Here is a 52,764-nt window from a genome sequence, read left to right as displayed (position 1 = left end):
GCCTCAATCTGGCGGTCCCGCTCGGCGGCGTCCATCTCACCGCGTTCAACCTTGCTCGCTGTGTCACTGGCGACAGCCAACGAAATGGCCTTGTCCTGAACATTCAGGGCCCGCTCGACATACCGATGAGAAACGCCATGATCACGCGCTTCATGCATGCGCTGCGCCCGCTCGATCATGCCGGATTCAATCTCGACCATCTCGCGGGTCGAATAACGGCCAAGCGCGATCTCCCCGGTTACCGGGTCCGGCCGCTCCGGCTGAAGCTCGACCAATGCCGGCGAGGCCATGACCTGCGCAAACGCATTCTGGAACGCCTGCACATCGTCGTTGATATAGCGATGCAGCGCCCGCGCAACATCGCGCCGATCGAACACGCTCTTTTCCCCGGTGATAAGGATTAGAACCTGCTCGGGCTTTTCGCGAATAAGATCGGCATTGCGCTGTGCCGCTTCCTCGTCCAAACGCGAGCGCGTCACCTCAAGGCCGCGCCGCTCCATCTGCGTGGCATGAACGCCCATATGCTCGGTCGGCGCAATCTCCAGCCCGCGTTCCATGTGCGAACGATGGTCGATCCGAATATCTAGCCCGGCCATGGCAAGGCGTTCGTTGGCGATCCCCTCCCATCTCTGGCGAAGGTCGCGGAGCTGCATGTCGGTCGTCGGCAGGTTGCTCGCCAGCAGCCATTTGTTTTCGCGCTCAAGATAGGTCTTGTCGCCTAGCCCGTCCTCCGTCACCTGCCGCGTGGTCATAAGCAAATGTGCATGATGGTTGCGAACGTCGCCTTCCTCATGCGGCGTATGAATGGCGAAATCGACCGCCGCGCCATAACGGTTTGCAAGCTCCTGCGCGATCTCCCACGTCGCCTCTAGCCGCTGCTCGGCCGAAAGCTCATGCGGCAAGGCGATCTCAAATTCCCGCGCAACACGAGCGTCTTTCCGTTTCTCGGCAAACTCGGCCGCATTCCACAAGACCGAACGATCCCGCGCCCAATCGGCGTTGACGCCCGTGGTGCCGGCACCCGGCTCGGGCAAGACGATCTCGGCATGCTCAACGCCACTTCTGTGCGTGTAGTCATGCGTGATGCCGTCACGCTCGTTGGTCAGCTTCTCCCCGGCACGATAAGCTATTGAGGCGACGGCGCTCCGGCCCTTCGCCCGCGAAACTGGCTTCATGCTGAAATGATAGATCGCCAAGCCGTTGCCTCAACTTCGTTTCGCCGTTTCCCGCCAGACTCCAAGTCTGGTGGTGCGCTGAGTTACACAGTAACTCGTAAGTGCGCCCTTTTCAACCTAACCGCTCCACTCTTTCGCAATCCGGTGTCGCGATGGCAGAAGCATCAATGCTAGAAAGCTGAGGCCATAATTGTGCTGCATAAGCGACGAGATTGCAAGATCGACAGACGCTTATGCATGCGAAGGCGTGTCGTTTCGGCTATAATGGATGGCTGAGGAAAAAAGAGGACACGGACAATGAGCGATGAAACATATGATAGATCGGCAATTGAAATGCTGAAAGGATTGAATCCGCTATCGCATCGAAAGCCATGGCATGGCCGCATGGTTGATCCGACCGATCCGGTGCAGGTTGCAAGGTTCCTCAAAAGCGTGGAAGATTATGCGCTCGAAAATCCCGTTGAGGATTTGACCGCACTCATCACCCAACTGAAAAACGAACTGGCGGCAATGGGAGATAAACGACATGGCGCGCAAGACGATTGAACAAAGGCTGGCTGAACTCGACGCGCAGCGCGCCACGCTCAAGGCCCGGCTGTCGAAACAGGAACGCGCCAACGATACACGCCGCAAGGTGCTGCTCGGTGCGCTTGTCCTGCACCGCCTCGAAAATCCAAACGATCCCGATTTCACGCGGCGGCTCGGTGACTGGTTGCGCAAGGAACTCCCCGGTTTCCTCACGCGAGACGGAGACAAGGCGCTCTTTGCCGATCTGCTTGGAAGCGCGGATAAGACCGAAACGGCACAATGAACTGATGGCCCCAGACTTTTCCTTTTGGGACGTCATCATTCTCGGCCTCATCATCTTCTGGCCGGCAACGATCTGCGTCGTGATCGCTTTCCTCGTCCTCGCATGGCTTGGAACAAAAAATGCAGGATGGCGTGTGTTCTGGATTATCGCCGCCATCGCAACAGCCATGCCCCTCATCTGGTATGTCGCTGAAATGGGGTTCATAGCGCCATGACACGCCGCAGATGTCTCCTGACAGAAAAACAGACCGTGTTAGAGTCCGGGTTCCGGGGATCGCTGATCCAAGCATGAAAGATGACGTTATGACCGACACCGATGCACCCGAATGGCCCGGTCCGGCCGACGAGGCACATGCCGTCGAACAGGCCAAGTGGCTCGGCAACCAGGTCGCAGAAGGTGGGCTACGATTTGAAGCCTATTTGCCGCCCTCTCTGGCTCTGTGGCTGCTTGATCTGATCGAACAGGGAAAATTCCTCGACCCGTCCGAGGCCGTTTCCGTCATCTTAGGCGAGCATCAGGAATTGGAACCTCACGCCGATCTGCGACGGGAGCTATTCAAGCGCCGTATACAGGCGGCAATCGACGATCCCCGACCGGGTATTTCCGGTGAAATGATGAAGCGGCTGCGGGGATAAATTCAAAGAACCCCTGCCCGTACCAGCCAGATGGGAAAAGCGGTCCCGGCGCTGACGCACCGGGGCTTTGTCGCTGGCGGCCCTCCGGCTCTCTACAGCACGTTGGAAAGCGCGTTCGCCTCCGGCTGACTCGGCTCACGCCGCGATATCACGACAAAACCAACCTCGCCACACCCGCGACGGTAACCCCCGACCGGTCCGCTCTTATCCTGGGTGGGCTGTAGGGCCGGTCGGGGGCGCGGGTTGTTTTCCCTTTTACATGATTGCAGGAAAGCATGATTTCCGATCTTGCATCGGCATACTATCGCCTCCTATTTGCGCATGTCTTTGGGACGACACTTCGGATAGAACCATTGCTTGCCGTCCTTCTCGCCAAACCATCAGTTCCTGAACCTTCGGCTTGCTGGCGACTCGTCGACAGTCAGATCGATACTACGCACGCCCCCCACTGCTTATAGGGCTTGTCATTTGCAGCCGTGGTTATACCGCAACTGGGATTTTTCCAGCAGGAGCGAGCCATGACAATAACGCAACCGCCAACGTCAAATGGCCGAGTGGGGCAGCAGCCGGTTTCACAGTGATTTCAATATCGTAACCAAGGCGGATTTCACTTTCAGCTTATCGGCATTGGGTAAGTCGAAATCGGCAAAAACATTGCTGGAACCCGATGTGACCTCTATGCCGTCAATGATGCGGCTGCGCATCTCTATCTCCTTCTAAGAGCGGCGCAGAATACTTCTACAAGTGCCGACTCGCGTCCATTCGGCCATGCAGGACGCGGATAATCTCGATCCGGTCGCCACGATCCTTAAAATAGACGATGTGCGATCCTGCCGGGTATTTAAGATAGCCCCGTCGCACATCGACATCGCGGCCTTTTTTCGTCCCAGCGGCCAGACCCTCGAACGCAGCATAAAGCTGATCCTGATAGGTTTCAGCCTGCTCCAACGACCAGCGACGAGCCGTGTAGCGCCATATCTTCCGAAGATCGGCCTTGGCGGCAGGAGCGAGCCGGAAAGGCCGTTTAGTGGCCATATTCGGCGCGCATTTCGGCTTTAAACGCTTCGTTGTCGAATGGCTCAGGCTCGCCGGATTCCTCGCCCTCGATCAAGGCAGCTTCCAGCGCCTTGACCTTCGCCTCGTGTTCTTCAAGTAGCCGAAGTCCAGCCCGCACAACGTCACTAACGGAGCCGTAGCGGCCAGTTTGTACCTGGCTGTCGATAAAACCGGCAAAGTGATCGCCAAGGGAAATAGACGTACTTCTAGCAGCCATGGGCATACCTCCTAGTTTGGAGTGCAATATACCAGCAATTACCATTTTTTGGCAAGACCAATCAATCACATCATGCTTACACGAAAACATGTAATCATGATGGATGATTGTTTACTCCCTGCCTTCTCGAACGACCGGGAAATTGTATTTGGCGAAAAGCAGATTAAGCGCCTCGGCAACAAGCCGCTCTTGCGGAACCCGCTTGCCCTGCAGATCGCGCGTCCGAAAACTGACTTCTTCCAGTGTTTCCCAATAGATAGGCCGCAGGTAGTGCGTTTTGGCAGTCTTGTTGGCCCGCGACGGTGCAATATAGCTTCCGGTCGCCAGCGCGTTACGAACACCGCGCTTGGGCTCTACTGGGGTATCGGAAACTTCGTCGATTGACGGATCGGCGGCGGGTTGCTCTGCGATCTTGATGGCACTCGCCAAGAGGGACGGCTTACGGCTCATGATTTCATCCTTCCATGATTTGTTGCAATCATGCTTGCCTGTTCCGAAAGAAACTTGAACAGGTCGGTTATTTCCTGCGCTGCGCGCCCTTCCGGCTCCAACTCCTGCGCGGTCCGCCCTAAGGCTGGCGCATCCTCATGGGCTTTCAGACGGGACAAATGTACAGAGGCAACCGCCATGCTGAACCGCTCAGCAATCGCGGCCGCGTCGTCGGCCGCCCTGCCCCAGGCGTTCGGATGCACCTGATTCAACAAGACGAATGCGGGCGGATTACCTGCCATGTCCAACAACCGCTTTAGCGGTTCCAAGGTGTCGATTGCGAAAATCTGCGCTTGTGTCGGGATCACGACCATATCTGCATACTTGGCCGCTTCGGTCGAGGCACTGTCCATCTTGCCGGGCGTGTCGATGAACACCCAATCCATGCCAAGGCCGCGATAGGCGTCCAGCGAGCGTCGGATAGCACCAGGCTGAATCGAAGCCACATCCGGGCCGTCGCCCTCGCGTCGGTCAAACCAGTTGACGGCGTTCGTCTGTGGGTCGAGGTCGAGCAGGGCCGATTTCTGCCCGGCCCGATGTGCCGCCACCGCAAGCGCTGTCGCGATCGTCGTCTTGCCGGTCCCGCCCTTCTGCGTGCAGAACGCTACTGTAATCATGTTTGCATCCTTTCATGTAAAGAAGTTTATATGATTTCCTTTAAACATGAAAGCACATCTGCATTTTTGGGCGGTTAACGGCTCTCCGCTTCCTCCACCGCCCGGCGTGCGACGGCTTGCTGAATTATGGCGCACCGTAAAATCCTCTTGCAATAGGGTGGGCCATACGTTTTTTGCGCTACAAGGTCACAAAGCAGGCCGGTAGATCACCACTAATACGCTGGCGTGGAAATAAGAACGGCCGATTCCGCGCGGCATAGGTCTTAGCGGTCTCTTTTTTTATCGTACCAAACAACAATCACACATTTCTTGCTGACATGTAAACATGATTTCATGTTTTGCCTCGCCCTCACCCCATTCTTTTCTAAAGCCGATAGGATGGTTGCCACAAGCGTGAGCATTGCGGTTTATGTGGTGAGGGTGCCGCTTGTCGGCCCGCATATACGCGGGTTGGAACCGCCGCAGAGCTGCGTGAACCGCCCGAACAGCGGTGCCCGCTTATATTTTTTGGTAGAGGATAGAATTAGAGTGGGATTCAGTCTGGTTATCAGACTCACGTTTCTGGACAACACGCCCAAGAGACGCCATCGCCCGGCCTAGCGCCGTATCGCCAAGATCGAACAGCGCGCGCTCACAGAGGGGCAGAGCTCTCCTGTAGGCATCCAGATCGACCGCACGGGCTTCCTGTGCAGTGCTGTGGTCCTCGGGCGGGGGAGGGGCCTTACCGAACCGTCCAAGGAACTGCCGGGCCTTCTCTGGCAGGGATAGGCGATAGGCGTTGCTGGCCTGCTGCACCTGTGGGCCGCGCCCCTCGTTCCCGGTCGGCTCGTAACGCCGCAGCCAGTCGATGAAGCCATGCGTCCGCAGGTTCTTCAGCGCCCGCACGACCGTATCGCGCGACCGGCCTAACCGATCCATGATTGTAGTGATTGACGGCTCTAGCCGACCAGTGCGGAAGTCGATGAGATTGACGAACAGCCGCAGCACGTCCAGCGCTACCGATCCGAGCGGGCCGCTGCGCTCACCCTTCTCCCGCAAGCCGGCCTCATTGTAGATTTCCGCTGCCTTCAGGATCGCCTGCACATCCTTGCGTGTCGTCGGTTGCCATATACGGCCTTCCGACCGGCCTTTGACATGGCTGTGTCGGCGAACTGGCGTGGGGCATCGCTCGGCGGGGGGAGGGAGCACCAAGCTGAATGTAGCCTGTCCTGATCCCCGCAACGCATCCCGGCGTTCTTGCGCAAGCGTGGAGAGCTGGCCGGCCTCGTCCTCCGTGAGATGGCCCGCGCTGTATCGGGTCCAGACTTCCCGCATGATTTCTTCAAGCGCGCTTCTGCGCGCGCAGCCGATCGCGGCCGCGTAGTGCGTCCTCAACATATGTCCTTCGTCCTTCCATTTTAGAGGACATGACGGCATTGGACAGCGGACACAAATCCGTTTTCGCAAGAATCAATCTTGCAAATTGGAGTGCTCTAGCGTAGATAAGGGGGGATTTCAGTGCCCTGATCTACAGTGTGTCTGACGACCTATAAAACGCTCGATCGCGCTAACGATCGAGCGTTTTGCCGTTATATCCCTTGGTTCGCTTCGATATAGAACCTCAACGCTTCCTCGATGATCGGCGTACGTCCCCGCACACCCTTGGCTTCCTTGATCTGGTCGATAGCCTTAACCATCTCAGCAGGAAGATCAGTGTTCACCAAAACTCGGCCAGCAGCTCGCCGACGCTCTCGATGCGCGCGAACGATTTCCCTGCTAGGTGCTTTGGTTACGTGACTCATTTTTACATGTAATTCAGAAAATCGCTGATTCTGCAATCCCTTAACTCTAATGTGTGGGAATAACGTGCAAATCGGATACTCTGGCGGACAATCGGCGGTGCTGAAAATGCGAATTTATGCTGACTTACCATTAGCAAGGGGCTCTGTGGTCATTTCTACATTAATACACGCTAAGATCATTTTGCAGGTGACGGGAAACACATGATTTCCGCTCACCGTGATCGCGGGGCAAACTGGCCACTGTCGATTTCAGAAGACGGCTTCAGTGAGGAAGTTGCTTTTTCAGAAGGTTAGCGGCGCGCCCGTCGCCAAATTTTTCAGAAGTCGCTTTCAGTGAACGGGATTTTTACCAATAGTGGTGTTCAGTGGTCGGCATGTCGACCAGAAGTCCTGTTCAGCAGCCAGCACCTGAACCTTCTCTGATCCCTGAGCATGGCGTTCTGGGATTATCCGATGCTGCATGGGCAGAGGCCAAACGGCGCGCCAGTGTCATCGGGCCATTGGCGGAGCAGCCTAAAGCACCGGCTTATCTCGCCAGGCAGGCTGGCGCGGATCTCGGGCTGACTGAGCGGACGGTGTACTCCCTCATTCGCCGATACCGACAGTCCGGAGGGCTTCTCAGCGCGCTGGCCCCAAAGCCGCCCTCCGGCGGCAAGGGCAAGGGACGACTGCCGCATATTGCGGAGACGATCATTGCCGAGGCGATCAGGGACGAATTCCTGACGCGGCAGAAGAAGCGCGCCGAAGCCGTCGTCCGAACTGTGCGGGAGAGATGCGCAAAAGCAGGCGTCGTAGCACCGTCGGCGAATACAATCCGGTCGAGAATTCGGGCAATCAGAACTGATGAAGCCGCCCGACGCAGACAGGGCGGCGTCAAGAGCAAGGCTGCCCGGCGCCTGAAGGCAGCGGCAGGGCAGACGCCGGAAAGCCCGGGGCCGATGGCGATATTGCAGATCGACCACACGCCGGTCGACATCATTCTTGTTGACGAAACCTACCGCAAGCCGCTCGGCCGTCCTTATCTCACCGTCGCGATCGATGTTTACAGCCGCTGTGTGGCAGGATTTTTGCTGTCGCTCGATCCGCCGTCAGCCACCAGCGTCGGCCTTTGCATCGCGCATGCGGCAATTCCCAAGGATTCCTATCTGCAGAGCCTTGGAATCGAAGGGCATGCCTGGCCTGTTTCGGGCGCTCCCGGTGGGCTCTATGTCGACAATGCCGCGGAATTCCACTCGGAAGCCCTTACGCGCGGTTGCGAACAGCATGGGATCGCCCTGAACTATCGCCCGGTGGCGACACCTCATTACGGAGGAATTGTCGAGCGCCTGATCGGCACTTTGATGGAGATGATCCATGAGGTTGCCGGGACGACGTTCTCTAACCCGGCCGAGCGCGGCGAGTATGACAGCGACGGCCAGGCTTGCATGACGCTGGCCGAGCTCGAGCAATGGATGACTTTGGCGATCGTCGGTCGCTATCACGGCGATGTACACGGCGGCCTCTTCGAGCCTCCAATCGTACGATGGCGGCACGGCGTATCGACAACAGGAGCGCCCCGCGCCATCACTCAGATCCAGGCATTCCTGGTCGACTTCCTGCCCGTTCTGCGTCGCCGCGTCACCCGTGAAGGTTTCCGGATCGATCATATCAGCTACTTCTGCAATGCCCTGCATCCATGGATCGCTGAACGGGATCGTCTTGGACCCCTGATGATCCGGCGTGACCCACGCGATTTATCGCGAATCTTCGCGCTCGACCCTGTTGGCGAGTTCTACGTCGAGGTGCCATGCGCCCGGCTCGGCCGTCCGAGCATCACTTTGTTCGAGCACCGGCAAGCCATCGCCTGGTTGAAAGCCGATGGAAGATCCCAGGTCGATGAAGATTCCATTTTTCGCGCGGTTGCGGCGCAACGCGAGCTGGCCCGGATAGCCGCTGCAAGAACACGGTCGGCTCGTCGTAAGCTCGCCCGGATTGCCGCGACCGGTCGCTCCTTGATTGAACACGAGCAAAAAGAGCGGGAGGACAGCGCCGATCCGCCAATCGTCGTGTCCGCGCTATATCCGGCGACACGATGGTGACAGGAACAGAAGACATTTTGCCCGGCCGACTGGTCGATACAATAGCGGATGATGACGCCACACGGCTCGAACTTCTGGCCGGCGCTCAATGGTGGATCGGTTATGACCGGGCGCAGGAGGCACTGCGAAGGTTCGAATATCTTCTGCGTTACGGGCCTGGCCAATTGCGTCCACCAAACGCATTGCTGCTCAGCCCCACCAACAACGGCAAGAGCATGGTGGTCGAAAAATTCCGGCGCGATCACACGCCGTCTCCGGGACAAGATACCGACGCGGAGACCCTGCCGGTTGTGGTCGTGCAGATGCCGACCAACCCCACCATCAGCCGGTTCTATGCTGCCCTTCTTGCCGAAGTCGGCGCGCCCGGACCACGTAGTGGTGGCGGTGTTCGCGGCCACGATCTGGAGCAGATGGCGCTGCGGGTTCTCCGTGCGGTGAACACCCGTGTGCTGGTGATCGACGAGCTTCACAACATGCTGGCGGGGTCAGCATCGGCGCGGCGGGAGTTTCTCAATCTGTTGCGCTATCTCGGCAATGTCCTTCGAATTCCCCTGGTCGGCGTGGGCACGCAAGAAGCTTATCTCGCTATTCGCACCGATCCTCAGCTGGAAAACCGGTTCGAGCCGATCATCCTTCCTCTATGGGAACCGGGATCCGAAACCGCGAAATTGCTCATGAGCTTTGCGGCGTCCCTGCCGTTGAAGCGATCCTCGCCTGACCTGTTGCGCCCCGATGTGATCAAGCAGCTTTTGACGAGGACCGGCGGCACGATCGGCGAGATGCTGACGCTTCTGCGGGCAGCGGCGATCGCAGCGATCGAAACCGGCGAAGATTCGATAAACGAGCACACGCTCGGCATTGCAGAATACAAAGGCCCGGTGGAACGCCGGATCAGCATTGAGCGGCAGCTCGTTCCCGGGTGATGAAACGACTGCCGGTCCATCCGCGCCCCCTGCCACATGAAGCGCTTTCGTCATGGATCGATCGAATGGCCGATGCCTACGGCCTTCCGTCCTCGACCTTTATGGAGCGGGCCTTCGGCTACAGCCGCCTGTCTGACCGGGAGATCGACCTTTCCCCTCCGGCCGATCTGCTGATGACAATCGCCGAGCGGACGGGAATAGCGACGAGCAAAGTTCGCTCGATGACGTTGGCGGGCTATGTGCCGCTTCTGCTCGATAGCCTGACGCCAGGACAGGGCTTGTTCAAAACCTATGTCAGCCAGTTTCCTGCCTTCGCGCGTGTTCAGGACCGATTCCGCCGCCCCGTGTTCCTGCTCGATGAGGATCGATGGCTGCCCTGGATATCGCGAGAGATCCGCGAACAACCGCCCATCTGCCGGCAGTGCGTCGCGCAAGACATCGCTCCATATCGGCGGATATTCTGGCGGGCTGGTTGGATGACATGCTGCCCCGTCCATCATGAAATGCTGGAAACCGGGTTCTTCTTGCCGAGCGTCAGGCGCGATGATCTTTATGCCTACACGCCGCGCCGCGCGGCGGCGGCGGATATCGTGGCGCTTGACGGATTGACGCTTGAGGCCGTGACCGAAGTCAGTCTGTTGCTGCCGCATGGCCGAGAGATCAGCGCGGCTGTGTGGATAAGAGCGCTTCGCACCCTCATCGATGATCTGATCCGTCCCCAATACACCCTGGTTGGCGTGAAACACATCATGAGCGCTGCGTGGCGGCTTGCCGGAATGTCTCTGCACGAAGGGCTCGGCATGGGCCGCATTTTTGAGGACATGTCAGTGCAGCAACGCGAAACCGTTTTTGCCGTTGCGGCGGCGACCGTCAAACGACTGCTGCAGGGTGATCTCGATACCCGGCACTCCAACGTCAGGCATTGGTCTGTGTCGACCGTCTTTGACCCGCCGCCTGCGCTGCCCGACCGGGACTTGCCTTCCCTGCCACCCCGGGCCGAGGTGCAGACTGACGCGGCCACCGACTGGGAAAGACTGTGGGCAGCGGCCGTCGACGAAGCGAAACGCAGCCCACTTCAAGCCTACAAGCTTCGGCAGATGATGATCTGGAGATTGCCGGCCTCGCAGATCGATGGGGTCGATTTTTATCTGCGCGATCTTGGCATCCCGGTGATCACCGCACAGCCCGCGCCGTGAATGTAATAAAAACAAATCAGATCACCTTTACAGTGCATAGACAAAAATACGGGTTATGTGACAGAATGAGCCCGAGCCTGGAGTGGCGAACCGAATTGTAATAAATACGAGTGTTTATGTGACAACCCTTCTCGGCTATGCCCGCGTCTCCAAAACCGACGGCAGTCAGGTCCACCACCTTCAGCGCGATGCGCTCACCAAAGCCGGCGTGCATGTCGATAATATCTATGAAGACGCCGCGTCTGGGCGGAAGGACGACCGCCCCGGCCTCGCGGCCTGCCTCAAGGCGCTGCGCGCCGGGGATACCCTTGTCGTGTGGAAGCTCGATCGTCTGGGCCGCGATCTCCGCCACCTCGTCAACCTCGTGGACGATCTGACAAAGCGGAACATCGGCCTCAAGGTACTGGCTGGTGAAGGTGCGTCGATCGACACCACGACCGCCAACGGTCGACTGGTATTTGCGATCTTCGCCGGCCTGGCGGAATTTGAGCGGGCGCTGATTGTCGAGAGAACGAAGGCCGGTCTGGAATCGGCCCGGGCTCGCGGCCGCAATGGAGGCCGGCCATTCAAGATGACGCCAGCCAAGCTACGTCTCGCGCAAGCCTCCATGGGAAAGCCGGAAACGAAGGTCGGTGACCTGTGCACCGAACTCGGGATTACACGACAGACCCTCTACCGGTTCGTCGGGCCGAAGGGCGAGCTGCGTTCAGACGGTGAAAAGCTCCTCAAAAAGAAGAAGCGCACCTCTACTGAAATCCTCTTTTGATCTCCACTGATTGTCTTCTGAAATCGAGAGCCACGCAATAGGGCCATTTTTTGCGCGACAAACCCTGTCGGAATGTTAGGCTGTGCGGCAACACCTGATTTGAGGTTTGTCGCACATGTTGATCGGTTACATGCGGGTATCGAGTAGTGACGAGCGCCAGTCGGTTGCCTTGCAGCGCGATGCCCTGCTCGCGGCCGGGGTCGATGAGCGCCATCTCCATCAGGATCGCGCTTCCGGAGCGCGTGATGACCGGCCGGGTCTGAAGGCATGCCTCGGCGAATTGCGCGAAGGCGATGTCCTGGTCGTCTGGAAGATAGATCGGTTAGGCCGGTCACTCTCCCACTTGATCCGCATCGTCGAGGATTTGAAGGAACGTGGTGTCGCCTTCCGATCTCTCACGGAGGCGATCGACACCACGAATTCGCACGGCGCGTTTCTGTTCAACCTGTTCGGCTCGCTTGCAGAATACGAGAGAGTGCTGATCACCGAGCGGGTCAATGCCGGCCTGGCGGCGGCTCGCCGACGTGGCCGTAAGGGCGGGAGACCTCCAACGATCGATGCGGAAAAGGTCGAGCAGGTTCTAGCTGCTTTGGAAGCTGGCGCCAGCAAGGCGTCCGTGTGCCGGACGTTCAAGGTGGCGCGCTCGACCTTGATCGACACGTTGAAGCGGACTGGATGGACAGGCCCCGGCAAGACCGGCACGCCCGAAACCGTAGTTTGACGAGTGACCGTGGCTGATGGCGTTTCTCGATGAGCAATCGCGTGCCGTTTTATTCGAACCACCCGAAGCTTATGAAGATGCGCAAGCGCGCTATGCACTGACTTCCGAGGATATTGTCTTCGTCAAGGAGCATCGCCGGTCGCATAATCGGCTTGGCTTTGCGATCCAACTCGCACTGGTGCGTGATCTGGGCCGTCTGCTGCGAATAGGCGAAGTTCCACCTCAGGCGGTTGTCTCTGTTGTCGCCGACCAGCTGGGCATCGACCCTGCAGTGTTCGAGTTCTACGCCCAGCGCGACGAAACGCGCCGGGAACACGCGCGCGAGATCGTCTCTGCACTGGAGCTTCAGCCTGTCCGGACGAGTGACTATCGCGAGTTGATAACGGCGGCGGCACGCGAGGCGGCGGCCACTGAACAAGGTGCGCCGATCGCCAAGGCCGTGATCGAAGCCTTGAAGGAACGAAAGTTGCTCGTTCCTATGCCGGAGCTGCTGATCCGTCTGGCACTGGCCGGCCGGGCGGCGGCGCGTCGACAAGCCTATCGCGAATTGATCCGGGATCTGGAGCAGCCTTCGATCGAGGCGCTTGATCAGCTCCTCGCTGAGCGGGCCGGCGATCGGAGCCACCTTGGCTGGATTGCGGAAGCACCTGAAGGGGCGAAGCTGAAGAACCTCAAAGGCTTGATCGCCCGCCTCGAGGTATTGCGCTCAGCCGCCATTCCCGACGACCGTCGCAAGACGATCCATGCCAATCGCTACGGCATCATCGCCAGGGATGCACGCATTCTGCATGCCCGGGAGATACGACGCCTGACATCCGAACGTCGCTACGCCACGCTGGCCGCCTTCGTCATCGAGAGACAGGCGTCGATCACCGACCTGACGATCGACATGTTCTGCAAAATGATTGGGAGCAACCGCCGCAAGGCCGAGATCAGCCGCACGGAACGCCGGCTAAAAGAGGCCGAGGTTCTTGATGGGGTGGCGCTTGAGCATCTCAAGCTCGGCGAGGCGCTTCTGGCCGCTCGTGCGAGCAAAACCGATCTTGCATCGGCGATCGCAGCCTCCCTCGGCTGGGACGGATTGGTCGCCAGCATGGCGGCAGCCAGATCTGTCGTCCACCCTGATCGCAGTAACGAATTCGACGAGCTCATCAAGCGGCACAAATCGTTGCGCAAGCTGGGCAGACTGATGTTCCGCACGTTCTCGTTCCGGTCGTTTCGTGCTGATGATCCGATCCTTGTAGCAGTGGACCATCTGCGCGCGCTCTATGGCGGCCGGAAATTGCCGGCGCAGGTGCCGCTCGCCTTTCTGACCCGCAAATGGCGACGCTGCGTGCGCCCGAACAGTGCCGATATCGACCTGCGCGCCTGGGAAGTGGCGGTCCTCGTTCACCTGCGAGAGCGTCTGAGGGCCGGTGACATCTGGGTCGAAGGCAGCCGGGCATGGCGCAGTTTCGAGGATTATCTTCTGCCTCGGCCGATCTTCGAGCTGATGCGCGCCGAGGGGCGGCTCGGGCTCGCACTCCCCGACAGCTTTGCCGAATGGCGAGCAGAACGGACCGCCACGCTCGATGCGAAGCTGAAAGAGCTGGCAAAGGCGGCGGCTGCCAATGCTATTCCGGATGCAGCGATTTCCGACAAGGGCCTGTCGATCTCGCCGATCCGCGAGGAGGAGCGCGACAGCATCGTCGCGCTCAGCCGCCGACTATATGTTCTGGTGCCACGGATCAGGATCACCAGCCTGCTTGCCGAGGTGCAAAGCTGGACCAAATTCCTCGACAGCTTCACGCATTATCGTACCGGTGAGACGGCAAACGACGAGGCAGCGCTGATGGCAGCGATCCTTGCCGACGCCACCAATGCCGGAGCCGAACGTATGGCGGAAAGCTCACGCGGCGTCACGATCCACCAGATGATGCTGATGGTGGACAGGCATATGCGATCGGAAACCTACGCCACGGCGACCGCCGTGCTGGTCGATGCGCAGCAGGCCCATCCCTTTGCCGCGATCTGGGGTGACGGCCATATCTCCTCCTCGGACGGACAGTTCTTTCCGGCTGGCGGGCGTGGCGAAGCCAGCCTCGACTACAATGCAAAATACGGCAAGCGACCGGGGGCGTCGATCTATGGCTTCCTGTCCAACCGTTTTGCTTCCTTCTTCTCCCGCATGATCCAGGCATCCGAGGGCGAAGCCCCCTACGTTCTCGACGGCCTCCTTCACAACGAAAGCTCCGTCGAAATCTATGAGCACGCAACCGATACCGCTGGCGCCACCGAAACGACGTTCTCCATGTTCCACGCCTTTGGCTACAGGCTCATTCCCCGTATCCGCAATCTCGGCAATCGCAGGCTCTTTGTCATTGATCGCGATCCGGCTTACGAACCGCTCGACGCGCTGATCGCTGGAACCGTCAACATGGATGTCGTCGAGCACCACTGGGATGAGGTCTTGCGGCTGAAGGCTTCGATCGCTGCAGGTTTGGTGCCGCCTTCCGTCATCCTCAAGAAGCTGGCAGCGTCGCCGCGACAAAACCGGCTGAACCAGGCCCTGCGCGAAATGGGCCGGATAGAACGCTCGATCTTCATCTGCGACTGGCTGCTCGATACGAAACTGCGCCGCAGATCGCATGCGATCCTCAACAAGGGTGAAAGCCGTCATGCTCTCGCACGCGCCATCTTCCTCCACCAGCTCGGCGAATTGCGCAACCGCGTCGCCGAAACCATGGCTTACCGCGCGTCCGGTCTTAACCTCGTCGTCAACGCCATCATCCTGTGGAACACTGTCTATCTCAGCCGTGCTGTCGATTATATCAGCAGTCAGGGTATTATCATTCCGGACGAGCTGCTCTCCCAGGTCGCACCACTACCATGGGCGCATATCGCGCTCACCGGCGACTACCTCTGGAACGAAATTGACCGACCCCTCGAACGCTTCAGGCCAATCCGGGCTAACCGCTTCAATCCAAAAAACTTCAAATTCCCTTAGCGTGTATTAATGTAGAAATGCCCACGGAGCCCCAAAACGCTTCGGCCGGACGATCTGGCGACGATGGAGCGGCTATCACCGCCGAAGCCGCGTCGAGACAAAGATGCACTGTGTCAAACTGCTGGGCCAGCGCCTCATGGCGCGGGACTTCGACCGTCAGGTCGCCGAGTTCCAGGTCCGTGTTGCCGTCCTGAACGGCTTCACCGCGCTCGGCATCCCCGTCACGAAGGTCGCAGGATAGGTCTGTCCGGGGATAGGGGCAGTCCGATCATCCGCCGATTTGTGCAACAGAGCCGTTCAGGATAAAAATTTTCATTTAAAAACAGCCTGATGCAACAGAAACTCACAGACATATAGATAACATTTCTCAACTTCAGATCGACAGGAGATATACTGGTATCGGCAGGTCCGCTTCAGCTTGAATTATTTCTGCAGACATGAAAAATTTTCCACAGAAAGCCCTAGTCTTTCAATTGTCTCAGCGGCAGGCATTTTTCCGACCTCAAGGGCGCCAGACGCATTTATAACTGCATTAATGAATGTGAACAGGCGCGCTACAAAGTTAAGAATACCGTCGGCATGGCGCATAAACTGGGTTTTGCTGCTGATAAGAGTGGTCATCTTGGCCTCCGGTGCTCATTCTGATGATGCGGCACTGCATACGCGAAGCATACGGATGCTGCAATGCAGCGTGATGTAATTCCCGCCATGCAGAAGTTGCATACCTCTGATCTTCAAAAATAAATGCTCAAAGATAGAGCCAAATGCGGTGCGCTCTGACCCGTGCGAGGCACAGCGAAAACGCAAGCCGAAGTGACGAGCCGCTCCTTGGTACAAGTTGCCTGCGGACCTACTTGCAAGTAGGATAAGCGCAGTATCTTTGGTCAGATAACAGGAGCCGCAATTATGACTGAAAACCTAGCAACATTAGGTGTCGTCGCTGCTGACGTGCTCTCTGAGCTTCGGTCTCTTGGCTTTACAGATTACGAAGCGAAAGTTTACATTCAGCTTCTTAGGCAAAGTCCAGCCACGGCTTATGAAGTTTCAAAGAATGCGGGCGTGCCGCGGCCCAACACTTATAACGCCCTTGAAAGCCTAGCACAGCGCGGGGTGGTGTTGCCGGTAAGCGAGGCGCCCGCGCGCTACGTGGCCGCCCCACCGGATCAGATTCTGAGCGATATGGCGCGCCGTACTAGCACAATATGCGATCGTGTATCGGCGCGTCTGGCTGCAATGGTCTGGACTGTGGATGATCAGTATGTCTGGACGTTGTCTGGCGAGGATCAAGTCCATGCTAAAATTGACAGCCTAATTGATGGAACGGAGCACAGTCTTATGATCAAGGCTGCATCCGATATCCTTTTCCGCCATAAACCGGCGCTTCAGCGAGCAGGTGAACGGGGCGTCAAGATGCTTATAGTGTTGTTTGGTCCTGACCCCGAGGAATTTCGTTTTGGTGCGGATTGCAAGGTATATATTCACGAAGGCAATGGCGTGCGGATGGGCAAGACAGACAACCTCTTCACCATTGCAACTGATCACAACGAAATGGTGACTGCGACGATTCAGAAACAGGTCTTTGCCGTTCATACCCGCAATGGCCCCATCGTGACGATGGCAGAATCGCTAATCCGACATGATTTTTATATGGCTGAGATATTTGCGCGCTTCGGTGATCAGATCGATGACGCCTTTGGTCCCTACCTGCGCGACCTGCGGCTGGCGTGTTTCACCGAAGAACAGGCTGAAAGCTTTAAACTTAAAACTGGATTGTCGTAGAAAGGGGCGGCGGCGTAGCCACCGCCCCCGTAAAGCTCAATCGGCACGATTAGCAAGCCGCTTTTCCAGATGCGCCACGATAGCAAGTGCACCTGCCATCGCGGGAATTTCGTCAAACACCGGAATTCCCAGAAGCCTTGCTTTTTCGCGGTAAACCCGCCGCTTCTCGTCTAGCTCGGCCGACCCATCTGCGCGCAGTGCCAAGGCAAAATGTGCGACCCCAGGAAATTTACGCACCCTGTCTTCAATCACGGCAAAGAGATTGTCGATGGGATCGACAGATCCTCGGCCTACAAAGGCAGCGAGGTTAAGATGCATAGCCACCGCGTCGGGAGCAGCGCCTACCAACACATGATCCAAGATTTCCCCGGCAATCCAGCCGTCTTTTTCCTGAAGTGTGCGCACCGGAGTGTCGATCGGGTTCAGCACGCTTGTGCCAGGCGGAAGGCCCATTGCCTCCAGCGGGGCAAGAACCTTGGCAGAAAATGGTGCCACCGTCAGCCCATTTGCTGCAAACACATCCGTTCCCAAGACGCTTGACCCCCCGCCGTTGCCGAACAGAACGACATCGCGTGTTGGCTTGTCAGGACGCAGTTCGAACGATTGGAGGACAAGAAGCGCATCGATGAATTCATCGACAGTTGTCACCAGCGCCACCGGCAATTGGGCGGCAAGCGCATCCCATGCGCGGTCATCGCCGGCAAGGGCCCCTGTATGGGATGCGGCCGCGGCGCGTCCCAAGGCACTGCGACCGCCCTTCAGAATGACCACCGGCTTAGGTGCGGGATGGTTGCGAAGCAGGTCAAAGAAGGCCCGTCCTTCACGCACATCCTCAATATAAAGTCCCACTGCCTTTGTCTGCGGATCAGCAAAGTAGTAGTTTACTAGCTCATGGGGGGTCACGTCGGCGCTATTGCCAATGGTTACTAGGCCCGAGAAGCGCAGGCCGCGCCATTGTCCGCGTTTAATGATGTCGGTGGATAGCCCCCCCGATTGCGAGACAACCCCCACCCGGCCCACATCCCGCGGCGCACCCACCGGAAAGGTCAGGCCGCCGCGCGGTGAGTACGTGCCCAGACAGTTCGGCCCCAGTACTCGGACCTTGGCTGCGGCCGCCTTCTGCACCAGTTCTTCCTGCAAACCGCGGCCTTCTTCCATCTCGCCGAAGCCAGATGAGATAACCTGCGCGATTTTCAGACGGCCTGCCGCCTCGGCGATAACATCGGGGATGCGGGTCGCGCCGATGGCGATATAGGCATAATCCACCGGCTCCGGAGCCTCGGATATAGAGGGATACGCCGTCAAACCTTCGATTTCGCTGGCCTGAGGGTGAATGGGGTAGATCTGCCCGCCATAGCCGAAATCCTTCAGTCGCCGGATAAAGGTGTTCGCGATGGCGACATCCTTGGTTGACGCGCCCAAAACAGCAATGGTTTTAGGTTCAAACAGAGGCAGGAATTCCAGCAAGGGGTCCTGCGTGATTGTGGCCGATGCAGGGGCCTTTGTGTCGGACAAGATGAACCGCGCATCGGCTGCAACAGCGCCCTTGGCTGACACGATAACAGGGTTGAGATCAACTTCAGCGATATCATCGGCAAGCGTCATCAAAAGACCTGCCGTGCCGCCGATTGCCACCATTGCATCCAGTAGCGCCGCTTCGTCCACCGCAGCCTCACCACGGACGCCCTGCAACAGCGCCCGGCCTTTCAACTCGGCTAGCATCTCCTGTGCCTGCGTGCGGTCAATGGGGCAAATGCGGAAGGACACGTCCTTGAGCACTTCGACAAAGATGCCGCCAAGACCGACCATTATCATCGGCCCGAACTGCGGGTCACGAAAGCCGCCAATTACTACCTCGCGCCCAGGCGGAATCATTTCCTCAACCAGCCAGCCATCCACCCGTGCAGCGGCGATGGCTGGTTTTTTCGACATGACACGGATCGCATCTGCTACTGCGGCACCATCAGCCAGATGCAGTGTCACACCTCCAGAATCGGATTTGTGCAGGATCTCGGGCGATACGACCTTGACGACGAAGGGCGCAGCGAGGCCTGCTGCCTTCTGCATCCCCTCTTCAGGCGATTTGACCACAACGGAGCGCGGCGCACGAATGCCGAAGTGCGAGAGCAAGGCCTTGCCCGTGGCTTCGTCCAGCGACTGCCGACCTTCCGCGCGAGCGCTGGCGATAATCTGATGCGCACTGTGTGATTGAGTATCCATGGCCATCTCCTCAATAGCTCGTAGGCCAAGTGCGCATCAGATGCTGCCCGATGCCCCCGGTACGCCGCCGCTGCTGGATATCGAGCATGCGGATCAGATAGGCGCGGGTTTCCTGCGGCTTGATCACGTCATGGGCAGAATAGATCGTTGCCATATCCCAGATCTCCAGATCCTTCTGGATATCGTTTAATGCGGCTTCAAAGCCTTCTTCACCCGCCTTTAGGTTGTGGACAATGGTTGTGGCAAAGACCGGATCCATGAACGACACCTCGGCCATCGGCCACGCCACGATTGCATCGTTATGCGCACCCCCGCCCATGGCAACATAGGCTCGCCCATAAGCTTTGCGGCAAATCACGGTGACCTGCGGAACCGTGGTCAGGCAGGTAGCATTCATGAAATTCATGATGTGTCCTGGTGCGCCGCGGCGTTCGGCATCGGTGCCCACCACAAAGCCGGGAGTGTCCATCAATCGCACGATAGGAATGTTAAAACTGTCGCACAGCACCGTGAAATCGATGATCTTACGGCAGGCCTCAGCCGAAAGGGCACCACCGCCGACCTGCGGATTGTTGGCGATGACACCCACAACCTTACCGTCAAGCCGGGCCAGAGCCACAACGGCGGAACGGCCAAAGCGGGCCTTGAATTCAAAGATGCTGCCGGTGTCAAAGATCACCTCCATCACCTTTTTCATCGAATAGACTTGGGTCCGCTTTTCTGGAACGATATCGAGAATGCGTTCCTGATTGTCGCCAGAACCTTCGGTGACGGCGGTAACGGGTGCCAGTTCACCATTGTGGGAAGGCATGTAGGATAGAAAATGCCGGATGGCAGCCATAGCCTCTTCGTCAGTATCGACAAAGTGGTCGATCAGTCCGGTCTGTTCTGCGTGCAGGCGCCAGCCGCCCAGTTCCTCCAGATCCACCTTTTCGCCGATGGCCATCGACACGAGGCGCGGGCTGGACACCGACATAATTGACCCTTTACGCATCACCGCAAAATCGGAACAGCAGCACAGCCAGGCAGACGACCCAAAGGACGTACCAAGTGCGGCGGCGGCCCAGGGCGTGTCACGCATACGGCGGAACTGACTGGTGTCATTGCCCAACATCGTACCCATGCCCTTAGACCCCATCGCATCCGGCAGTCGGGCCCCTGTGGATTCGCCGATATGCACAAAGGGCATGCCGCGTTCGGTCACTGTACGGCGGATGTAGCCGATCTTTTTCGAATTGGTGGACCCGGTCGAAGCCCCTTTGACCGTAAAATCATTGACTACAACGCCGACATCGCGACCATTAATGCGCCCGAAGCCGGTGATCTTGCCATCGCGAGGCGTCTTTCCCGCTTCGGTTTTGGAATAGCTGGAGGCACCCAGAAGGCCCATCTCGAAAAAGCTGCCCTCATCGACCAGAGCGTTCAAACGCTCTTCGGCGTTCAGTTGGCCCTGTTCGCGGCGCTGGCTCAGCTTTTTTTCGCCACCCATTGCGGATGCGTCGGCGCGGCGCTTGTCCAAGGCCGCCAAAATGTCTTCATGTGCCATCAGTTTCTCCCTTTTTGTGTGTATTCGATCTTCTCGGCCGTCATCCGCGCCAGCTTTTCGCGGTCAAGCCGAGGGCGGTACCCCGCCACAAGCTCGATCGCGCCGTCGGCGAATGGCAGCGGATTTTCCAGCACGCGCTCCTTTGCCTTGATGAACCCGTTGAATTCACCGGCGTTCCGGATCGCGCCTTGAGCCACACAGGCCTCCATCCATGCGTGAACCTCTGATCCCAGACCATCGCCCAGCACCGGCTCCATTCCGTTGCTACGAACGGCGTCGAGGCCCTCCTTCAAGCGGCTAAGGCCCCCGAACCGTTTGAGTTTCAGTTTGCAATAGCCGACACCCGACATCGTTCCGGCGCGTTCAATGTCCTCTAGCGTGCAGATTGGCTCATCCAGCATCAACGGAACGGTGGAGGCCTTGGCAACAGCCGCGTTCGCGTCCCAGTCATCCGCGTCGCAGGGCTGTTCGAAAAGCTCAATCCCCGCAGGGTTCAGCGCGGCGGCAAAGCGGATCCCATCATCGCGGGTGAAGGCGCGGTTCGCATCTAACCGCAGCGTGGCACGATCGCTGCTGGCCGCCTGAATGCACTGCACACGGGCAAGATCTGCTTCAACATCTTTGCCCACCTTTATCTTGAAGGTGCGGAAACCCTGCGCCAGCCAGGCTTCGATCTCGCGTTCGATCTTGGCGGGTTCCGTTTCGTTGATCGGTGTCAGCAAAGGCAACTTGATGGTCTGCGGTACTTGCAGCAAAGGGTCGTCCATTAAGTGCTCGAGCGCCGTCACCAGCGCCGTCGCAGCAACCTTGCTGTGCTCAAATTCCCCAAGCGTGGTAGCAATCGCTGCGTCCGGGGTTTTTCCGATCGCGTCACGCATGTGCCTGTCAAGGAAACTCCAACCACCTTCGCGGGTCTCACTGCTGGATCCCGGGGAGATATGAGCGTCGGCGAAGGCAGTGTTGCCATCGGAATCCTCGATCTCGACGAAGAACGGCTCGAACGCCTCAAAGGTGCGATAGGACAGTCGGTACGGGCGGATCAGAGGCAGCATCAACCGCCGCAGTGTTATCTTCTGAATAGTTGGCATCGGTTGCTCCGTCAGGCCAGTCTGCTGTGTTTTCCTTTGCGTTTCCGAAGGCTGAAGAATCAGTTCGGCCTCTTTGGCTCTGGAATCAGTGGAGAAAAATAGTAGTTGCTTAAGCGACTACGCATATCTAATCTTTGCCATGCGGCTTTCGTCAATGCAACAACGATAATGCAGTCATGATCTGCCGCTCGACCCAAGGGAGGAGAGAAACAATGAAAAATTCCAAGATCGCGGTAACAGCCGTTCTTGCAGGCTTGGCGATGCCGATGATGGTAATGGCTCAGGGGTACCCCAGCGGTGACCTTCGATATGTACTGCATGTTGAACCGGGCGGCGCGACAGATGTAATGGCGCGGCGGCTAGCCGAACAATTGCAGAAGTCGCTGAACGTCAATGTCATTGTAGAGAACCGTTCCGGCGGCAGTGGCGCGCGCCAAATGGCACAGCTGTCACGGGCCACACCCGACGGTTTGACGATCGGCTCTGTCACTGCGTCGCATCTTGGGATGTTCCAGCAGTCGGGTCAGTTCAACATCGACTCGGTTGAATGGGCCTGCAACTTGGTGCTTGAGCCCTACCTTCTGGCCGTGCGTTCCGACAGCGGCATCGACACGCTTGCTGAACTGGTGGAGCAGGCCAAGGCCGCGCCGGGTTCCGTTTCAGTTGCGGGCTTCGGCGAGGCATCGGGTGGGCATATTGCTTGGCTGATGTTCGATGAAGCCGCGCAAATGAATAAGGGCGACATCAACTGGGTACCCTACAACAGCGTCGGCGATGCAACGACCGCCACATTGGGCGGGCATAACACAGTGGCCATTACCTATATTGGGCTCGTTAAACAGCATGTGGAAGCCGGGACGATGAAGGTCATCGGCATCATGTCCGATGAACGTCCAGCTAACATGCCCGATGTGCCAACCTATGCCGAGGCGGGCTTCGACGTTGATACCCGCTGGCAGCAGTTCCGCGGCATCATCGTGCCGAAAGACACACCGATCGAAGCGCAAGAGGCACTGTGTGCCGAGGTGGACAAGGTTTTGCAGACCCCGGAACTTCAGGCCTATATTTCCGAATCCGATCTTGTGCCGGGCTACATGCCGCCGGCGGAATTCGCAGAATTTGTGAAGGCACAGGAAGAAGCCACCAAAACGTGGCTCGCTCGGCTCGGACAAGGGCAGTAAAGACATGGGTCTTTTTGACAAGAAAGGCGCCGGCGTTACGCCGGCGTTGCTGGCGCCTGACCCCAAAGACCCGGACACCCCGCAAGGCCAGGCGGATGGCGAGCTGCAGGTTTCCGCTCCGTTGTTTGATGTGCTGATCTGCGGCGCTCTGCTAGCTTTGGGGCTTTCGTTCGTAGTCGGCGCCATGGGCATGCCATCATCGGAGGCAGCCTTCGACCCTGGCACTTTTCCGATGATCGCCGGATCGCTTCTGATGCTGCTGTCGGCGATTCAGATCGGGCTGACGCTGGTCGGCCGGGGCACGCCTGGCAAGGTGGTGTTCCAGCGTCCGGTGTGGCTTGCCTTGGGGATGGTACTGATCGTGGCCTTCCCCTTCGCGGTTGAAGCCTTCGGCTATTACATCGTCGCCCTGATCTGGGTTCCGGTGTTCGGTGTGGTTGCAGGTATTCGCAAGCCGCTGCCGCTTGTCATCACGACCGCTGTTGTCCTGCTGTTGGCCAAGGGCGTCTTCGAGATGCTTCTAGGCACGCCTTTACCATGATTGGAACGTACCATGTTTGAACACTTCCTTCAGGCGATCGGGCTGGTTTTCACGATCAAGGTTCTGCTCGCATTGGTTTCAGGTGTGCTTGTCGGCTACTTCGTCGGCGCGATGCCAGGACTGACCTCCTCCATCGGAATGGCCTTGCTGATCCCCTTCACCTTCGGAATGGAACCCATTCCGGCCATCGTCATGCTGGTGACGATCTACATGGCCGCTGACTATGCTGCGGGCATCCCCGCAATCCTTGTGAACGCACCCGGGCAGCCAGCGGCGGCGGTTACGGCCTTTGACGGCTTTCCCATGAGCCAGCGCGGCGAATCCGGTCGTGCCTTGAACCTGTCAATCATGGCTTCCGGGGCGGGTGCACTGATTAGCGGTGTGATGCTGGTAGTTTCGGCGCAAGTGATGGCCTCCGCCGCGCTGGCCTTTGGCCCGGCCGAGTATTTCGCCTTGGCCGTGGTCGGCCTGTCACTGATTGGTGTTCTGAGTGCAGGCTCCACCCTCAAGGCGGTGATCGGGCTGGTGTTCGGGCTGGTCGTGGTGACCATCGGTATCGATCCGATCCGCGGATCTGAACGGTTTGTCATCGACTATCTCTTGATCGACGGCATCCCCTTCCTTCCAGCGCTGATCGGGCTGTTTGCCCTATCAGAGGTCTTTGTAATGCTGGAGACAGCCAACCAGAAGATCTCGCCGATCAAGCACACGCCATCCGCCTCAGCATCGCTGCGGGCACTGGTGCCCTACAAGGCTACGGTGCTGCGTTCCTCGCTAATCGGGTATTTAGTCGGAGTGGTTCCAGGCGCAGGCGCTTCCATCGCTTCGCTGATCAGCTATGGCGTCGCCAAGAACCTGTCCCCGATCAAGGATACCTTCGGCACAGGAAATCCCGAAGGCATCGTCGCGTCAGAGACGGCCAACAATGCCGCCGTCTCGGGTGCGCTAGCGCCGCTTTTGTCGCTGGGCATTCCGGGGTCTGCCAGCGCTGCCGTTCTGATCGGCGGTCTGACGATTCAGGGCTTACAGCCGGGGCCGCTCCTGTTCTCCAACAACCCCGAAATCCCCTACTCAATCTTTGTAGCCCTGTTCCTCGGGCTGCCCATCATGGTGACAGTGGGCCTTTTTGGGGCGCGTCTTTGGGTCCAGATCACGCGGATTCCGCGTCCGATCATCGCCACCATCGTGGCGTCAGTGTCGATGCTAGGCGCCTATGCCGCTGCCAACCATACCTTCGAGATGATGGTGACCGCCATCTTCGGTGTGATCGGCTATGTTCTGCGGCGGTGTGACATCCATCCCGCGCCCATCGTTCTGGCGCTCGTGCTTGGCGACATGCTGGAGGCAAGTTTGCGCCGCGCGATGATCACCGCGAACGACAACTTCCTGGCCGTACTGAGTCAGCCAATCACAGCGGTCCTGATCGCGCTTGCAGTGCTCGTTCTGGCTTCACCGCTGCTCGGGCGACGCCGCGCAGTGAAGTGACGGCAATGAAGGATGCCGGAATGCTGATGCTCGCCGCCGTGATTGCGGCGGTGGGCGGCACCTTGGCATGGCTTGTGGGCCTGCCTCTTGCCTGGCTGGTTGGTGCTGCGATCGCCACCGCAATTTTTACGCTGACGGTGACCACCGTCGCTGTGCCCCGCCCCGCCTACCGGCTTGCGCAGCTTGTGGTGGGAACCTCGGTCGGTCTGACGGTAAGTTCGGATATTGCCCAGCGGATTAGCTGGCATCTGCTGGCCATTCCTATCGGGGCCGGCGTGTCCATCGGTATCGGCATGCTACTGACCGGCCCGCTTACGCGGTGGGGGGCCGTCGACCGAGTTACCGCACATTTTTCAATGATCCCAGCCGGGATTTCGGAAATGGCGGATCTGTCGGGCAAACATGGCGCCGATGTAGGTGCCGTTGCGACGTTTCACGCGATGCGGGTGATGTTGGTGGTCTTTCTGCTGCCACCGCTGATCTTTGCGCTGAATGGGGTGGCCACGCTTGTGGAAACCCCGGATCAGGGGGCGTGGACGCTTCCGCTGGGCATTGCCCTAGGGTCCGCGTTTCTAGCGGGGTGGGGCGGATCCCGGATTGGTTTGCCCTCGGCGTGGTTTCTAGGCCCCATGGCCTTTGTCGCGATCCTGTCGGGCACTGGGCTCGTTGCGGCCAGCGAACCGCAGGTCTTGCTTGCTGTCGCGCAGATCGCGCTTGGCCTCAGCCTTGGTGCACGCCTGAAGCGCGAGACCGTTCGGCGTCTGCCACGCGCCCTGACGGTCGGGGCGGCACTGATGATTGTACATGCAGCCGTGATGGGAGGTGTGGCCCTGGGGTTGGCGCTGTCGGTCGGTGCAGAGCCCATCACCATGGTTCTGGGACTCGCCACCGGGGGGTCGGCCGAAATGGTGCTGACGGCCCGCGCCGTAGGTGCCGATGCTGCGATCGTCGCAGCCTATCAGTTGACGCGAGGCCTGCTGGGCAACGCATTTGCCGAGCGGCTTTACCGCAAGAGGGATGACGCAAGGACGATCCCGGAAAAGAGGACACGCCGTGACGACGATCATTGACCATCCGCGCCTGCGGCCGTTGCGTCTGGCTTTGCCGCGCCTTGCACCAGGCATTGCTGTGGCCTTCACGGTTGCTGCTGCGGCCACCTTCTTGGCGGAACATTACGCCGCTCCGGTCATGCTGTTTGCGCTGTTGCTGGGCATGGCGCTGCACTTTCTTGCCGCAGATGAGAAATGCGCCCCCGGAATCGAATTCACGGCGAAAAAATTGCTGCGCTGCGGCATCGCCTTACTGGGCGCGCGTATCACCTTCAGCCAGATTTCCAGTCTTGGTGCCGGGCCGATTGTCTTGGTGGTAATCTGTCTTCTGGCGACTATCGGCTTTGGCCTACTGATGGCGCGGCTGTTGGGACGGCGCTGGACATTCGGCGTGCTGACGGGGGGCGCCGTGGCCATATGTGGCGCGTCAGCGGCGCTGGCCATTTCGGCCGTTCTGCCCAAGGATCGGGATCACGAACATAATACGCTGTTCACGGTGATCGCCGTCACGTCGCTTTCGACTGTTGCGATGATCGTCTATCCTCTGATCTTCACGGCTCTTGGCTTTGACACGATCCAGATCGGCATCCTGCTGGGCACGACGATCCATGACGTGGCACAGGTAGTCGGAGCCGGCTACGCAGTGTCTGATGAAACCGGCGATATCGCCACCTATGTCAAACTTTTGCGGGTGGCGCTGCTCCCGTTTGTCGTAGTGCTCCTGGCCGTTCTGGCAACGCGCAGTGGTGCTACGGATGGCACGGCTGTGCCATGGCCACTGTTCACCGTCGCTTTCGTGGCAATCCTGATTGCCAACAGCCTTGGCATTATCCCATCCGCCGTGGCGACATTGATGGTTGACACCTCGCGCTGGCTGCTGGTGGCCGCAATTGCGGCGCTTGGGATCAAGACTTCGCTTCAGGCGATGTTCGCCCTCGGGCCGGTCAACCTGGCCGTTGTGGTGGCTGAGACGCTGTTTCTCGCAGTGCTTGCCGTATTCATCCTTCTTCTGATCTGAAAGGGACTCTGATGACATTCCGCCCGCGCCGCAGCGCGCTTTACATGCCCGGCTCCAACGCGCGCGCGCTGGAGAAAGCCCGCAGCCTGCCCGTAGATGTGGTGATCCTTGATCTGGAGGATTCCGTCGCCCCCGATGCAAAGACGCAGGCGCGCGACACTGTTCTGCGCGCGGTTGCCGAAGGTGGATTTGGTCAGCGCGAAGTGGTCGTGCGGATCAATGCGCTGGATACGCCATGGGGCGCGGATGATCTTTCAGCCCTGTCGCAGACGCGCGCGGATGCCGTGCTTGTGCCCAAGGTGTCGTCGCGGGCTGCCGTTGTGGCTACGCGGGATGGCCTTGGTGACAACAGCTCCATCGCGATCTGGGCGATGATGGAGACACCGAAAGCCATTCTGACAGCGGCCGAGATCGCGGGCGCACGCGCAGAGGTGCCGCAGTTTGCAGCCATGGTGATGGGCACCAACGATCTGTCAAAGGATACTCGCGCACGGCTGTTGCCGGGCCGCGCTGCGTTCCAGCCTTGGCTGGCGACCTGCATTGCCGCCGCGCGAAGTGCCTGCCTTGATATCATTGATGGTGTGTTCAACGATCTGGATGATGCCGCAGGCTTCGAGGCAGAGTGCCAGCAGGGCAGGGACATGGGATTTGATGGCAAGACCCTGATCCACCCCCGTCAAATTGCGCCCTGCAATCAGGTGTTTTCCCCAAGCCCTGATGAGCTTGCATGGGCCGAACGCATCGCCCACCTGTTTGAGCAACCCGAAAACCAGGGCCTTGGCGTCGTGCGTGTGGATGGGCGCATGGTGGAGCGTCTGCACGCCGAAATGGCGCAGAGAACGCTAGTCATGGCCGGTGAGCGGTGACCAGCATGCAAGAATGCGCAAACCCGCAATTTCTGAAACCGCTGCCTCAAACCGATCTGACATATCTGTGCCTCGCCACGGCCGAGACAGAAGTGGGCCCCCTGGCCACCCTGCCACGCTCACTCAAGGTCTTGGCCGAAGACATTCTTTGGCGCTTGCCTCTGGCACAGGCGCGGCACGAAATTGCGGCGCTTCGCGGGGACGTTGCGGGGCCTGCGATCAGTTTCTCGCCCGGCCGCGCCCTGTTGCAGGATTTTCTAGGCGTTGCCCTGATGACGGATCTGGCATCCATCCGCGACGCGATCGCAGATCAGGGCGGCGATCCGCGCAGCCTTGATCCGGTGATACCGGTTGATTTCGTGGTGGACCATTCTTTGGCCGTGCAGTTCAGCGGTAGCTCTGCGGCCCTGTCTCTTAACCGGCAGGCCGAAATGGAGCGTAATCGAGAACGCTTTGCCTTCATCAAGTGGTGCCAGACGGCTTTTGGCAACTTTCGCGTCATCCCGCCAGGTCGCGGCATCATGCATCAGGTCAATCTGGAATGGCTGAGCCACGTCGTGCGGGTCTGTGATGGCGTGGCACGGCCTGACACCATGATCGGCACTGACAGCCATACGACCATGGTAAACGCGCTTGGCGTCCTAGGCTGGGGCGTGGGCGGGATCGAGGCTGAGGCGGCGATGCTGGGCATCCCATTAGAGTTCTCGCCGCCCCAAGTCATCGGGGTGCGGCTGACAGGTGATTTGCCCGCAGGAACAACGGCGACCGACCTTGTTCTGCACATCACGCAGATGCTGCGGGGCTTGGGTGTCGTCGGTGCCTTTGTGGAGTTTCACGGTGATGGGGTGGCCAAACTTCCGTTGGCCGACCGGGCGACGATTGCCAACATGTCACCGGAATACGGGGCCACCTGCACCTTCTTCCCGGTTGATCAGGCGACGATCGATTACCTACGCATGACGGGGCGGAACGACGCGGATCTGACGCGTATAGAGGCCTACACCAAGGCACAGGGGCTATGGGCGGACGAACAGCCGATCTATGAGACCGATCATGTGTTTGATCTTTCCACGGTCGAAGCCAGCATGGCAGGCCCCGAACGGCCCGAACAACGCGTGTCGCTAGCGCGAGTGCCCGCGTCCTTCGATGACCGCATGCGCAAGCTTGGTATCGCGGGCGTGGCTGGTCGCAACTGTGACCATGGAGCAGTCGCCATTGCGGCGATTACAAGCTGCACCAACACGGCAAATCCGGTTTTGATGATGATGGCGGGCCTTCTTGCGCGCAACGCCGTACGCAAGGGCTTGAAGCCGGCACCTTGGGTCAAGACCTCGCTAGCACCAGGATCGCGCGCGGTGACGGATTATCTGGACGCCGCCGGATTGACAAAGGATCTAGACGCCCTTGGGTTCCAGACAATCGGCTACGGTTGCACGACCTGCAACGGAAACTCTGGACCACTGTTACCCGATCTGGCCACGCGGATCGATAACGACGGCTTGGCAACGGTGGCAGTTCTATCTGGCAATCGTAACTTTGAAGGCCGCATTCATCCCGCGATCAAGGCCGCCTATCTGGCTTCACCCCCCTTGGTGATTGCAGCGGCGCTGGCAGGTAATATCTCGGTAGATCTGGCCACCGCGCCTTTGGGCCATTCCCCACAAGGAGAGCCGGTCACGTTGCGTGATCTTTGGCCAGACCCAGCCGAGGTGGCAGAGTTGGTGGGGCGCCACGTCACGGCAACTACCTTCCGGCGGTCTTATGAGGCGGGAATGGAAACTACAGACGACTGGGAAAGCCTGACGGCACCCGGCGGCGATCGCTTTCCATGGAGCGCCGAGAGCCTGTTCATCCAGCCATCTGCCTTTGCCGTCTTGCCACCGGCGTTGGAGAATGGGGCAAAGCTTGGGGGCCTGCGCGCGCTGTTGTCCCTGAAAGATGGCATCACAACGGATCACATATCACCCAATGCCGCGATACGTCCCGACAGTCCGGCGGGGATTTGGCTGACAGAACGGGGAACGCTACCACAAAAGCTGGGCAACTATGGCCTGCGGCGGGGCATCCCCGAAGTCTGTGCGAGAGGCATGTTTGACAACCCGTTGCTGGAAAACGAGTTCATGGCAGGGCAGCGCGGCAACCTAGCGCGTTTTGGTCAAGATATCGCCAGCATCTGGGATGTGGCGCAACGCCACGCAAAGACAGGTACCGGCCTTGTGATCGTTGCAGGCAAAAACTATGGCGCAGGCTCATCGCGCGATTGGGCTGCTAAGGGCCTGCGCTTGCTAGGCGTGGTGGCCGTGCTGGCGGAAAGCTTTGAGCGGATCCACCGCTCCAACCTGATCGGCATGGGCGTATTGCCTCTTACTTTCACCGGCGGCGCAACACGGCGAGATCTGGCCTTAACGGGTGATGAGCCGCTGACGATCGATATGCCAAAGGGTGGTCTTACCCCAGGTGCAACGCTGCATGTGCAGGCTAATGCCGTGCAGTTGCCATTGCGGCTTGAGGCGCATTCGCCGGCCGAGGTAGCACTGCTGAACGAAGGCGGTCTGTTGCCGATGATCCGCAAACGTTTCGCAGGAGGCGCGGTAGCCTGAAAATTGTTCGGCCTGCCCCTGTTTCGGGGCAGGCCTGCACTACGGCGATATTGTCGGCGGATGCTCTCACCTGATCTTTGCGACCAGTGACCAGACCTTCGGCAGGATCAGCACGGCAATCGCGATTTTCACCAGGTCACCGGCGATGAAGGGCACCAAGCCAAGCGACACGGCTTGCATCAGACCGACATGCACCGCAAGCCAACCGACCCCAAGCATGTAGATGATCGCGGTGCCAAGCCCCATGGTGGCCAATGTTCCACGCATCGTCCGGTGCCAGCCGCGATCAGCGAGACCGCCGACGATCACCGCCGCCACGAGGAAACCGAATAGATAGCCCGCCGTAGGGCTAACGAGAAAGGCGATGCCACCACCCGCCGCGAAAACGGGCAGACCGACCGCGCCCTGTGCCAAATAGGCCGCCAGAGTTGCAGCCGCCAGCCGTGCGCCGAAGCTGACCGCAATCAGCAGTACGGCGAGCGTCTGCATGGTCATCGGCACGGGCCACATCGGCACCTGCACGCGGGCAGATATCGCGATCACAGCCGTACCCGCCGCAATAAATGCGATCTGCCGGATCAGCCCTTTAATACCGTCCTGCTGCGCCCACAGGTGATCCGCGAGAGTGGGTTGAGTTGTCACGATACTATCTCCTTGGTTGCGGCACCCAGCAGCGCCATTCTGTGTTCATCGATGAAGCCGGTGTAGACGTCACCCGCTGTGAAGCTTTCGTTTTCAAGACAAGCGATCAGGAAGGCGCGGTTTGTCTGGACCCCCTCAACCGTCAGATCGCGTAGCGCCTTCGCCGCGGTGACCCGCGCCGCGTCGCGTGTCGCTCCGTGCGCAATCACCTTTGCAATCATCGGGTCATAAAACGGCGTCACGCTATCGCCTTGGCGGTACCCGCTGTCGATCCGCAAATCCGCGGCCTCGGGCGGGAGGGTGAATACCGACAGAGTCCCCGGCGATGGCATGAAGTGTTTTGCCGGGTTTTCGGCGTAAAGCCTGCATTCGACGGCATGGCCCTGACAGCTGACCGTGGCTTGCGGTACTTTCTGCAGATCACCCGATGCAAACTGCAACTGCATCGACACCAGATCCTGCCCGGTCACCATTTCGGTCACGGGGTGTTCGACCTGAATGCGCGTGTTCATCTCAAGGAAGAAGAAATCAAAACTTGCCGCGTCTACGATGAATTCCACCGTGCCTGCCCCGCGATAGGCGGTGTGGCGGCATAGCGCGACAGCGGCTGCCGTCATGCGCGCGCGCACGAATTCCGGCAGTCCGGGGGCGGGGCTTTCCTCGATCACCTTCTGAAAGCGCCGCTGTAAGGAACAGTCGCGCTCGTAAAGATGGATTGCACCTACTTCGCCAAAGCCAAACACCTGAATTTCGATGTGCCGCGCCTTCGGAACAAAACGCTCCAGAAACACAGACCCGTCACCAAATGCCTTACCCGCCATGGATTGCGTTGCGGCCACGGTTTCCAGCAGCTTGGACGGATCATCGACCATCCGCATGCCGATGCCTCCGCCGCCTGCCGCCGCCTTAACTAGAAGGGGATAGCCAACCTTGGCCCCCGCCGCCTCGACCCCCTCGATGTCGCCAGGCGCGAACCGACCAGATCCCGGCACGATCGGCACACCTGCCGCCATGGCGAGATCTCTGGCGCGTTGCTTGTCACCCATGGCGCGGATGGAATCTGGGCTGGGCCCAACCCAAATCATTCCCGCAGAGATCACCGCTTCGGCGAAGTCGGCATTCTCGGCCAAAAAGCCATAGCCGGGATGAACTGCATCCGCGCCGGATTGTCGGGCTGCCTGCAACACTTTGGCCACATCCAGATAGCTTTCCCGTGCGGGGGCTGGGCCGATGGCCACGGCCTCGTCGGCGTCGGTGACATGGGCTGCGGTGGCATCAGCGTCGGAATGGACCGCGACGGTTGCAATGCCAAGAGCGCGGGCCGAGCGAATAATGCGGCGCGCAATTTCTCCCCGGTTAGCAACAAGTAGCTTTTTCATGTCAGGCCTCTATGCGGGCGACAACAGTCCCCTCAGTCACAGTCGCGCCTTCTTCGGCTACGATTTCGATCAGAACACCGTCCTCGGTGGCACAAACAGGAATCTCCATCTTCATCGACTCGAGAATCATGATCGTGTCGCCTTCGGCGAGCGTCTGACCGACCTGCGCCTCTATCTTCCAGATATTGCCGGTAATCTCGGTCTTCACATTGATGATTGCCATGGTGTCCTCCTCTGCAACCCGCATGTCGTTGGTTTGACCATAGGGGACAAATTTAGTAGTTGCAATAACAACTACGAACATGCCAAACACATCGGCAGATGTAGGAGAACCTCCGATGGATATTGCGAAACTAACGCCCTGGATTGGCCGAAACGAGACACGCAAAGCCTTTGTCGACGCTTGGCCGATTGAGGGTTTAAAAGCGTTGCTGGACCATGCGGAAGCAGCGGAACAAGGCGCCATAGCGCCGCTTCTGTCGCAATGGCTATATTTCGGGCCGACGGTGGCACAGTCGCAGATCGACGTTGACGGGCATCCGAAACGCGGAGGGTTTCTGCCCCCCGTAGCATTGCCGCGCCGTATGTGGGCAGCCAGTGATATCCGGTTCCACACCCCGCTACGCATCGGGGCGCCCGTGATCAAGACCGCCGAAATCGCGGATGTGTCTTTAAAGCAGGGAGAAAGCGGTGCGCTTGTTTTCGTCAAGGTCATGAACCGGTATGAGTCCGACGACACCCTTGCTATCGAAGAAGAACAGACGCTGGTCTACCGCGACCATCCGCCCGCCGGATCGGTGGCACCTACCGGCAAGCAGGCGCCCGCCGCACCTGCATGGAGCGAGCGGCACTGCCCGGATGAGACGATGGTGTTTCGCTACTCGGCTGTCACCTTCAACGCCCACCGCATCCATTACGATCGCGACTATGCAACGGGTACAGAAGGATATCCCGGCGTCATCGTTCAGGGCCAATTGTTGGCCACACTGATGCTGAACGCCTGTCCCGCTGGCACAGATCAAAAAATCCGACGCTTCAGCTTTCGCGGTGTGCAGCCTGTTTTCACCAATGAGACGGTGTTCGCCGAGGGACGCGAAAATGATGCCGGATTTGATCTGTGGATTCGCGATGACAAAGGTGTCGTGCGAATGACCGGCACCGCGACACTGAATAACTGACAAAGGATAACCCGAATGCACAACGGCCTTTTTACGTCGGAAAGTGTTTCAGCCGGGCACCCGGATAAGATCTGTGACCAGATCTCAGACGCCATTCTGGATGCCTGTCTAGCACAGGATTCTATGTCACGCGTCGCCATGGAAACCGCGATCAAGGGTGATCTGCTGTGCCTTGTAGGGGAGGTGACCACCCGTGCGGAAATTGATTTTGACGCAGTGGCGCGCGGTGTATTGCGCGACATTGGCCATGGCGACGGCATATGGGGGGTAGACCCTGACAACATCCGCATCTTGCGGCAGATCAGCCATCAGTCGCCCGAAATCAGTTCCGGTGTAAGTCAGGAAGATACGGGCGCGGGCGATCAGGGCATCATGTTCGGCTTTGCCTGCACCGATACGCCCGAATTCATGCCCCTTCCGATCCAGCTTTCCCACGAGCTGATGCGCCAGCATCACAGGCTTCGCGCCACCGCTGCGGGGCGTCTGCTTGGACCAGATGCCAAGTCACAGGTTACGGTCCGCTATGAGGACGGGCGACCGCTGCATGTGTCACACGTCGTAATCTCGTCTCAACACGCCGCCGATCTGTCGATCGAGTCGGTGCGCGCGTTGCTGCGCGCCGAGATTGCTGAGCCAGTTTTGGGTGACTGGATCACCGCCGACACGATTTTCCATTTGAACCCGGCAGGTACCTTTCATGTCGGCGGACCGCAATCAGATGCGGGGCTGACGGGACGCAAGATCATCGTAGATACCTATGGCGGCTACGCGCGCCACGGCGGCGGTGCCTTTTCAGGAAAGGATGCCACCAAGGTAGACCGGTCAGGGGCATATGCCGCGCGCCAATTGGCCAAGGACGTTGTAGCGCGCGGATGGGCGAGCGCCTGCGAGGTGCGCGTCGCCTATGCCATAGGCGTGGCAGAGCCGGTCGAAATCTCTTTCGATGTGGATAGCGCTGCGGTACCTGCTGAGCTTTACCGCGAGCTGGGGATCGATCTCTTTGACGTGATGCGGCCCCGCCGCATCATCGAGCGTCTAAGGTTGACGAGGCCCTGCTTTCGCCCGACGGCGACCTTCGGGCATTTCGGGCAGACAGGCTTTTCGTGGGAAGACAAATTGACACTGTAGTGCGCCACTTTGTACGCCACGGCTTTGATCCTTCTGTGTAGCCTAGCCTTTAAGTATCCTCGATTTGCGGGGGCGGAAAAAACATGAATATCATACGGCGTATCTGGTGTTTGCGGCCGACGAGGACTGTGGCTCTGTTTGCGGCAACTCGGTTAGCTCCCTTGGGGTATGATGCGGCTCTGTTGCACAAATCGGCGGATGATCGGACTGCCCCTATCCCCGGACAGACCTATCCTGCGACCTTCGTGACGGGGATGCCGAGCGCGGTGAAGCCGTTCAGGACGGCAACACGGACCTGGAACTCGGCGACCTGACGGTCGAAGTCCCGCGCCATGAGGCGCTGGCCCAGCAGTTTGACACAGTGCATCTTTGTCTCGACGCGGCTTCGGCGGTGATAGCCGCTCCATCGTCGCCAGATCGTCCGGCCGAAGCGTTTTGATGCGCGCAGAGCTTCGTTGCGGGCGATTGCCCCGGGGGTGTCGGGTTTCCAGGGTTTGGCGTTCTTCCTCGGCGGAATGATTGCTGCTGCACCGCGGGCGGCGATGGCGTCATGGCATTTGCGCGTGTCGAAGGCGCCATCAGCGGTGACGCTGGCGATCTCTTGATCAGGCGAGATCTGGTCGAGCAACTCGGGCAACATGGGCGCGTCGCCTACGTCGCTGGTGGTGAACTCCGCGGCCCTGATTTCCAGCGTTTGCTCGTCAATTCCGATGTGGATCTTGCGCCAGACACGACGTTTGGTGCCACCGTGCTTGCGCGCGTTCCACTCCCCTTCACCTTCGACCTTGATGCCGGTGCTGTCGATCAGAAGATGCAGCGGGCCATGCGAGCCGCGGTGGGGGATGTTGACCTTCAGGGTCTTCTGGCGACGGCTCAGCGTGCTGAAGTTGGGCACAGCCCAGTCCAGGTCGATCAGCCCCAGCAGGCTTTCGACGAAGCCAGTCGTCTGTCTGAGCGCCATGCCAAACAACACCTTCATGGTCAGGCAGGTCTGGATGGCTGCGTCACTGTAGTCGGGCTGTCGGCCACGTTTCCCGGTCGGCGCAGCCTCCCAGGTCATGGTGGGATCGAACCAGATCGTCAGCGAACCGCGCTGCTTGAGTGCCGCATTGTAGGCTGGCCAGTTCCTTGTCTTGTAGGCAGGGGGTGTCGGCTTGCTCATACCCTCCAGCTACCACACTGGATTCACGACATGAATCCCTCATGGGATTTGTGCAACAGAGCCGTATGATGCCGATCCATCTCCGAGAAATTACAGCGCCCCGATAGGTACCAAATAATGCGCATCGTGATCCTCGATGACTATCAGTGTGTTGCGAAAACGATGGCAGATTGGTCAGGACTGCACGCCGATGTTTCAGTGAGCAGTATTCACATTCCTGAACGCGCTGCGCTGGTGGAGCGACTGCGTGGTGCCAGCGTTGTGGTGGCAATGCGCGAGCGAACGCCGTTTCCAGCGGATCTGTTGGCCTCCCTACCTGACCTGCGCTTGCTTGTCACGACCGGCATGGTCAACCGCGCTATTGACCTCGACGCTGCTAGGGCGTGCGGTATCACCGTTTGCGGCACGCCGGGCAGTGGGTATGGTGCATCAGAACTAGCCTTTGGGTTGGTGCTTGCGCTTGCGCGAGGGATTCCTCAGGAAACCAAACGATTCCATGCCGCTGACCCGATTTGGCAGACTGCGGTTGGCATGGATCTGTGTGGCCGGACTATGGGCATCTTGGGCTTCGGTCGGCTCTGTTGCACAAATCGGCGGATGATCGGACTGCCCCTATCCCCGGACAGACCTATCCTGCGACCTTCGTGACGGGGATGCCGAGCGCGGTGAAGCCGTTCAGGACGGCAACACGGACCTGGAACTCGGCGACCTGACGGTCGAAGTCCCGCGCCATGAGGCGCTGGCCCAGCAGTTTGACACAGTGCATCTTTGTCTCGACGCGGCTTCGGCGGTGATAGCCGCTCCATCGTCGCCAGATCGTCCGGCCGAAGCGTTTTGATGCGCGCAGAGCTTCGTTGCGGGCGATTGCCCCGGGGGTGTCGGGTTTCCAGGGTTTGGCGTTCTTCCTCGGCGGAATGATTGCTGCTGCACCGCGGGCGGCGATGGCGTCATGGCATTTGCGCGTGTCGAAGGCGCCATCAGCGGTGACGCTGGCGATCTCTTGATCAGGCGAGATCTGGTCGAGCAACTCGGGCAACATGGGCGCGTCGCCTACGTCGCTGGTGGTGAACTCCGCGGCCCTGATTTCCAGCGTTTGCTCGTCAATTCCGATGTGGATCTTGCGCCAGACACGACGTTTGGTGCCACCGTGCTTGCGCGCGTTCCACTCCCCTTCACCTTCGACCTTGATGCCGGTGCTGTCGATCAGAAGATGCAGCGGGCCATGCGAGCCGCGGTGGGGGATGTTGACCTTCAGGGTCTTCTGGCGACGGCTCAGCGTGCTGAAGTTGGGCACAGCCCAGTCCAGGTCGATCAGCCCCAGCAGGCTTTCGACGAAGCCAGTCGTCTGTCTGAGCGCCATGCCAAACAACACCTTCATGGTCAGGCAGGTCTGGATGGCTGCGTCACTGTAGTCGGGCTGTCGGCCACGTTTCCCGGTCGGCGCAGCCTCCCAGGTCATGGTGGGATCGAACCAGATCGTCAGCGAACCGCGCTGCTTGAGTGCCGCATTGTAGGCTGGCCAGTTCCTTGTCTTGTAGGCAGGGGGTGTCGGCTTGCTCATACCCTCCAGCTACCACACTGGATTCACGACATGAATCCCTCATGGGATTTGTGCAACAGAGCCATCCTGAACCATACTTGCGACAGCCGAACAATCTGTGATTGAGGTAGGTCCAGAAATAAAATTTTGAAGTATAATTGATTTTTATTCAGCAAAATCGCCGCTGGTTAAAACTTTTGGTCGCTTAAACATCGGTGATTTTACACTTCAACGTAGCACAGGAAAAGTGCTTCATGACCCGTTAGCACAGAATCGATCGCAGCCAGATGCACCGGAATGGGGTCTAATGCTAAAGGGTAAATGCGAGTGGAACGCCCGAAAGTATGGCGGCACTAAACGACGCATATGGCGTTAGATCTGCATCGGGATTGATGAAGAATCCTTAGAAATCCGGGCTGCCGAGATCACCACCATTGAGAGCGGCGATGATCCTGCCTCAGATGAACGATGTCATCATCGACCGAGGGGGCACGTCAATCTGTTTCAGGTCCATTCCTACCCCCACATCCGGGCGGCGATATGCTGTTCTTCTTTCCCGACCGCGTCGGCGTAGATTGCGGTGGTGCTGAGCTGCGCATGTCCGAGCCAGCGCTGGAGCATATGGAGGGGGACGCCCTGGACGGTGGCGTGGACGCCGAACCCGTGACGTAGACCTTTCGGCGAGCGATGCGGGGCATCTGGGATGCCAGCTTCGATCATGACGGGGTCTGCTGCCGGAGAGTGCAGAATAGTACGCTAAGCTGAGAGCACGCGTTTCCCATGTTCTCTGAGATTTCCGTTTGCATCGACGTAGCGATAGAGCGTGACGGGCTTGACCCCGAGCTCGGCCGCGAGGGCAGCCACCGACGTGTCCCTGTTCGCCATGGCAGCTTGGGCTAGTCTCACCTGTGCCTTTGTCAGGGCGAACTTCCGCCCACCTTTTCGCCCGCGGGCCCGGGCGGCGGCAAGACCGGCCATGGTGCGCTCCCGTATCAGGTCGCGCTCGAACTCGGCCAGGGTCGCGAAGATGCCGAAGATCATTCGACCTGCCGAGGTAGTGGTATCGATTTCGGCACCCTGACCTGTGAGTACGCGCAAACCGATGCCGCGATCCGACAGGCCTCGCACTGTGTTGACCAGGTGGGTCAGCGTGCGCCCGAGCCTGTCCAGTTTCCAAACGACGAGAACATCTCCTTCCCGAAGCGACCGCAGGCAGGCCTCGAGTCCCGGGCGATCATCGCGGGCGCCTGATGCCTGATCTTCATAGATGCGTTCAGCAGGCACCCCGGCGACGGTCAGTGCGTCGCGTTGGAGGTCCAGCGACTGGGAACCATCAGCCTTGGAGATGCGGGCATAGCCGATCAGCATGTTTCGCAAACGAAGATTTGTGATACAAGTTCAGAATACACGGCAAACCGGGGTATTTCCGTTTCAAAACCCGTGTCGCAATCAATGCGTCGCAAACGGTCCGCCGCTTCACTCCTTTCGCACCAGCCATGTCGCCAAACCTTGGCTAATGAAACGATGTGCAAAATTCAGGCGTTGCTTCCCCGCAGCGGCTTTTTGCTCAAGAGCGCCCAGACCTCTTTCTCGCCTTCGGAGCCGCGTGCACCGAGTTCAATCAACAGCCGTGTCGTGGTTTCAAAATCAGCCCCGATGATGTGGGATAACGTGGATAATTCCCGCCATTCCTTACCTTGCGGCGGGTTTTCCAACGCAACCTTCAGTAACGCCTTGCGGTTGCCGTCCAGCTTTCGCTGAGCTTCGGTTTCCCGCTTGAAGCGAAAATGCTCGATCAGGTATTGTCCTACCGCTCCCACCACCACGCCGGCGATGCCAAGGAAAAAATCATACATCCCACCCCTCCCGGGCCTATTTGAAATCAAAGTCCTTCCAATGCGGGGACTTCCAGAGTTCTTTGGCAGCGTCTGCGCCGATTGCTTGCGCTACGGCATTTATAGCCTTGCTGAAGCTGGTCTTGAGCATTTCGGCGGCATCTTGGGCCGAACCGTCTTTGTCATAGGTACGCACGATCTTATAGCCGTTTAGCCGCCGAAGAGCATCACTTTCAGTTTTTCCGCCGTTCTGAACTTTCGCCGTGAAAAGCATTTCCCAATCTCGAATGCCTCCATACGCTTGATTGCGAAGGTTCCGTGTCCGCTGATCAATGTCGATAGCGGTGCCTATCTTCAGCAATTTTGCGGACCGCGATCCGGCAATGTAGATATAACCGGGAGTGTGGTGGCGATGTTGATACGACAATTTGCTTGTGTCGCATTGTGCGCAGTGGCCCGACCGCGTTCTTAGTCTATGACCACCATTTTTGCACGGCGTTCCCAAAACTACCGTTTTGCCCGCCGCTCGGACACCAGCCTTCCACGCTGCCGATGATTGTCCACGGCCATCATAGACATCATTCACCGTGAAGTTCTGTGATTTCAGGAATGAAATTTCATCCTTGGTTAGCATCTCTCCACCCCATTGCACGATCACTTCTTTCTTTCCACTGCCGCCAACCGCCCAAGCGTAGAATTCCGCCCCCTCCCGCAAACGACCCCATTGATGATCGCGCTTCGTGAATTCTGTCGAAATCACCCGGAAGAAGTCCAGAAAATGTGTTCCTGACTTTTGAGGCGCGTGCTATTTATGGACTGAATTTAGAGACGCTTTGGGACGCTCATACGTTGGTATGAGGCCTCTGTCCATAAACCGAGCAATTTAGAGATGGAACAAACGTTACCATGCCCGATGTTCTGGGTTACGCCCGCGTTTCCACCAAGGACCAGGATCTGGAAGTGCAGCGCCGCCGCCTGCGCGAAGAGGCGGGAGCCATCAGAATCTTCGAGGACGTGATCTCCGGCAAAACCTTCGAGCGGCCCGGTCTGGCCGAACTCCTGAAATTCTCCCGCAATGGTGATATCGTCTGTGTTGTACGTCTCGATCGGCTCGGGCGGTCACTGAAAGAGCTTCTCGAAACGGTCGACGACCTCAAGGCGAGAGGGTTGGCATTCCGATCACTGGAAGAAAGGCTTGACACGTCATCAGCGGCTGGAGAACTGATATTCCATGTGTTCGGGGCGATCGCCCATTTCGAGCGCCGTCTGATTATCGAGAGAACCCGCGACGGAATCGCGGCGGCCAAGGCACGCGGGAAGAAACTTGGAAGGCCTCCCCTGGATAACGACAAGCTGGAATCTGCTTTGAAGTTGATTGATGCTGGTGTCCGCCCCGCTCAAGTCGCCAGGCAACTCGGGCTCGGTCGTTCAACTCTCTATAGAGAACTTGCGGACCTCAAGGCCAAAGCGACTGCCACGTCAACACTGTCATCAGAACTCGCCGATCAGGAAACACCATTGTCATCGACTGTGACAGATCGCTGACATCGACTTTGAAAACTGACAGCTCCGATGTGTTCATTGCGGTTGTTCTTTATGGGTATCCCCAAAATGTCGGCACTGCCGTGGGCCATTCATTGCGCTCACGAAGTTCGATGGCGGGCTGGACCGCAACTTCCTCCTCAGGCATGTTGGTGATGTTATCAATGCGCTGCTCGAGGCCGCAGGGCACAATCTGCGTCTCATCCTGGCAACCATCACCCTTCTCATGGCGAAAGCCGGTACTTCTTCACATCGTTCCATAGCCAGAAGATCAATGGGTTAGAGCATTTCCAGCGAAACTGCATAGCAGTTTTGCGCGGGATAATGCGTAAAACAAATAGATAGAGCGGTTCCGTTTTAACTGGAATCGCTCTAGCCGTTATTCAACGCCGACTACATGATGTTGCATCTGTTCATCTATGGACGAACAGTCAAAGAACGATCCCAGCTACTCAAACTGGGATCGCTCGAGAATCACGTAATGTCCTCACTCAAGCCTCACGATTGAAAATGTATAGCTTCCGAAGAGGTTCGAGAACATTCCAATGCCCCTGCCAGCCACGAGCCAACACAAACGTATCTCCAGCCTTCAGAAGCCTTTTTTCGCCATCCTCATCCTCAATTTCCACGCGACCGGTTAGCACATGGCAGACTTCTGACATATCAGGCCGCGTGGATGGAAATTTCCCCACCGAGCACTCCCAAATACCAACTTGGAACTGGTCTCCCGGTGAGCTCCACAGAACCTTAGAGGTTTCCGTCTGGCCCGCAGTCAGACTGCCAGGTTTAAGGGTTGGGACGTTAGGCAACTTGGTGCCGATAGAATCTGAGAAAGCCTGAAACTCGATCATGATGTTTCCTCAATTTTGGAAAAGGAAGCTGTCGACACTGACGCGACCGCTGGATGCGTATCAGCCAAAATGCTTCTGGATGATTTTCGCGGCTCGTGTCCCTGAGTAAACCGCACCGTTCATGTTCGATACGTATGTGTGCTCGCCGGCAAAGGCCACTCGTCCTACGAGGTCATCGAAGGCGGTTTCGAACTCAGGCCGCCATTCCAAACCGGGTGCCGAATAGACACCGAGCGTATGTGGTTGGTGCTGCCAGTCGGTCATTATGTATTCGTCAGTCAGATCGAGGTCCTTTCTGGAGTCCTGGATCTTCTTCTTCCACGCCACCCCACCATCCTGTAGCTCTAACTTGTCTACGGTCGGTTTGGTGCCTGCGAAGGCCGTGACAGCAGGCCTTCCCTCGTGGCCGCCGTAGGGTGAAGCAGAATTCCACGTCCACCAAAGTTCCTCAGGATATTGTTCGCCACGTGGCATCGCTCCTGAGCGCGTTCCCACGGATATCTTCGCAGCGACGCCCATCTGCCGCGTCTCGATCACTTCACGAACCAAGGAGGGAAGAGAAAAGCCTTTCATCAGCTCCTTCAGTTTTGGCAGAGGAATGGCGATAACTGCAGCATCGCCGACAAATTCATCGCCGCTCGAAGTTGTGAAAACTACTTTATCATTCTTTTGCTCAACCGCAGTGATAACTTGCCCAAACTTAACTGATTCGGAACCTAGCCGACGGTGTATTTCCTGAGTTATAAAATTATTACCTTTGAGAACGCGGCCCCCGTGTTCTACATAATCTGTTGCGTTCCCCTCCCTGTGAAGAACGCCTCGAGCACTCACCTTTGTTGCATCTTGCGATAGAGAAGTGATCATCCTGAGATACATCCGATTGGACTGGTAGTCTGAACCGAACGCCTCTCTAGCAGCTGCATCTAATGATATGTCGTTCTGCCGATCACGTTCCATCGCCCTGATCGTGTTGTGGAGTTTATTCGTATACCCGTTAAGCTGCTCCGCCGACATGCGAGTACCATCGTGCATCCAACGACGATTGAATGCAATTTCATGCGAGACGATTTGGATGTTAAGTTCAGCACAAAGATACCGAATGGCATGATCTTCGGGCGAAATAAACTCCCCACCGCGTTCAATATATTCGCCATTCGACAATTGTTGAGACCACGATCGACCTCCAACGCGATTAGATGATTCCAAAACCGTGACTTCATGCCCCTCGTTGGCCAGACGCCAAGCAGCTTGCATGCCGGCAAGGCCCGCACCTGCGATAACAATTTTCATTTCTATTCCTCCTCTTGGTTGAGTTTACAAGGTCCGTGAATATCGGCGTGCCCGTTCAAGCAACAGCAGTCCAATGATGGTGATTCCGCCCCCCAAAAATTGAAGTGGAGAGAGAACCTGCCCCAAGACCAGCCATGCAATAACACTCGATATGATCGGTTCAGAAATGCTCAAACTACTCGCTCGTGCGGGTCCGAGAATACGGATGCCACTCAGCATAAGAAGTGTGGGCAGAACTGTGAATGCGCCGCCAAGGATCATGAACATTAGGGTAACGTTTAGTTGTCCCGAAATCCCGTTACCTAGAGTAACCTGAACGGTGGCGTTCAGCATATCGAACGGGAAGGACCAAACGGGAGCAAGGAATATCCAAGCAATAGAACCCACCAGATAGCCGAAGGTCGAAATAAACAAGGTCGGTCGGTTTTTAAGGGACTTTTCGGCAAGCAGATAGACTGCCGCTAGAGCAATGGCTGCTCCAAAACCAAAAAAGATGCCAGTCGCGTTAAGTACGAGGGCTCCACCGGATAGTGCAACGCAGGCCAATCCCACGATGCATATTGCCATCGCCACCGCAATCGGTCGAGGAATTAGCTCACCGCGTACTAGGCGAAGATAGGCTAGCACGATGATCGGTGCGGAATACTCAAGTATCAGAACAACCCCGATAGAAATCCGATCGATTGCACCGAAGTACATGCAGGGTGACATAACCATACCAGCAAGACCATAACCGATGAATGCCATTACATCGCTGGAGGTAAGTGGTGGGATTCTCCGGATTCTCACGGCACAGATGAGTAGGAGAATCACGAAGGTGACGAGGACCCTGCCGAAGGCCAACTGGGAAACAGAAAAATGACCGAGCAGAATCTTCGACAGAACGCTCCCCAGCGAATTTAGGAGCGCGGCCGTCAGCATTGCGACCACTCCGAATATAACATTCGGATACACGTTGGTTTTCTCTGTCGACCCAACTGGAACTGGACTGTTGAGGTTCTCGATCTGCAAGATATCAGTCCGTTCAATCTGCGTCATTGAGCAAAACGCCAGTGCTGTGTGCCCAGACGACATCCACAGCATCACCAGGTTGGTGAATGTTCGATTCCGCATGTTGCCTAACGATTACTGGCGTTCCGTCGTCTAGAATGACATCGTACTTCCAAGAAGATCCTAGGTAGGTGATAGTAGTTACGGTGGCTGCAAGTTTGTTATCACCTGGAGCCAGGAAGTGTTCAGTACGCGGCTGGAGTCTCATTTTTTCTGGGCGTAACAGCAAAATATTCCGAGATTTATCGGGAGTAAAAGGAGTGACGAGCTGGTTTCCTTTGAAGGAAAGAACAGAAGTCTGTGAACCGTCAGCTAATCTTTCACCTCTCAACGTATTGGAATCTCCAAGGAAGCGCCCAACGAATAGCGTTTCAGGCGTCTCGTATAGCTGTTGCCCGGTTCCCACCTGCTCAATCGTACCTCTGTTGAAGATAGCGATCCTATCAGAAAGCGCCAACGCCTCTTCTTGGTCATGGGTTACGAAGATGAAAGTGCTTCGAACATTATTATGGATGCGCTTGAGTTCGTCCTGCAGCGCCTCGCGCAATTTCTTGTCCAACGCGCCCAGAGGCTCGTCCAGCAATAGGACATTGGGCTTGAAGACCAGAGCTCGCGCTAGAGCGGCACGCTGCTGCTGACCACCTGAAAGCTGACTCGGAATTCGTGATTCCATCCCCTGCAGTTCGACCAATTGGATGGCCTCACGAACCAGATCCTGTCTCTGGGCACGCGGAATATTCTTTTGCTCGAGAGGGAAGGAGATGTTCTGCGCCACGGTCATGTGGGGAAACAATGCGTAGCTTTGGAAAACAACGCCGAGATTGCGTCTGTAGGGAGGAGTCCGATGCATCTGGGTTCCCCCGATCGCGATTTCCCCTGAACTGACCTCGCTGAAGCCTGCAATTAAGTTGAGCGTCGTCGTCTTTCCTGAACCGCTTGGGCCAAGGAAGGTCATGAATTCGCCCGCCGCTATTGTCAGATTGACATTCTTCACGGCATCGAAGTGACCATATTTCCTACTAATATTTCGAAGTTCCACCGGAGCCCCGACGCCGGTCGCCATAACATCGTCTTTACTGATCATTTTTTAACTCCGCAGGACGCTTGATTAGAGCCGTCAGAGAGGCCAAGCCAACTGAGATGCACATCATCAGGACAGCACCTGCGGCGACGGTCGGATCACTGTCGAAGGTTACGCTCTGGAACATCTTCACGGGCAGCGTCTGAATGAATGGGCTTTGGATGAACAGGGAGATGATAATCTCGTCGAAAGACGTCACGAAGGCGAAAGCTGCGCCGGCCGCTACCCCTGGTAATATCAGAGGGAGAGTGATCTTTCGAAACGTGGTCAATGGCGTAGCGCCCAGACTACCCGCAGCTTGTGCTAGCTTTGGATCAAATGAACTCAGGGCGGAGAGCACGTTTATGACTACCAAAGGAATGGCGACAACCGTATGAGCGATAACGAAACCAGTCAGCGTTCCGACCAAGCCGAAGCGCGTAAACACCGAATAGAGGCCTACAGCCACCAGTATTCCAGGCACAATCATCGGTGAAATGAGAAGACCAGTGATGGCGCGTTTACCGTAAAAATTACTCCGATAGAGCCCAAGAGCAGCAAGTAAGCCCAAAGCCGTAGCTACGATAGTAGTTAGTATGGCAACTATAGAAGTGTCGTAGAAGGCCGATAACCACCCCGCATCAGACAAAAAGTTGGTATACCAGCGCAGTGAAAACCCTTGAGGGGGAAAGCTAAAGCTCGCCTCGCTGTTCACAGAAGTCAGGATTATGACGAACAACGGCGCTATTATCCATAATGCGACTACAGTGACACTGATATTGATGAGATGACGTGACATCATAGCCTCCCCACGCCATCTAGCTTAAGACCACGCGATAAGCGCATAAAAATGGCAATGACGATGAGGGTACTTACCAAAAGCACAATACCCATTGCTGAGCCTCGACCCCACTCGAGCAGTCCCGAGACCTGCTGCTGAATCATCGCTGAAATCATAGTGTTTCGAGGCGATCCTAGCAGTGCGGGAATAATGTAGAAACCGAGACTCAAAACAAAAACTGTCATCGTGCCTGCGAAAATTCCTGGCTTGGTCAAAGGTACATATATTCGCCAAAATGCGACACTCGGCTTTGCGCCAAGACTTTGAGCTGCAAGTTGCAAGCTACCGTCGATCTTGGACATGACCGAATAGAGCGGCAGCACCATGAATGGCATGAGCATTTGCGCCATACCGATGATAACGCCCGTAGTCGTGCGAATAAGCTGGAGTCGGCCAATTCCAAGCATTTCTAAAACATCGTTGATAACGCCGGTATCCTGGAGCAGAACGATCCAAGCTAGGGTGCGCACCATTAGGCTCGTCCACAGTGGGGTCAGAACTATCGCCAACAGGAGGGCCCGCATCCTTGGGCGGACCCTGCTCATGACATAGGCGTAAGGATATGCCAACACTAAACAGACGGCCGAAACAATTAATGCCGTCCAGAATGTACGCAGCGACACCGCCACGTTCACGTTATTCGTGAAGAACCAGACATAGTTCTGCATTCCCAACCGTGGCAGGCTGATGCTTTTCCATAGAATATCGCACAGCGGATAAATGAAGAATATCACCATGAATGCCAATGCAGGAACAAGGATGACCAAAGAGATGTCGCGTGGAGAATGAACGCGAGATGCGCGTCCCTCTCCTGCTGTTGCTAATGTCACGTGACAGCTCCCTAGTAACCCGAAATCCATGCAGACCAGCGATCAGAAAACTCCGACCAATGCTCAGACCACCACTTGACGTCAGGATTGTGGGAGGTCTTGAAACGTTCTTTGTTCGGCATCCACTGTATTGCAAGATCGGACAACTGTGGCTTGGCATTCACATTCACAGGCGCATAGGAAGTTAGTTCTGCCAAACGTTCTGTTTGCTTAGCGCCCAGATAATAGTTCAGGCCAGCTTGGGCGGCGGCGACGTTCTTAGATCCCTTAGGGATGGATACGGAGTCCACCGCCACCATCCAATCATTCCAGATCGGCTTGATGTTGTGGCCAGCCTGTGCGGCTCCAAAGCCGCGTCCGTTCCACACCTGAGCCATACTAACCTCTCCGGATTCGAGCTGCTGTTGAGCCTGTGCTCCCGTCGTCCAACCAACAAGATGGTCCTCAATGGAACGGAGCTTCTTAAACGCGCGATCGAAATCAATAGGATAAAGCTTATCTGGTGCCACGCCATCCGCGAGCAGGGCACCAACTATGAGTCCCGTCATAGGATTCGAACTCATATTGACACCACGCTTACCCGGGAATTTCTCCACGTCAAAAAAGTCTTGCCAATTTTTCGGCGGCGTCGAATATTTATCAGCGTCGTACACCATGATATCTGCATATATAATTGCAGGAACCATGCAATCGTCGGATACAAGCCCCTCAGGAATATTAGTTAAATCCACTACTGTTTTATCAATTTTTTCAAAAAAATCCCCACAATACTGATAACTTAAATATCTATCACCAATATACATATCCCACGATACATTTTTACTATCGATCATCGCCTTAAGTTTACTGAAAACACCAGAGTCCTGAAGGACAGTTGCGCCGCTCTCCTTCTGGAAGGGATCCCATATGGCCTGTTTTTGCCCATCCTGAAGAATACCTCCTGATGAAGCAAAAACAATCGTTTGACCAGTCAAGCTGTTGGGCGCCACTTCGCCCGCAACCGGGGCGGCATTAGCGAGTCCGCAGAATACTGGCACCCACGCCAATGCTGTTAGCAGCAATTTGTTCTTTTTCATGGTTCTCCTCCCGGTCTCAAATTGAATCTACGGTTCGTCGGGACCAACGACGAACAGGACTTCAGCGATTTTTTTCCCCGGATTGGTGATCAGGTGCGGCATACTCGATCGATATTCCATCGCGTCACCCGCACGCAGGCCTATGGTCTGGGCACCTACCCGGACATCCACCTCTCCACTAAGAATATAGATGCACTCCTGAGCATTACCGTGCGTATAAGGCTCACTCGCATTCGCCGTCTCAGGATTAATCCTGTGAATGAAAACCTCGAACGAACCATAAGATTTGCGCGTGATAAGAAACTTCTGATGATCCTCATCACTGCTGATAGCCCCCCTGTCTAGCGCACGGACGACATGAACCTCCGCATTGTCGGCCTCCATCGTCAACTCACTCAAACTGACGTGCAATGATGCCCCAATCTGCATTAACGTGGATATATGCGCTCCGCTTACTCCTCGTTCGAGCTGGCTAAGAAAACTAGCGCTGGCACCGCAAAGCAATCCCAGATCCCTTAGGGAAAGTCGCTGCCGCAACCTGTGCCGCTTAATATTCCGGCCAATGACCTCCCACTGGCGATCTATGTCTGCTTTCAAGTGTGTTCTCTCTCTTTACAAACGTTAAATGGGATATATTTTATGTCAAGTAATATTTCAAGGTCGTATACTCAACCTTCCCGATTTGTTCGAGGAATGATGAAATAGGTAGAGGGTGTTAAAAGGCTTTGTGATCAGCGTTAGCACTGTTGGGCCAAGTTGGGGGCGGTGCGCCCAACATGTGCTCTCGGCATCAGTCAGAATATGGCGTTTGCAGCCTTTGATTTCTTGCAAGCATTGAAACCGCGTGGCCGCAGATTTCTGTGGTCTTCACGCTTCACTGTCAACCATTCCAGCCGTCGGTTCTACTGCGCGACCAACCAAGAAGCCGGGTCAACATGATCAGTGTCTCGTTGATGAGATCCAGTACGCCACTACTGCTCAGCCAGTAAAAAAATAATGCTAAACCGTCGTGAATGATCGAAAGCCTTTCGGCAGCATTGCCCACTGGCAACTCGTCGATGCTATATACAGGATCCCACCTCATACCATGCGCAAAAGGTGCTGTTGCAACAGCACCTACCTTGAACCGCACCACACCGAGTTCCTTTTACTACCGCGTCGGCGCTGACACGGTGATGGTACATTTCTGATCCTTGCCGGCCTTGGCGGCGGCGCTGGCACAGGCGGTTAACGTCTCACGATTGGCCTGCACAAGATGGTCGGCATCGACAATGTTGCGCCAGCCTGCGGGACTTTCCGACTGCATGAGCGCCGCCCCTGCATTCCAGCGATCATCGTTCATGACGGTGGAAGCCACGGCCATGTCGATGGTTCCGGGCAAGATGCGCGGGGCAAACAGCGTCAGCAGCACGCCGATAATCACCCCGCCCCCGGCCATGCCGGAAAGCCACCAGTCTTGCCGGCGGCGCTCCCGTGCGCTCTCGATGCGCTCAGTGAGGTTTCGCCCGACGCGTTCGAGATCGGACGCCTGCCGCTCGATCTGCCGCACGGCACCATGCACCAGATTTTCACCGCTGCGCCCGATGATCGCCGCATAGTGCTGCGCGTCCTGCTTGAGAACCGGCAATTGCTCGACGTCCTGCAGGCGATCCGCGACAGTGTCGAGCGCCTGCACGATCCGGGCGAGCTGCGGCTTGTAGTCCTGCGGCACGCCGATCCTGTCGAACTGATCGAACGCCGCTTCCAGCCCGCGCCGCATGACGGTCAATTCAGCAGCGATCTGCGCACCCTGCGCCTCGATGGTGCGCCGCAGCGCATCGAAAGCGGCGGCTGGATCACCGGCCTCGTCCTCGTCCAGAACGGCCAGCGCCGTCTCTTGCTCGTCGTCGCGTTCCGTCATGATCTCCTGACCTTACATTTCCCCCGACCTACATTTCGATGCCAAAGCCCCGGCTCATGCTCTGACCGCGTGACCTGTCCACCTGCAACGCTTGCGCCACACTCTCCCCCCGGCTGAGCGTATGCCTGATACCAAGCTCCCGGCTGCGATTGCGCAAAATGGAATCCACCTGCGGGTCACGTTCGAGGCTCTTGGCAAGGCCCTGCAACTGGTCTCCGATCCTGGCGCGCGCCTCGTCATGTCGCCAGCCGCGCAGCTCGCGTTGCTGATCCTGCAACTCTTGCCAACGGTTCATGAACCGGTCGGCCCGGACATGCGGGTCTTGCAGGGCGGCGTTTTCATGCTGCATCGCGTCAATGACATGAGAAACCCGCTCCCGGCCTGAAAGCGCTGTCATGGCGCGCGCCGCCTCCGGATCATGCCCCAAGGTCGAAACCATTAAATCTTTCATTCCAGCGTGCACCTGGTCCAGCTGTTTTCCAGCTGCGCGGATTTCCTGCCGCTGCATGTCGAGGATCGGAAGACCATCGGCATGGTGCTGTGCGATTGACTGATAAGCCCGCGCATAACGGTCAACCGCCACCTCAAGCGGTGACTGCGCCCGCACCCGCTCGGCCAGTCTGTCGAAAGCCGGACTGGCAGGCGCCGGGGCGGGCCGCAAGCTTCTCTCTCTTTCCGGCTGCATCCAAGAAGCCTGAGAAGGCGCAGTAGGCGCCCCGGAACTGACAGTGAGCTTGAGACCGGCAAATATGCCGCCGCGCTTCCTCTCGACCTGCTGTGGCGACTGCTGATCGATTTGCGGGCTATTCTCGTCAACACGCTCCTGCTGCGCCCGCTCGGAAGCGAGATTCTTGCCAAGATCTGCGTGAGGATCCTCACGCAGATCCTGCGCGAGATCCACACCAGGTTTTTGCGAGGATCCGCGCGCATGATCCTCGTCCTTGTCTTTGGCGCTGAAAGAATGCAACCTGCCTGTGCTCGCATCCTCGCGCGCATGGTCCCGGTCCTCTATGTCACCCCCTCTACCCCAAGAGGCCGGGACCGATCTTTCAGAGCGCGACAGGCTTTTGCGCTGCCGCTCGGCGGGAAGCTCGATCTCGCTGACAACACCCATGCTTTCCGCTATCCCGCGCCGCTCCGCAAACTGCCGCTCGGCAAGGTCGCTTGCATAGTCGAGCGTCGTTTCCTTGACGCCAGAGCGCGACAGATGCTTTTCAAGCTGCGCATAGGCCAGCTCATTCGCCTCGCGGACCTGCCATGTGTTGCGGTGCGTCTCGGTTCCATCCGGCAAAGTGACAGGCGTCGAACCCACATGCTCAAGGCCGATCTTCTCACCGATCTCCGGCGAGGCTTCGGTCATGGCGCGCTCAAGATCGACGCCCCATATCGTGCGCTGCTGCCCTTGATCGTTTTCCAGCGTCACGAAATAGCTGTCGCTGTTCTTCGGATCATGCTCGAACGGCGCGGCCCCGTTCTCGACCAGTTTTCCAGCCTTGGTGAACTCATCCTCCGCCGCATAAAGCTGCACCTCGTCGCGATGCCGGGTCATGGCGACATAGGTCAAATGCCGGTCCATCGTGCCGGATGCCAGCACGAAGGACCGATCCACCGTCGCGCCCTGATTCTTGTGAATCGTCGTCGCATAGCCATGATCCACCGCCTGATAGCTGTCCATCGGTACGGCAATGCTGTCGCCCCGGTCCAGCGTGGCGATGATCATGGGGCCGGCACCCGGTCGCTGAGCTGCCACATGCTCGACGGTGCCAAGCATGCCGTTTTTCACACCAAGGTCGCGATCATTCTCAAGAAACACGATGCGGTCGCCCGGCGCGAACTCGCGCTTGCCGTCATTGGTCTGAAAGGTCAGCGCGCCGGCGTCCGAGCCCACGGCGGGCACGTTGCCCTGAGCAAGTTCGCCCCGCTCCTGAAGCGCGGCACGAATATCCGCATTGAGCGCCCGCACATCGGCCCGGCGATGCGCCATGGCAACGCGGCTTCCCTCCGGACGCTCGTCACGGTCGGCAAGATAATCGCGCACGATCTGACCCCGCACCCCTTCGCCCGTCTCGCTGAAACGAATATCGCCATGCGCATGATAGGCTGCCAGACCTTCCGCTGTCCGATGCGTGGCGAAGTCAACGGAAGCCGCCCGCTGCCAGTCCACACGCTGCCGGCGAATTTCGGAAAGTTCGGCATGGCCGATTTCCTCTGCGATCGCCCGGAACGGTGCACCGGCCCCGATCGCCTGCAACTGCTCATGGTCACCGACAAGCACGATCTTCGCCCCGCGCGCCTCGGCCTCGCCAACAAACCGGGCCAGCTGACGCGAACCGATCATGCCCGCCTCGTCGATCACAAACACGTCGCCGCGGTTGAGCTGGCCGCGATCACTGTCCCACCTGTAAGACCATGACGCGAGGGTGCGGCTATGGATGCCCGACGATTCTTCCAGTCCTTCCGCAGCTTTGCCTGACAGCGCCGCACCATGAACCTTATAGCCTTCCGCTTCCCATGCCTCGCGCGCTGCCGCCAGCATCGTGCTCTTGCCAGCACCGGCAAAGCCGACAACAGCGGAAATCTGCTCCGGCCCGGTGATGTGTTCGATCGCCTGCCGCTGCTCGTCGGAAAGCCGCGCC

54 protein-coding genes and 3 pseudogenes are annotated in these 52,764 nt (G+C 57.8%); 25 read left to right on the top strand and 32 right to left on the bottom strand.

Going from position 1 to position 52,764, the window contains the following annotated elements; all coding sequences use genetic code 11:
• A partial coding sequence (mobQ, locus tag ABDF71_RS27215; RefSeq protein WP_500062022.1) for a MobQ family relaxase occupies positions 1-1,196 on the bottom strand: 1,196 nt, incomplete at its 3' end.
• A 276-nt stretch (positions 1,197-1,472) separates the two neighbouring features.
• Here mobQ and ABDF71_RS27210 point away from each other — a divergent pair.
• The 4 genes from ABDF71_RS27210 to ABDF71_RS27195 all read left to right on the top strand — a co-directional run bounded on the left by ABDF71_RS27210 (position 1,473) and on the right by ABDF71_RS27195 (position 2,621).
• Entirely contained in the window at positions 1,473-1,721 is a 249-nt protein-coding gene (locus ABDF71_RS27210; protein WP_194532026.1) for a hypothetical protein, read from the top strand.
• Positions 1,702-1,986: a mobilization protein gene (locus tag ABDF71_RS27205; RefSeq protein ID WP_194532025.1), complete on the top strand. Its 285-nt coding sequence runs from the start codon at positions 1,702-1,704 to the stop codon at positions 1,984-1,986. The genes ABDF71_RS27210 and ABDF71_RS27205 overlap by 20 nt, the downstream gene beginning before the upstream one ends.
• Before the next feature lie 4 nt (positions 1,987-1,990).
• On the top strand, positions 1,991-2,200 hold the full coding sequence (locus ABDF71_RS27200; RefSeq protein WP_194532024.1) for a hypothetical protein: 210 nt from the start codon (positions 1,991-1,993) through the stop codon (positions 2,198-2,200).
• Between the two features lie 73 nt (positions 2,201-2,273).
• Entirely contained in the window at positions 2,274-2,621 is a 348-nt protein-coding gene (locus ABDF71_RS27195; RefSeq protein WP_244980393.1) for a hypothetical protein, read from the top strand.
• Positions 2,622-3,193: 572 nt separating this feature from the next.
• Here the strand turns inward: ABDF71_RS27195 and ABDF71_RS27190 are convergent.
• The 7 genes from ABDF71_RS27190 to ABDF71_RS27160 all read right to left on the bottom strand — a co-directional run bounded on the left by ABDF71_RS27190 (position 3,194) and on the right by ABDF71_RS27160 (position 6,700).
• On the bottom strand, positions 3,194-3,325 hold the full coding sequence (locus ABDF71_RS27190) for a hypothetical protein (protein ID WP_500062021.1): 132 nt from the start codon (positions 3,323-3,325) through the stop codon (positions 3,194-3,196).
• Positions 3,326-3,359: 34 nt separating this feature from the next.
• Positions 3,360-3,656, bottom strand: coding sequence for a type II toxin-antitoxin system RelE/ParE family toxin (locus ABDF71_RS27185; RefSeq protein WP_194532023.1), 297 nt, complete (start codon positions 3,654-3,656; stop codon positions 3,360-3,362).
• Positions 3,646-3,894: a type II toxin-antitoxin system ParD family antitoxin gene (locus ABDF71_RS27180; RefSeq protein ID WP_194532022.1), complete on the bottom strand. Its 249-nt coding sequence runs from the start codon at positions 3,892-3,894 to the stop codon at positions 3,646-3,648. The genes ABDF71_RS27185 and ABDF71_RS27180 overlap by 11 nt, the downstream gene beginning before the upstream one ends.
• Before the next feature lie 111 nt (positions 3,895-4,005).
• Positions 4,006-4,344 carry a chromosome partitioning protein ParB gene (locus ABDF71_RS27175; protein WP_194532030.1) on the bottom strand — a complete coding sequence of 113 codons (339 nt, stop codon included), beginning with the start codon at positions 4,342-4,344 and terminating at the stop codon, positions 4,006-4,008.
• Positions 4,341-5,000 carry an AAA family ATPase gene (locus tag ABDF71_RS27170; protein ID WP_194532021.1) on the bottom strand — a complete coding sequence of 220 codons (660 nt, stop codon included), beginning with the start codon at positions 4,998-5,000 and terminating at the stop codon, positions 4,341-4,343. Before ABDF71_RS27170 ends, ABDF71_RS27175 begins: the two co-directional genes overlap by 4 nt.
• Before the next feature lie 498 nt (positions 5,001-5,498).
• On the bottom strand, positions 5,499-6,377 hold the full coding sequence (locus ABDF71_RS27165) for a helix-turn-helix domain-containing protein (protein WP_194532020.1): 879 nt from the start codon (positions 6,375-6,377) through the stop codon (positions 5,499-5,501).
• Between the two features lie 191 nt (positions 6,378-6,568).
• On the bottom strand, positions 6,569-6,700 hold the full coding sequence (locus ABDF71_RS27160; RefSeq protein ID WP_244980392.1) for a ribbon-helix-helix protein, CopG family: 132 nt from the start codon (positions 6,698-6,700) through the stop codon (positions 6,569-6,571).
• 455 nt (positions 6,701-7,155) lie between these two features.
• Here ABDF71_RS27160 and ABDF71_RS27155 point away from each other — a divergent pair, with 455 nt between their 5' ends.
• From ABDF71_RS27155 to ABDF71_RS27125, 7 genes and pseudogenes are all read left to right on the top strand, one after another.
• Positions 7,156-8,859: a transposase gene (locus ABDF71_RS27155; protein ID WP_500061876.1), complete on the top strand. Its 1,704-nt coding sequence runs from the start codon at positions 7,156-7,158 to the stop codon at positions 8,857-8,859.
• Positions 8,853-9,782, top strand: coding sequence for a TniB family NTP-binding protein (locus ABDF71_RS27150; RefSeq protein WP_500061877.1), 930 nt, complete (start codon positions 8,853-8,855; stop codon positions 9,780-9,782). The genes ABDF71_RS27155 and ABDF71_RS27150 overlap by 7 nt, the downstream gene beginning before the upstream one ends.
• Positions 9,782-10,978, top strand: coding sequence for a TniQ family protein (locus tag ABDF71_RS27145; RefSeq protein WP_500061979.1), 1,197 nt, complete (start codon positions 9,782-9,784; stop codon positions 10,976-10,978). Before ABDF71_RS27150 ends, ABDF71_RS27145 begins: the two co-directional genes overlap by 1 nt.
• A 118-nt stretch (positions 10,979-11,096) precedes the next feature.
• Positions 11,097-11,744 (top strand): recombinase family protein, encoded by a 648-nt coding sequence (locus tag ABDF71_RS27140; protein ID WP_500061878.1) that lies wholly within the window; start codon positions 11,097-11,099, stop codon positions 11,742-11,744.
• A 115-nt stretch (positions 11,745-11,859) separates the two neighbouring features.
• Positions 11,860-12,465 carry a recombinase family protein gene (locus ABDF71_RS27135; RefSeq protein ID WP_003501158.1) on the top strand — a complete coding sequence of 202 codons (606 nt, stop codon included), beginning with the start codon at positions 11,860-11,862 and terminating at the stop codon, positions 12,463-12,465.
• 16 nt (positions 12,466-12,481) lie between these two features.
• Positions 12,482-15,451 carry a Tn3 family transposase gene (locus ABDF71_RS27130; protein WP_500061879.1) on the top strand — a complete coding sequence of 990 codons (2,970 nt, stop codon included), beginning with the start codon at positions 12,482-12,484 and terminating at the stop codon, positions 15,449-15,451.
• Positions 15,452-15,479: 28 nt separating this feature from the next.
• A pseudogene (locus ABDF71_RS27125) lies at positions 15,480-15,692 on the top strand (IS5/IS1182 family transposase); the annotation flags it as partial.
• Between the two features lie 182 nt (positions 15,693-15,874).
• Here the strand turns inward: ABDF71_RS27125 and ABDF71_RS27120 are convergent.
• Complete coding sequence (locus tag ABDF71_RS27120) at positions 15,875-16,072, bottom strand: hypothetical protein (RefSeq protein WP_313709555.1); 198 nt, start codon at positions 16,070-16,072, stop codon at positions 15,875-15,877.
• Positions 16,073-16,357: 285 nt separating this feature from the next.
• On the opposite strand from ABDF71_RS27120, the gene ABDF71_RS27115 reads away from it, so the two are divergent.
• A complete protein-coding gene (locus tag ABDF71_RS27115; protein ID WP_500062020.1) occupies positions 16,358-17,230 on the top strand; it encodes a TrmB family transcriptional regulator in 873 nt (290 codons plus the stop codon).
• 36 nt (positions 17,231-17,266) lie between these two features.
• Here the strand turns inward: ABDF71_RS27115 and ABDF71_RS27110 are convergent, their stop codons facing one another.
• The 3 genes from ABDF71_RS27110 to ABDF71_RS27100 are packed head-to-tail and all read right to left on the bottom strand — an operon-like array spanning position 17,267 to position 22,084.
• Positions 17,267-19,450, bottom strand: coding sequence for an acetate--CoA ligase family protein (locus ABDF71_RS27110; protein WP_313709557.1), 2,184 nt, complete (start codon positions 19,448-19,450; stop codon positions 17,267-17,269).
• 10 nt (positions 19,451-19,460) lie between these two features.
• The gene (locus ABDF71_RS27105; protein ID WP_313709558.1) at positions 19,461-20,996 is read right to left on the bottom strand and encodes an acyl-CoA carboxylase subunit beta; all 1,536 of its coding nucleotides are present in this window, start codon (positions 20,994-20,996) and stop codon (positions 19,461-19,463) included.
• Complete coding sequence (locus tag ABDF71_RS27100; RefSeq protein ID WP_500062019.1) at positions 20,996-22,084, bottom strand: mandelate racemase/muconate lactonizing enzyme family protein; 1,089 nt, start codon at positions 22,082-22,084, stop codon at positions 20,996-20,998. Before ABDF71_RS27100 ends, ABDF71_RS27105 begins: the two co-directional genes overlap by 1 nt.
• Before the next feature lie 212 nt (positions 22,085-22,296).
• Here ABDF71_RS27100 and ABDF71_RS27095 point away from each other — a divergent pair, with 212 nt between their 5' ends.
• The 7 genes from ABDF71_RS27095 to acnA are packed head-to-tail and all read left to right on the top strand — an operon-like array spanning position 22,297 to position 30,824.
• On the top strand, positions 22,297-23,265 hold the full coding sequence (locus tag ABDF71_RS27095; protein ID WP_313709446.1) for a Bug family tripartite tricarboxylate transporter substrate binding protein: 969 nt from the start codon (positions 22,297-22,299) through the stop codon (positions 23,263-23,265).
• A gap of 4 nt (positions 23,266-23,269) precedes the next feature.
• Positions 23,270-23,806 (top strand): tripartite tricarboxylate transporter TctB family protein, encoded by a 537-nt coding sequence (locus tag ABDF71_RS27090; protein WP_313709445.1) that lies wholly within the window; start codon positions 23,270-23,272, stop codon positions 23,804-23,806.
• A gap of 12 nt (positions 23,807-23,818) precedes the next feature.
• The gene (locus ABDF71_RS27085; RefSeq protein WP_313709444.1) at positions 23,819-25,291 is read left to right on the top strand and encodes a tripartite tricarboxylate transporter permease; all 1,473 of its coding nucleotides are present in this window, start codon (positions 23,819-23,821) and stop codon (positions 25,289-25,291) included.
• Between the two features lie 5 nt (positions 25,292-25,296).
• Entirely contained in the window at positions 25,297-26,361 is a 1,065-nt protein-coding gene (locus ABDF71_RS27080) for an AbrB family transcriptional regulator (RefSeq protein WP_313709443.1), read from the top strand.
• Entirely contained in the window at positions 26,345-27,358 is a 1,014-nt protein-coding gene (locus tag ABDF71_RS27075) for a YeiH family protein (RefSeq protein ID WP_500062018.1), read from the top strand. The genes ABDF71_RS27080 and ABDF71_RS27075 overlap by 17 nt, the downstream gene beginning before the upstream one ends.
• A gap of 11 nt (positions 27,359-27,369) precedes the next feature.
• Positions 27,370-28,224, top strand: coding sequence for an HpcH/HpaI aldolase/citrate lyase family protein (locus ABDF71_RS27070; RefSeq protein WP_313709441.1), 855 nt, complete (start codon positions 27,370-27,372; stop codon positions 28,222-28,224).
• A gap of 5 nt (positions 28,225-28,229) precedes the next feature.
• Positions 28,230-30,824 carry an aconitate hydratase AcnA gene (gene acnA / locus ABDF71_RS27065; RefSeq protein ID WP_313709440.1) on the top strand — a complete coding sequence of 865 codons (2,595 nt, stop codon included), beginning with the start codon at positions 28,230-28,232 and terminating at the stop codon, positions 30,822-30,824.
• Between the two features lie 66 nt (positions 30,825-30,890).
• On the opposite strand, the gene ABDF71_RS27060 is transcribed toward acnA, so the two are convergent.
• Genes ABDF71_RS27060 through ABDF71_RS27050 form a run of 3 tightly spaced genes read right to left on the bottom strand, consistent with a single transcriptional unit; the run spans position 30,891 to position 33,068 of the window.
• A complete protein-coding gene (locus ABDF71_RS27060) occupies positions 30,891-31,466 on the bottom strand; it encodes a biotin transporter BioY (RefSeq protein ID WP_313709439.1) in 576 nt (191 codons plus the stop codon).
• Positions 31,463-32,845, bottom strand: a complete 1,383-nt coding sequence (locus ABDF71_RS27055) for an acetyl-CoA carboxylase biotin carboxylase subunit (RefSeq protein WP_313709438.1) — start codon at positions 32,843-32,845, stop codon at positions 31,463-31,465. The genes ABDF71_RS27060 and ABDF71_RS27055 overlap by 4 nt, the downstream gene beginning before the upstream one ends.
• A gap of 1 nt (position 32,846) precedes the next feature.
• Positions 32,847-33,068: an acyl-CoA carboxylase biotin carboxyl carrier protein subunit gene (locus tag ABDF71_RS27050; protein ID WP_313709437.1), complete on the bottom strand. Its 222-nt coding sequence runs from the start codon at positions 33,066-33,068 to the stop codon at positions 32,847-32,849.
• 115 nt (positions 33,069-33,183) lie between these two features.
• On the opposite strand from ABDF71_RS27050, the gene ABDF71_RS27045 reads away from it, so the two are divergent.
• Both ABDF71_RS27045 and metK read left to right on the top strand, forming a co-directional pair.
• Positions 33,184-34,023, top strand: a complete 840-nt coding sequence (locus ABDF71_RS27045) for an HTD2 family dehydratase (RefSeq protein ID WP_313709436.1) — start codon at positions 33,184-33,186, stop codon at positions 34,021-34,023.
• A 15-nt stretch (positions 34,024-34,038) separates the two neighbouring features.
• Positions 34,039-35,151 carry a methionine adenosyltransferase gene (gene metK, locus ABDF71_RS27040; RefSeq protein ID WP_313709435.1) on the top strand — a complete coding sequence of 371 codons (1,113 nt, stop codon included), beginning with the start codon at positions 34,039-34,041 and terminating at the stop codon, positions 35,149-35,151.
• Positions 35,152-35,380: 229 nt separating this feature from the next.
• On the opposite strand, the gene ABDF71_RS27035 is transcribed toward metK, so the two are convergent.
• Complete coding sequence (locus ABDF71_RS27035) at positions 35,381-36,313, bottom strand: IS5 family transposase (RefSeq protein WP_313709434.1); 933 nt, start codon at positions 36,311-36,313, stop codon at positions 35,381-35,383.
• Positions 36,314-36,475: 162 nt separating this feature from the next.
• Here ABDF71_RS27035 and ABDF71_RS27030 point away from each other — a divergent pair, with 162 nt between their 5' ends.
• A complete protein-coding gene (locus ABDF71_RS27030; protein WP_500062017.1) occupies positions 36,476-36,961 on the top strand; it encodes a Rossmann-fold NAD(P)-binding domain-containing protein in 486 nt (161 codons plus the stop codon).
• On the opposite strand, the gene ABDF71_RS27025 is transcribed toward ABDF71_RS27030, so the two are convergent.
• Positions 36,942-37,874 carry an IS5 family transposase gene (locus ABDF71_RS27025; RefSeq protein WP_313709434.1) on the bottom strand — a complete coding sequence of 311 codons (933 nt, stop codon included), beginning with the start codon at positions 37,872-37,874 and terminating at the stop codon, positions 36,942-36,944. The genes ABDF71_RS27030 and ABDF71_RS27025 overlap by 20 nt on opposite strands.
• A gap of 295 nt (positions 37,875-38,169) precedes the next feature.
• Between ABDF71_RS27025 and ABDF71_RS27020 the strand changes: the two are divergent.
• A pseudogene (locus ABDF71_RS27020) lies at positions 38,170-38,319 on the top strand (IS5/IS1182 family transposase); the annotation flags it as partial.
• Positions 38,320-38,369: 50 nt separating this feature from the next.
• Here ABDF71_RS27020 and ABDF71_RS27015 read toward each other — a convergent pair.
• From ABDF71_RS27015 to ABDF71_RS27000, 4 genes are all read right to left on the bottom strand, one after another.
• Positions 38,370-38,573 carry a tyrosine-type recombinase/integrase gene (locus ABDF71_RS27015; protein WP_500062016.1) on the bottom strand — a complete coding sequence of 68 codons (204 nt, stop codon included), beginning with the start codon at positions 38,571-38,573 and terminating at the stop codon, positions 38,370-38,372.
• Between the two features lie 36 nt (positions 38,574-38,609).
• The gene (locus tag ABDF71_RS27010) at positions 38,610-39,221 is read right to left on the bottom strand and encodes a recombinase family protein (RefSeq protein WP_500062015.1); all 612 of its coding nucleotides are present in this window, start codon (positions 39,219-39,221) and stop codon (positions 38,610-38,612) included.
• Between the two features lie 167 nt (positions 39,222-39,388).
• A complete protein-coding gene (locus ABDF71_RS27005) occupies positions 39,389-39,709 on the bottom strand; it encodes a hypothetical protein (RefSeq protein ID WP_125335980.1) in 321 nt (106 codons plus the stop codon).
• Positions 39,710-39,725: 16 nt separating this feature from the next.
• Positions 39,726-40,448, bottom strand: a complete 723-nt coding sequence (locus ABDF71_RS27000) for a GIY-YIG nuclease family protein (protein ID WP_500062014.1) — start codon at positions 40,446-40,448, stop codon at positions 39,726-39,728.
• Between the two features lie 146 nt (positions 40,449-40,594).
• Between ABDF71_RS27000 and ABDF71_RS26995 the strand changes: the two genes are divergently transcribed.
• Both ABDF71_RS26995 and ABDF71_RS26990 read left to right on the top strand, forming a co-directional pair.
• Positions 40,595-41,233 carry a recombinase family protein gene (locus tag ABDF71_RS26995; RefSeq protein WP_194532009.1) on the top strand — a complete coding sequence of 213 codons (639 nt, stop codon included), beginning with the start codon at positions 40,595-40,597 and terminating at the stop codon, positions 41,231-41,233.
• Between the two features lie 64 nt (positions 41,234-41,297).
• A pseudogene (locus ABDF71_RS26990) lies at positions 41,298-41,513 on the top strand (IS5/IS1182 family transposase); the annotation flags it as partial.
• 208 nt (positions 41,514-41,721) lie between these two features.
• On the opposite strand, the gene ABDF71_RS26985 reads toward ABDF71_RS26990, so the two are convergent.
• From ABDF71_RS26985 to ABDF71_RS26935, 11 genes are all read right to left on the bottom strand, one after another.
• Positions 41,722-42,081 carry a cupin domain-containing protein gene (locus tag ABDF71_RS26985; protein WP_194532008.1) on the bottom strand — a complete coding sequence of 120 codons (360 nt, stop codon included), beginning with the start codon at positions 42,079-42,081 and terminating at the stop codon, positions 41,722-41,724.
• Between the two features lie 60 nt (positions 42,082-42,141).
• Entirely contained in the window at positions 42,142-43,371 is a 1,230-nt protein-coding gene (locus ABDF71_RS26980; protein ID WP_500062013.1) for a flavin monoamine oxidase family protein, read from the bottom strand.
• A 24-nt stretch (positions 43,372-43,395) separates the two neighbouring features.
• Entirely contained in the window at positions 43,396-44,409 is a 1,014-nt protein-coding gene (locus ABDF71_RS26975; RefSeq protein WP_194532006.1) for a DMT family transporter, read from the bottom strand.
• Positions 44,396-45,505, bottom strand: coding sequence for an ABC transporter ATP-binding protein (locus ABDF71_RS26970; protein WP_244980391.1), 1,110 nt, complete (start codon positions 45,503-45,505; stop codon positions 44,396-44,398). The genes ABDF71_RS26975 and ABDF71_RS26970 overlap by 14 nt, the downstream gene beginning before the upstream one ends.
• A complete protein-coding gene (locus ABDF71_RS26965; RefSeq protein WP_500062012.1) occupies positions 45,495-46,280 on the bottom strand; it encodes an ABC transporter permease in 786 nt (261 codons plus the stop codon). Before ABDF71_RS26965 ends, ABDF71_RS26970 begins: the two co-directional genes overlap by 11 nt.
• Positions 46,280-47,152, bottom strand: coding sequence for an ABC transporter permease (locus ABDF71_RS26960; RefSeq protein ID WP_500062011.1), 873 nt, complete (start codon positions 47,150-47,152; stop codon positions 46,280-46,282). Before ABDF71_RS26960 ends, ABDF71_RS26965 begins: the two co-directional genes overlap by 1 nt.
• Before the next feature lie 11 nt (positions 47,153-47,163).
• Positions 47,164-48,228 carry an ABC transporter substrate-binding protein gene (locus tag ABDF71_RS26955; protein WP_500062010.1) on the bottom strand — a complete coding sequence of 355 codons (1,065 nt, stop codon included), beginning with the start codon at positions 48,226-48,228 and terminating at the stop codon, positions 47,164-47,166.
• 27 nt (positions 48,229-48,255) lie between these two features.
• Complete coding sequence (locus ABDF71_RS26950; protein WP_194532002.1) at positions 48,256-48,825, bottom strand: helix-turn-helix domain-containing protein; 570 nt, start codon at positions 48,823-48,825, stop codon at positions 48,256-48,258.
• Positions 48,826-49,108: 283 nt separating this feature from the next.
• Complete coding sequence (locus ABDF71_RS26945) at positions 49,109-49,363, bottom strand: hypothetical protein (RefSeq protein WP_194532001.1); 255 nt, start codon at positions 49,361-49,363, stop codon at positions 49,109-49,111.
• Between the two features lie 15 nt (positions 49,364-49,378).
• On the bottom strand, positions 49,379-50,128 hold the full coding sequence (locus ABDF71_RS26940) for a DUF6118 family protein (RefSeq protein ID WP_194532000.1): 750 nt from the start codon (positions 50,126-50,128) through the stop codon (positions 49,379-49,381).
• A 28-nt stretch (positions 50,129-50,156) separates the two neighbouring features.
• Positions 50,157-52,764, bottom strand: a 2,608-nt coding sequence (locus ABDF71_RS26935) for an AAA family ATPase (RefSeq protein ID WP_500062009.1), incomplete at its 5' end; no start/stop codon positions are given.

The sequence above is a fragment of the Ochrobactrum sp. WV_118_8 genome (assembly GCF_039631535.1).
In the GTDB taxonomy this organism is placed as follows: Bacteria; Pseudomonadota; Alphaproteobacteria; order Rhizobiales; family Rhizobiaceae; genus Brucella; species Brucella anthropi.
The sequence above is the reverse complement of the archived record's forward strand: the minus strand, read 5'-3'. Positions and strand labels throughout refer to the sequence as shown.

Coding starts and splice junctions, on each gene's coding strand:
- ABDF71_RS27070 (WP_313709441.1), top strand. CDS start 27,370: ATGACATTCCGCCCGCGCCGCAGCGCGCTTTACATGCCCGGCTCCAAC.
- acnA (WP_313709440.1), top strand. CDS start 28,230: ATGCAAGAATGCGCAAACCCGCAATTTCTGAAACCGCTGCCTCAAACC.
- ABDF71_RS27095 (WP_313709446.1), top strand. CDS start 22,297: ATGAAAAATTCCAAGATCGCGGTAACAGCCGTTCTTGCAGGCTTGGCG.
- ABDF71_RS27080 (WP_313709443.1), top strand. CDS start 25,297: ATGAAGGATGCCGGAATGCTGATGCTCGCCGCCGTGATTGCGGCGGTG.
- ABDF71_RS27005 (WP_125335980.1), bottom strand. CDS start 39,709: ATGTATGATTTTTTCCTTGGCATCGCCGGCGTGGTGGTGGGAGCGGTA.
- ABDF71_RS27210 (WP_194532026.1), top strand. CDS start 1,473: ATGAGCGATGAAACATATGATAGATCGGCAATTGAAATGCTGAAAGGA.
- ABDF71_RS27105 (WP_313709558.1), bottom strand. CDS start 20,996: ATGGCACATGAAGACATTTTGGCGGCCTTGGACAAGCGCCGCGCCGAC.
- ABDF71_RS27205 (WP_194532025.1), top strand. CDS start 1,702: ATGGCGCGCAAGACGATTGAACAAAGGCTGGCTGAACTCGACGCGCAG.
- ABDF71_RS27165 (WP_194532020.1), bottom strand. CDS start 6,377: ATGTTGAGGACGCACTACGCGGCCGCGATCGGCTGCGCGCGCAGAAGC.
- ABDF71_RS27200 (WP_194532024.1), top strand. CDS start 1,991: ATGGCCCCAGACTTTTCCTTTTGGGACGTCATCATTCTCGGCCTCATC.
- ABDF71_RS26995 (WP_194532009.1), top strand. CDS start 40,595: ATGCCCGATGTTCTGGGTTACGCCCGCGTTTCCACCAAGGACCAGGAT.
- ABDF71_RS27015 (WP_500062016.1), bottom strand. CDS start 38,573: ATGATCGAAGCTGGCATCCCAGATGCCCCGCATCGCTCGCCGAAAGGT.
- ABDF71_RS27175 (WP_194532030.1), bottom strand. CDS start 4,344: ATGAGCCGTAAGCCGTCCCTCTTGGCGAGTGCCATCAAGATCGCAGAG.
- ABDF71_RS27135 (WP_003501158.1), top strand. CDS start 11,860: ATGTTGATCGGTTACATGCGGGTATCGAGTAGTGACGAGCGCCAGTCG.
- ABDF71_RS26970 (WP_244980391.1), bottom strand. CDS start 45,505: ATGATCAGTAAAGACGATGTTATGGCGACCGGCGTCGGGGCTCCGGTG.
- ABDF71_RS27110 (WP_313709557.1), bottom strand. CDS start 19,450: ATGGATACTCAATCACACAGTGCGCATCAGATTATCGCCAGCGCTCGC.
- ABDF71_RS27170 (WP_194532021.1), bottom strand. CDS start 5,000: ATGATTACAGTAGCGTTCTGCACGCAGAAGGGCGGGACCGGCAAGACG.
- ABDF71_RS27150 (WP_500061877.1), top strand. CDS start 8,853: ATGGTGACAGGAACAGAAGACATTTTGCCCGGCCGACTGGTCGATACA.
- ABDF71_RS26965 (WP_500062012.1), bottom strand. CDS start 46,280: ATGTCACGTCATCTCATCAATATCAGTGTCACTGTAGTCGCATTATGG.
- ABDF71_RS27185 (WP_194532023.1), bottom strand. CDS start 3,656: ATGGCCACTAAACGGCCTTTCCGGCTCGCTCCTGCCGCCAAGGCCGAT.
- ABDF71_RS27115 (WP_500062020.1), top strand. CDS start 16,358: ATGACTGAAAACCTAGCAACATTAGGTGTCGTCGCTGCTGACGTGCTC.
- ABDF71_RS27090 (WP_313709445.1), top strand. CDS start 23,270: ATGGGTCTTTTTGACAAGAAAGGCGCCGGCGTTACGCCGGCGTTGCTG.
- ABDF71_RS27190 (WP_500062021.1), bottom strand. CDS start 3,325: ATGCGCAGCCGCATCATTGACGGCATAGAGGTCACATCGGGTTCCAGC.
- ABDF71_RS27030 (WP_500062017.1), top strand. CDS start 36,476: ATGGCAGATTGGTCAGGACTGCACGCCGATGTTTCAGTGAGCAGTATT.
- ABDF71_RS27055 (WP_313709438.1), bottom strand. CDS start 32,845: ATGAAAAAGCTACTTGTTGCTAACCGGGGAGAAATTGCGCGCCGCATT.
- ABDF71_RS26985 (WP_194532008.1), bottom strand. CDS start 42,081: ATGATCGAGTTTCAGGCTTTCTCAGATTCTATCGGCACCAAGTTGCCT.
- ABDF71_RS27050 (WP_313709437.1), bottom strand. CDS start 33,068: ATGGCAATCATCAATGTGAAGACCGAGATTACCGGCAATATCTGGAAG.
- ABDF71_RS26940 (WP_194532000.1), bottom strand. CDS start 50,128: ATGACGGAACGCGACGACGAGCAAGAGACGGCGCTGGCCGTTCTGGAC.
- ABDF71_RS26955 (WP_500062010.1), bottom strand. CDS start 48,228: ATGAAAAAGAACAAATTGCTGCTAACAGCATTGGCGTGGGTGCCAGTA.
- ABDF71_RS27155 (WP_500061876.1), top strand. CDS start 7,156: ATGTCGACCAGAAGTCCTGTTCAGCAGCCAGCACCTGAACCTTCTCTG.
- ABDF71_RS26980 (WP_500062013.1), bottom strand. CDS start 43,371: ATGAAAATTGTTATCGCAGGTGCGGGCCTTGCCGGCATGCAAGCTGCT.
- ABDF71_RS27045 (WP_313709436.1), top strand. CDS start 33,184: ATGGATATTGCGAAACTAACGCCCTGGATTGGCCGAAACGAGACACGC.
- ABDF71_RS27100 (WP_500062019.1), bottom strand. CDS start 22,084: ATGCCAACTATTCAGAAGATAACACTGCGGCGGTTGATGCTGCCTCTG.
- metK (WP_313709435.1), top strand. CDS start 34,039: ATGCACAACGGCCTTTTTACGTCGGAAAGTGTTTCAGCCGGGCACCCG.
- ABDF71_RS27120 (WP_313709555.1), bottom strand. CDS start 16,072: ATGACCACTCTTATCAGCAGCAAAACCCAGTTTATGCGCCATGCCGAC.
- ABDF71_RS27195 (WP_244980393.1), top strand. CDS start 2,274: ATGAAAGATGACGTTATGACCGACACCGATGCACCCGAATGGCCCGGT.
- ABDF71_RS27025 (WP_313709434.1), bottom strand. CDS start 37,874: ATGAGCAAGCCGACACCCCCTGCCTACAAGACAAGGAACTGGCCAGCC.
- ABDF71_RS27010 (WP_500062015.1), bottom strand. CDS start 39,221: ATGCTGATCGGCTATGCCCGCATCTCCAAGGCTGATGGTTCCCAGTCG.
- ABDF71_RS27180 (WP_194532022.1), bottom strand. CDS start 3,894: ATGGCTGCTAGAAGTACGTCTATTTCCCTTGGCGATCACTTTGCCGGT.
- ABDF71_RS27035 (WP_313709434.1), bottom strand. CDS start 36,313: ATGAGCAAGCCGACACCCCCTGCCTACAAGACAAGGAACTGGCCAGCC.
- ABDF71_RS27145 (WP_500061979.1), top strand. CDS start 9,782: ATGAAACGACTGCCGGTCCATCCGCGCCCCCTGCCACATGAAGCGCTT.
- ABDF71_RS26975 (WP_194532006.1), bottom strand. CDS start 44,409: ATGACGCAGATTGAACGGACTGATATCTTGCAGATCGAGAACCTCAAC.
- ABDF71_RS27085 (WP_313709444.1), top strand. CDS start 23,819: ATGTTTGAACACTTCCTTCAGGCGATCGGGCTGGTTTTCACGATCAAG.
- ABDF71_RS27130 (WP_500061879.1), top strand. CDS start 12,482: ATGGCGTTTCTCGATGAGCAATCGCGTGCCGTTTTATTCGAACCACCC.